Here is a 51,627-nt window from a genome sequence, read left to right as displayed (position 1 = left end):
TGAAATAAACTCATGAATAGAAATGCCTTTTTGGAATTGAATCTGATTTTTAGCCATTTTCATTTACCTCCACACAGACTTATTTTAAGTATACGCCTATGGGAGCTGAATTTAAGTGATAATCAGGAATTATTTTGACTACAAAGGGCTTTATAAAGATAAACTTAAATCCACTTCAAACAATTTCACCGGTGGTTCACCCAAATACACATATACCGGCAGCATATTAGGAATAGGGAGCATCACTACCTACTTTATCCAAACCACTTTCTCGGCTGACATGATAGCCCAGAGCCGTCATCCTGCCGATTTTTTCATCTTCTGATCCAGTAAAAATGAACACGAGTCGGTGCCTTATCGAACCGTTCGACAATTTCACTAAGATGATATCGATTTAAGTAATCCTCTCCGCCCTCATTCAATCCTGATAAATAAAACAGTTCCATTAATCCGACTGTCAACGAATTCAGTACCTCCATCCTGCGACCAGCACTGATAACGCATCAGCAATGCCTCACCACACTGCGGGTAGTTGCAGCCACGGCGGTAACAACGGCTTCGGCCTTATTTTTGCCACCGTTAAACACCGTTTATACCACGGTAATTTTTTATCCTGCGGTTTATCCGGTTCGGGCAGGTGTTTGTTACCCCGCGGAGGCTGTTCGCTCTTTGACGTCGTTATTAACGCGAAATATGATATGCCACCGGCAATAATATACGTGCCGGGACGCTTACCACAGGTGGTTTTGTCACCAACGAGTAGATAATACTCTATTGCCATCTATTCATTCCTTATTTACTAATCACATAAAACGTGGGTCTAATCGAAATTTTCACCATATTATTACTACTTAAGAATTAATTTATGATTAATAATACAAAAAATTTTTGTTAAAAAATATATAAATATTCTGAAATTGATGAAAATCAAGTCAATATTTTGTCTCTGACGTTACCCCACCAGTATCGTCAAAGCAGAAAATCATTGATAAAAACCGCAAGAAATAGGGTAAGAATCTGATTGTGACAAACATCTAAGTGGAACTTGAAATGCAACTTTATATCTCGAGCTATACCATTTTAAGTAAGTTTTTTATTTAATTATTCTTCAAAAATTTAATTTCATAGAATTTACCTAACCTTAATTTTATTTAAGAATAACTATTGCCAACAGCAGACAAATTCAGACGCGGTTTTTAGGCTGAAAACTCCATATAGTTGATTATTCTGACAATTCCACAATATATTTTACCAGATTAAAATGACCAATATATGCCGTTTAAAAAGCATTCTTTAATTGATCGAATATTATTCCGATTAAATGCCATTTTTTCGCCTTTATTCTGCTCCAAAGATAACACCTTCTATTTCATTCTATTACCGGTCATCGTTATAACAACCACTCTTTCATACTTCGGTTAATGACAGAAAGTTTTTGACTTACATCACTTAATTAATTATGACTTAAAAATCCCATTCATTAATTTTACTGTTTAGTAATCAAATTAAAATGTTTCCATACAAAATAGTACTTTACGTTATATTCATTAATGTTAAAAGTCTCATTGTTTAACAATAAAAGGTTTAATTAATAAATATATGTATTTTGACGAGCAAGTTATTATATTCTATTATATTACCAAGGCATTCTAAGTATAATTAGTTAGCAAACATGTCAGATAACAACCGAAATAATCGTTCAGGAGTCACCAATGCAACATATAAAAAACAGACCTAACAATATCACTCCACAATTAATTCATATGTGGGAAAACAGTGATGAACCTTGGGGAGCTAAAGATCTCCAATCAAGATTCATTTATGCCAACTTCGCCTTTTATCAACTACTCAATTTGCCGGAAGAGTTCGATATTAGCGGGCTTTCAACAGGTGAATTACCTTCACCTATTGCAGAATATGAAAAAGAATGCCACAGTCAGGATCAAAAAGTTATTCAAACAATGCAACGCGTTAGTTCACTGGAAACGCATCCATTTGAAGAACATAAGATTAAACAAATCTATCTTTGTAATAAATACCCACTTTGTGATGAAGATGGCAATTGTATTGGGATCATTTTTCATATGTGCAAAACCCAAAACTTTTCTACTGCTTACTACCATGAAAAAACTCCTCCGGCAACGTTGGAATTTATCGCCCCTAATGACAAATTGACGCAAACTGAATGGGAAGTTCTCTTTCTGACCCTGCGCTCATTAGATGAAGATAAAATCGGTGAAGAGTTAATGATAAGTACCGAAGATGTGGTTAATCATATTCAATCGATTTACCAAAAATTTAATTTGCCACTACATGCAGAATTGGAAGATTTCTGTAGAAAAAATAAACTTGATCTTTATATCCCAGCAAGATTCGTCACTCTTGGTAGTTTAGAGTTAAATTGATTATAAGATTAAATATCAATGGCTAGAGAAAAAAGGAGTAATAACATGGATAATAAATTAATTATTTCATCTCAAGTTATTAATACATTGAGGCAAAGTAATGATCCTTGGGGAATAAAGGATAAAAACTCATGCTTTATTTATGGTAACCTGGCATTAAAATCTCTTAAGAACTTTTCAAGTTCATTTGAATTTGAAGGACTTTATGAACACGAATTACCTTGGGATGGGGCCGAATTTGCCAAAGAATACATAGATCATGATCGAAAAGTTATGGAAAAAGAAGAAAGAGTATGTTTGCTTCTAACACATACTTTTGGAAAAGAACAAATTCTGTCATCTTATTTTTTTGAAAAATATCCTCTCTATCATGAAGACGGAAGCTGTATGGGAACGATATATCATGGTTGGCAAGCTCAGGATTTCTCATTCACCCGACTATTTCATGGAAAATTGCCAGCCAATATTATGTTCCAAACACCAACTGAACTCTTTACTCAACGGGAATGGGATGTTATTTTTCTCCTATTACAAAAATATACCAGTAAGCAAATCGGTAGAATGTTAAATATTTCCTACCGTACCGTTGAAACCCATATCTCACGCATATATAAACGCATTGATGTTCACTCTAGTCGTCAATTGGAAGAATATTGTCGCACAAATGATTATGATCTCTATGTACCAGAAAGATTTGTGCATCCAGAAAGCAGAATGTTTCTTTAACACTTAGATTACAAAGGAGCTTTTACTAATATGAAAAAGAGCTATGCAATATTACCTCAAAATATTAACACCATAGAAATGAGCAATGAACCGTGGGGAATACAGAATAGCTCTTCGAACTTTATCTACGGCGACTCTGATACAAAAAATTTATTCGTATTTTTATACAACTATTTGATCATAAAGGGATTTATAATCATGAATTACCCTAGGTTATGGTGTAATCGTGAGCTAAAGTAATTACAAGATTAATAATCGAATTTTAAGGTTAGAGAAAAAAGGAGTAATAACATGGATAATAAACTAATTATTTCACCTCAAGTTATTAATACAATGGAGCAAAGTAATGATCCTTGGGGAATAAAAGACAAGAATTCATGCTTTATTTACGGTAATTCGGCTACAAAACAGTTTATTCATGACTTTAAAAAATCATTTGATTATGAAGGACTTTATGATGATGAACTCGACTGGGATGGAGCTGAATTTGCAAAAGAATTTATTGCTCATGATAAAAGTGTAATGGAAAGAGGAGGAAGGGTATGTTCTCTTGAAACACACTTGTTTGGCAAAGACAAATTTCTGTCGTCTTACTTTTGTGAAAAAACCCCTATTTACCATGATAACGGGGATTGTATGGGAACTATATATCATATGTGGAAAGCTCAGGATTTCTCATTCACCCGGCTATTTCATGGAAAACTGCCAGCGTCTATTATGTTCCAACCACCGACTGATCTTTTTACTCAACGGGAATGGGATGTTATTTTCCTCCTGTTACAAAAATATACCAGTAAGCAAATTGGTAGAATGTTAAATCTTTCCTACCGTACCGTTGAAACCCATATCTCACGTATATATAAACGGATTAGTGTTCACTCTAGTCGTCAATTGGAAGAATATTGTCGCACCAATGATTATGATCTCTATGTACCAGAAAGGTTTGTGCATCCAGAAAGCAGAATGTTTCTTTAACACTTAGATTACAAAGGAGCTTTTACTAATATGAAAAAGAGCTATGCAATATTACCTCAAAATATTAACACCATAGAAATGAGCAATAAACCGTGGGGAATACAGAATAGCTCTTCGAACTTTATTTACAATGACTCTGCTACAAAAAATTTATTCATACTTTTACACAATTATTTGATCATAAATGGTTCTATAATCATGAATTATCCTAAGTTATGGGACAGTCGTGAGTTAAAGTGATTATAAGATTAAACAGCAAAAACCTGATTTTAAGGCTAGAGAAAAAAGGAGTAATAATATGGACAATAAATTAATTATTTCACCTCAAATCATTAATACAATGGAACAAAGTAATGATCCTTGGGGAATAAAAGATGAAAATTCATGCTTTATTTATGCCAATCAGGCATGTAAACGCATGCTCAATATTTCATGTTCTTTTGACTTTGAAGGGCTTTATGATCATGAATTACCTTGGATTGGGGCCGAATTTGCCAAAGAATACATTGCTCATGATCAAAAGGTGATGGAAAAAGAAGAAAGAGTATGCTCCCTTGAAACTAATACATATGGGAAAAAACAAATTCTATCATCTTACTTTTTTGAAAAGTCACCTATTTACCATGATAGTAACTGCATGGGAATTATATATCATGGTTGGCAAGCTCAGGATTTCTCACTTACCCGGCTATTTCGTGGAAAACTGCCAGCATCTATTATATTCCAACCACCTACTGATCTCTTTACTCAACGAGAATGGGATGTTATTTTTCTGTTGTTACACAAATATACTAATAAGCAAATCGGTAAGATGCTAAATATTTCCTACCGTACCGTTGAAACCCATATCTCACGTATATATAAACGAATTGGTGTCCACTCCAGTTACCAATTAGAAGAATATTGTCGTACGAATGATTATGATTTCTATGTACCAGAAAGGTTTGTCCATCCAGAAATCAGAATATTTTCTTAATTATTAGATTAGAAGGAGTTATCACTAATATGAAGAAGAACTATGTAATATCGTCTCAGATTATGAACACAATAGAAGTGTTCAACAAACCGTGGGGAATACAGGATAGTTCTTCAGATTTTATCTACGATAATTCAGCTACAAAGGAATTTATTCGTAACTTTAAACAATCATTTGATTATGGAGAGTTTTATGATCATGAACTACCTTAAAGCCTGGGATAGTCGTGAGTTAAATTGATTATAAGATTAAATATCAATAATCGAATTTTAAGACGAGGGAGAGGAATGATACTATGAATAGCGAGATGATTTCACCGCAAATTATTAATACCATGCAGCAAAGCAATGAACCTTGGGCAATCAAAGACAAAAACTCATGTTGGATTTTTTGTAATTCAGCACTTAGACAAATGCAAAATATCCCAGATTTATTTGATTATGAAGGGAAATATGATAGTGAGCTCCCCTGGAACGGGGCTGAATTTTCCAAAGAATTCGTTATGCACGATAAAAGTGTTATGAAACAAGGAAACAGAATATGTTCACTTGAAACACATACATATGGGAAAGATAAATTTCTATCATCTTATTTTTCGGAAAAATATCCAATCTATAATGATGAAAACGAATGTATCGGTATCTTTATTCATGGATGGAAAGCCCAAGATTTCTCATTCACTCGCCTATTTCATGGAAAACTTCCGGCGTCTATATTATTTCAACCACCGACCGATCTTTTTACTCAACGGGAATGGGATGTTATTTTCCTCATGTTACAAAAGTATACTAGTAAGCAAATTGGTAGAATGTTAAATCTTTCCTACCGTACGGTTGAAACCCATATCTCACGCATATATAAACGGATTGGTGTTCACTCTAGTCGTCAACTGGAAGAGTATTGTCGCACCAATGATTATGATCTCTATGTACCAGAAAGATTTGTGCATCCAGAAAGCAGAATGTTTCTTTAACGCTTAGATTACAAAGGAGCTTTTACTGATATGAAGAGAAACTATGCAATATCACCCCAGATTATTCATACAATAGAAATGAGCAATGAACCGTGGGGAATACAGGATAGCTCTTCGAACTTTATCTACTATAATTCAGCGACAAAAAAACTTATTCATAACTCTAAACAACTATTTGATTGTGAAGAGTTTTATGGTCATGCATTACCCTAGGTTATGGCGTAGTCGTGAGTTAAATTGATTTATAAGATCAAAAATCTAATTTTAAAGCTAGAGAAAAAAGGAGTAATAACATGGATAATAAATTAATTATTTCACCTCAAGTTATTAATACAATGGAGAAAAGTAATGATCCCTGGGGAATAAAAGATGAGAATTCATGCCTTATTTATGTTAATTTGGCATTAAAATCTCTTCATAATGTTCCAAGTTCTTTTAACTATGAAGGGCTTTTCGATGATGAAATTCCTTGGAATGGTGCTGAATTTGCTAAAGAACACGTGACTCAAGATAAAATAGTGATGGAAGAAAAAGAAAGAATATGCTCACTCGAAACGCATCTATTTGGGAAAGAACAAATTCTGTCATCCTATTTTTGTGAAAAATATCCTCTTTACCATGAAGACGGAAGCTGTATAGGAACCATATTTCATGGTTGGCAAGCTCAGGACTTTTCATTCACCCGGTTATTTCATGGAAAACTTCCGGCGTCTATATTATTCCAACCACCGACCGATCTTTTTACTCAACGGGAATGGAATGTTATCTTCCTCCTGTTACAAAAATATACCAGTAAGCAAATCGGTAGGATGTTAAATATTTCCTACCGTACGGTTGAAACCCATATCTCACGCATATATAAACGGATTGATATTCACTCTAGTCGTCAATTAGAAGAATATTGTCGCGCCAATGATTATGATCTCTATGTACCAGAAAGATTTGTGCATCCAGAAAGCAGAATGTTTCTTTAACACTTAAGTTACAAAGGAGCTTTTACTGATATGAAGAAGAACTATGTAATATCGCCTCAGATTACCAACACAATGGATCAAAGTAATTCACCTTGGGCAATAAAGGATAAAAACTCATGCCACATTTATGTCAATCAGGCATGTAAACGTCTTCTCAATATTTCATGTTCTTTTGACTTTGAAGGGCTTTATGACCATGAATTACCCTGGGATGGAGCCGAATTCGCCAAAGAGTACATCGCTCATGATCAAAAGGTGATGGAAAAAGAAGAAAGAGTATGCTTGTTCTTAACACATACTTTTGGAAAAGAGCAAATTCTGTCATCTTATTTCTTTGAAAAATACCCTCTTTATCATGAAGACGGAAGCTGTATGGGAACAATATATCATGGTTGGCAAGCTCAGGATTTCTCATTCACTCGGCTATTTCATGGAAAATTGCCAGCCAATATTATGTTCCAACCACCGACCGATCTTTTTACTCAACGGGAATGGAATGTTATTTTCCTTCTATTGCAGAAGTATACCAGTAAGCAAATCGGTAGAATGTTAAATCTTTCCTATCGTACCGTTGAAACCCATATTTCACGTATATATAAACGGATTAGTGTTCACTCCAGTCGTCAATTAGAAGAATATTGTCGCGCCAATGATTATGATCTCTATGTACCAGAAAGGTTTGTACATCCAGAAAGCAGAATGTTTCTTTAACACTTAAGTTACAAAGGAGCTTTTACTGATATGAAGAAGAACTATACAATCTCCCCTCAGGTTATTAATACGATGGAGCAAAGTAATGAACCCTGGGGAATAAAAGATAAAAATTCATGTTTTATTTATGCTAATCAGGCTAATTATCGCGTTCAAAATATTTCACGTTCCTTTGATTATGAGGGCCTTTATGATTATGATCTTCCCTGGGATGGAGCCGAATTTGCAGAAGAATACATGGCCAATGATAAAATAGTGATGGAAAAAGAAGAACGCATATGTTCACTTGTAACTCATAAATTTTTTAAAGAACAAATTCTGTCATCTTACTTCTTTGAAAAATACCCTCTCTATCATGAAGATGGAAGTTGTATAGGAACGATATATCATGGTTGGCAGGTGCAAGATTTCTCATTCACCCGGCTATTTCGTGGAAGATTGCCAGCCAATATTATGTTCCAGCCACCGACCGATCTCTTTACCCAACGGGAATGGGATGTTATTTTCCTCCTGTTGCAAAAGTATACCAATAAGCAAATCGGTAGAATGTTAAATCTTTCCTATCGTACTGTTGAAAATCATATCTCACGCATATATCAGAGAATTGGAGTTCATTCCAGTTATCAATTGGAAGAATATTGTCGCACTAATGATTATGATCTCTATGTGCCAAAAAGATTTGTACATCCAGAAACCAAAATGTTTCCTTAACCATTAAATTAAAAGGAGTTCTACTAATATGAAAAAGAACTATATTATCTCACCTCAGGTTATTAACACAATGAAGCAAAGTAATGAGCCGTGGGGAATCAAGGATAAAAACTCATGCTTTATTTATGTCAACCAAGCATGTAAACACGCACAAAATATTTCAAGCTCTTTTGACTATGAAGGGCTTTATGATTATGACCTTCCCTGGGATGGAGCCGAATTTGCTAAAGAACATGTTATTCAAGATAAAATAGTGATAGAAAAAGAAGGAAGAATATGTTCACTTGAAACACATCCATTTGGAAAAGAACAAATTTTGTCATCCTATTTTTGTGAAAAATATCCACTTTACCATGAAGATGGAAGTTGTATAGGAACGATATTTCATGGTTGGCAAGCTCAGGATTTCTCATTTACCCGGTTATTTCGTGGGAAACTACCAGCATCTATTATATTCCAGCCACCGACCGATCTTTTTACTCCTCGGGAGTGGGATGTTATTTTCCTTTTTCTACAAAAATATAACAGCAAGCAAATCGGTAGAATGTTAAATCTTTCCTATCGTACGGTTGAAAATCATATCTCACGCATATACCAAAGAATTGGTGTTCATTCCAGTTATCAACTGGAAGAATACTGTCGTACAAATGATTATGACCTCTATGTACCAGAAAGATTTGTGCATCCAGAAACCAGAATGTTCCCTTAACCATTAGACTAAAAGGAGTTCTACTAATATGAAAAAGAACTATGTCATCTCACCTCAAGTTATTAATACAATGGAGCAAAGTAATGAGCCGTGGGGAATAAAAGATAAGAATTCATGCTTTATTTATTCCAATCAAGCATGTAAACATGTTCAAAATATTCCAAGCTCTTTTGACTATGAGGGGCTTTATGATTATGACCTTCCCTGGGATGGAGCCGAATTTGCTAAAGAATACATGACCCACGACAGAATGGTGATGGAAAAAGAAGAAAAGGTGCGCTCACTTATAACACAAGTACATGGAAAAGAACAAATTCTGTCATCTTATTTTTTTGAAAAGTACCCTTTTTACCATGAAGATGGAAGCTGTATAGGAACGATATATCATGGCTGGCAAGCACAGGATTTTTCATTTACCCGGCTATTCCGAGGAAAACTGCCAGCATCTATTATGTTCCAGCCACCGACCGATCTCTTTACCCAACGGGAATGGGATGTTATTTTCCTTTTTTTACAAAAATACAACAACAAGCAAATCGGTAGAATGTTAAATCTTTCCTATCGTACGGTTGAAAATCATATCTCACGTATATACCAGAGAATTGGAGTTCATTCCAGTTATCAATTGGAAGAATACTGTCGCACTAATGATTATGATCTCTATGTACCAAAAAGATTTGTGCATCCAGAAACCAGAATGTTCCCTTAATCATTATATTAAAAGGAGTTCTACTAATATGAAAAACAACCATGTAATATCACCTCAGGTTATTAATACAATGGAGCTGAGTAACGAGCCTTGGGGAATAAAAGATAAAAACTCATGCTTTATTTATGCCAATCAGGCATGTAATCGTGTTCAAAATATTTCACGCTCCTTTGACTATGAAGGTCTTTATGACTATGACCTTCCCTGGGATGGTGCCGAATTTTCTGAAGCGTACATGACCAATGATAAAATAGTAATGGAAAGAGAAGAACGAACATGTTCACTTGTAACTCATAAATTTTTTAAAGAACAAATTCTGTCATCTTATTTTTTTGAAAAATACCCTCTCTATCATGAAGACGGAAGTTGTATAGGAACAATATATCATGGTTGGCAGGTTCAGGATTTCTCATTCACCCGGCTATTTCGTGGAAAACTGCCAGCAAATATTATGTTCCAACCACCAACCGAACTCTTTACCCAACGGGAATGGGATATTATTTTCCTTTTTTTACAAAAATATGATAGTAAGCAAATTGGTAGAATGTTAAATATTTCCTACCGTACGGTTGAAAACCATATTTCGCGTATATACAAACGGATTGGAGTCCACTCTAGTTACCAATTGGAAGAGTATTGTCGCACCAATGATTATGATCTCTATGTACCAGAAAGGTTTGTGTATCCAGAAAGTAGAACGTTTCCTTAATTCTTTAAATTAAAAGGTATTGTTACTAATATGAATAAGAACTATGCAGTATCACCTCAGATTATTAACACAATAGAAATGAGCAACGAACCGTGGGGAATACAGGATAGTTCTTCAAATTTCATCTACGATAATTCAGTTACAAAAAAATTTATTCATAATTTTAAAGAATCATTTGATTATGAAGGATTTTATGATCATGAATTGCCCTGGGATGGAGCCGAATTCGCCAAAGAGTACATAACTCATGATCAAAAAGTGATAGAAAAAGAAGAAAGAGTACGTTCACTTATAACATGTACATTTGAAAAAGAACAAATTCTTTCCTTTTATTTTTTTGAAAAATACTCTCTTTATCATGAAGACGGAATCTGTATGGGAACGATACATCATGGCTGGCAAGCTCAGGATTTCTCATTCACTCGACTCTTTCATGGAAAATTACCAATAAATATTATGTTCCAGCCACCAACCGCTCTCTTTACTCAACGGGAATGGGATATTATTTTCCTCATGCTACAAAAGTATACCAGTAAGCAAATCAGTAGAATGTCAAATATTTCCTATCGTACGGTTGAAACCCATATCTCGCGTATACATAAACGGATTGATGTTCACTCTAGTTATCAATTAGAAGAATATTGTCGTACCAATGATTATGATCTCTATGTGCCAAAAAGATTTGTGCATCCAGAAACCAGAATGTTCCCTTAACCATTAGATTAAAAGGAGTTCTATCAATATGAAAAACAACCATGTAATATCACCTCAAGTTATTAATACAATGGAGCAAAGTAATGAGCCGTGGGGAATAAAGGATGAAAATACACGCTATATTTATGTCAATCGGGCATGTAAGCGTCTTCAAAATATTTCAAGTTCTTTTGACTATGAGGGGCTTTATGAGCATGAATTGCCCTGGGATGGAGCCGAATCTGCAAAAGAATACATGGCCCATGATAGAAAAGTGGTGAAACAGGAAAAAAGAATATGTTCACTTGAGACACATGTACATGGAAAAGAACAAATTCTGTCATCCTACTTTTTTGCAAAATATCCTCTTTATCATGAAGACGGGAGCTGTATGGGCATTATATATCATGGCTGGCAAGCACAGGATTTCTCATTTACCCGACTATTCCGTGGAAAACTGCCGGCATCTATTATGTTCCAGCCACCAAGCAATCTCTTTACCCAACGGGAATGGGATGTTATTTTCTTCATGCTACAAAAGTATACTAGTAAACAAATCGGTAGAATGTTAAGTATTTCCCACCGTACTGTTGAAACCCATATTGCACGAATATATGAAAGAATCGGTGTTCACTCTAGTTACCAATTGGAAGAGTATTGTCGCACCAATGATTATGATCTCTATATGCCAAAAAGTTTTGTCCATCCAAAAACCAGAATGCTTCTTTAACCTTTAGATTAGAAGGAATTGTTACTGATATGAAGAAGAACAATGCAATATCACTTCAAGTTATTAATACAATGGAAATAAGCAATGAACCGTGGGGAATAAAGGATAATTCTTCAAACTTTATCTACGGTAATCCAGCTACAAAGAAGTTTATTCATAATTTTAAAGAGTCGTTTGATTATGAAGGGCTTTATGATCATGAGCTGCCTTGGGATGGTGCTGAGTTCGCCAAGGAGTTTATTATCCACGATAAAAATGTCATGGCTAAAGGCGAAAGAGTCTGTTCACTTGAAACCCATGTATTTGGGCAAGGGCAAACTCTGTCATCCTATTTCTGTGAGAAACTGCCTCTTTATCATAACAATGGCAATTGTATGGGAATTATGTACCATATGTGGCAAGCCAAGGAGTATTCATTGACCTACCTATACCAATATTATGATAAATTACCCTCATCCATTCTACTCCAACCACCTTCTGATCTTTTTACTCCACGGGAGTGGGATATTATCTTTCTCTTCCTACAGAAGCAATCTGGAAAACAGGTCGGGGAAATATTGAATATCGCCTATCGTGAGGTTGAAGAACATACGGCAAGGATATATCGTAAAATCGGGATTCACTCTAGTCAGCAGTTGGAAGAATATTGCCGTGCCAACAACTTTAATCATTACATCCCAGAAAGGTTTTTATTGTCTTAGATTACGTATTATTTCCCAGTTTCTACACACTACCTTTATTAATTATTTATTGATAAAATATACGGCCCTATGGAAATAGGCTTTTTTCAACGGAAAATTTCCATCCAATAGTTTAAAAAAGCAATAATTATCTTAAAGGATATTTATGAATAAATCAGGATTAAAAGAAGTCCCTTTGATTACGCCTCAATTTACACATATATGGGACAAAAGCCCTGATCTTTGGTTTGTAAAAGATAAGGAATCGCGTTTTATGTACGCAAATACCAAGTTTATTAAAGCCAATAAGTTACCGGAAAACTTTAATGTTATCGGGTATACCGATTATGAATTACCAACACCAGTTAATGGTTTCGCCCATTATTTTAAAGAACACGATCGCAGAGTCTTAGAATGTATGCAACGAGTATGCTCTGTCGGCACTTATCCTCAAGGTAATGGTCGACCGCCTAAATCCTATTTTTGCGAGAAATACCCATTAATGGGGGAAGATAATCAATGTATGGGCATCATTTCCCATGCCAGAGAAATAGAACACTTCACAGTGTCCCATTATATTAAGAATAATACCCCAATATCTGCTTGTCCCAGACCACCTAATGATTTACTAAACGAGAAAGAGTGGGTGGTTATTTTTCTATTTTGCTGCGGTATGAATAATAATGATACGGCCATTGAAATGAATGTTTCATGCCATTCGGTGGAAAAACATTTTGAAAGTATCTACGAAAAATTATCGGTCAGTTCACTGACAGAGTTACGAGCACTTTGCAAAGAGAATGGCTATGACCTCTATATGCCGCCAAGGTATTTTCTATCTATAGGCCATTTTATATTATAAGTGATTTATTTTACTATTAACTGTTACTCACCTCATTGATTAATTTTATTGATAATTAGGAATGCAATTAATGATATCGCCGACTTTTACATTAATTCAAGGTTTATAAGCCTTGATATCGATTTCCCCATACTCAGAAAATATTGCACATATTTTGGATGACAGACGATATATACCGCCGATTGTGGCGGATGTTGCTGCATCCAGAACAATCTTCTGCCTCTATTTTAGCCTTTTATTACAACAAGCGACGGCCTGTGCACAGCTTTGACTCAGGAGCCTTATCACTGTCTCAGCACCGCTTCGATTGGGATTTATCCTTATCATCCGTTTCTCTAACGAGGGATCAGACTGACGGAATGTACCGGACAACCGGTAAAACAGCGGCGGTATGTCGAATTTCGATTCGGCGCCCACTGGATAAGGCAGCGCACCAAGCTTATGAGCAACATGAAGTACCTGTTCGGCAATCTCATCATAAAACTCCACCAGCAATACTTTCGATTGCGCATTGGCGATAAGCGCCCGTTTTACCTGTGGAATAACTCCCTGATTAAGCCGGATCACTAATGTTTCACTCACCTGAGCCTGTACAGCATGCATCACCGGGGCAAATACCAATCCACGCAATACCTCCAATGCCTGAAATCCCTGAACCTGACTGCCACCGGAATACATATTACGCCGGATGCTCTCTATTGCCGCTTGCTGGCCGACTACGACACCAACACCTTGCGGACCAAATAGTTTAAAGCTGGAGAAGGCCGATAACGCAGCCCCCCATTCACAACCGATATGTTCCACTTTCATGGCTGCATAGTTATCGTCAACCAGAGCCGGTAGTGATGCAGCATTTAGCAGTGATATAATTTCTGCCAATTCATAAGCATCATCAATTTTCTGTCGCGTGTGTTGTACCAACCCCGCTACCGGCGAATGTTGCAAAATCGCAGCCCGTATCTGTTCAGATTGATTGAAATCGGCCCGTACCAGATGCAAACCCATTTGCTCGGCAGTAACCGCTGTCGAAGGATATAACGGCGCATCATGAACCAGCAGGCTATCGCCCGCGTTAAGTAATGCCGCCAGCCCACAACGTATTGCGCCGGTTCCCGCCCCTTGCACTAACACAGCAGCTTCAGCGGAAAAGAAATCTGCGATAACCTGTTCAACTCGTTGTGTCACTTGTGGACGATTCAATCCCGGCGCCAGCCCTAAATCTCCGGTGGTGAGAAAATCCGCGCCGGGAAAATGGCGGCAAATAATATCAACTAAACGAAACTGCTTGTGCTGCGCCTGTTCCATGCTCAGACTTGGTAATGGATATGTGTTCAATATCTGTTCTCTCGCACTATCTGTTCTCCCTAACTTCCCCCCTCTATTTTTATCATCACAAAATAAAGGGGAAAATTTACGCAATTAACTGATTCCCACCAGATAAATGACGTTGGCCAGTACACCAACCACAATCGTTGCAATAGGCCCAATCGCCATTTCAACCAAAGGACGTTTAGCCGTGCGGTTGAGTAAATAAATGCCCGCCACCACCATGAAGCCCATGCCCGGCAAAATGGCATTGGAAGCCATCATTCCCCCCACCAATAGGGCAACTTCCAACATGCGAGTAATAACGGTACGAATATGTTCACCACAAGCTTTAACGCCAGGATATTTATCCAACCAGATAGCAATTCTTGCCAGTAGTTTGATTTCCATAAACATAATCACACTGCCAGCAATGAAGGCAATCCACAGATTATTGGTAACTAATCCCGCGACAAATACAAATTTCATGCCGACCGGGCTATAAACCCCTGTAGCAATGGCGGTCATACCAACCAACGGCACAAAGCTGATCGCTCTGGCAAGCGCCACCAGCATAGCGTTAGCCCCTTCCCCCTGCGCCATCAGTTGCAGTGATACCGGCCCTTCCGCCAGTAGATTAAGCGACATCGAAGCCGCTACAGCGGTCAATCCTCCACTGAATACCAGCAACCAGATGTTATTTTGAATACGCTGTATCCGCGTGGAAAATAATCCAACCAGCATCTCATTCGCGCCCTTGGCCGAAGTAGATCCCTCGCCAGCTTTGGGTGCACGCTGTTTCATAGCAAAATAGAACATTACTATCATCGAAATCAGTAGGGCCATCCCGTTAGGGTCCAATTGCACCGGTTTGCTCAGGGCGCCGCCAAAACTCAATGATCCTACGGCTTTCGTCGCGATATACCCCACCAATGTCGCAATCAGCACCCATATTCCTTTGCCATATCCATATTGATAGGCCACCACAATCGCAGGAAACAGTGCAAAGCAGGCCACGATAGGATCGCCGACTTTACTCAGGTTGCCCATGAAATTAACCGGCAAATGGGCAAAGATATCGACAACAGATCGTAAACCGGTCATCAGGGCAACGGCATATAGCGCCCCCAAGATAGCGGAAAGTATGAAACCTTTTTTACTGTTTGCACACCAGGTACCAATAACATCGGTTCCCAATAATAAACTATGCACCAAAATAATCGGGGCGGTCAGCGAGAACGGAATACCAAAGCCGATAACCAGACCAAAACTTAGGGCAAAACTGGTGGCCGCTAGGGTCTTACGATTCATACGCCCTTCCAGATGTTCCGGCATTAAAGGACGTAGCCCATCATGAAATACCGCAATACCACAGTTAGCCATCATGGCAGATATTCCACCGATCACCGCTAACAAACCGGCCTTAAATGGATCAATTTCCATTAAACGGATGAAAAATTCATATTCCATTTTCCTGTCCTCATGAAGAAAAAATAGCCCCGATAACAACTGGAATAACTGTGTCTATATCCTGACCAGTAAAACCAAATGCGATTTTCCCTGCGTTAACATGGGCGATAATTTCTTCATCAGGCAGGATCTTGCCTGGCATACTGATGGTCGCGCATTTATCAATACCAACAATAGCAATTACCATTGCCAAAGCACCCCCACCTGTATTACAAGCCCCCAAATAGTAATCCGCATTACCACTCTTAAGCGCTATAGCGGCATCTATGTCGCCCATCACGGTAATGGATGAGACTTTATCCCCCGCCAGACGGCGTAAAGTTTCAGCAATTTTTTCTTTCTCAATTTGTCCTCCAATAACAAATCTCATATGTTTTTCCTTTAGTTGAAAAATAGCGTTGGGTTATCACGTAACATCAAATCAATATCGGTTTGCGTTAATCCAGCCTCTTTTAACATTGGCACAAAGGTGGTGATTAAGTAGGCAAAACCATTGCCGCCATTAGCTCTTAAGTGAGAACGACGGGTAATATCCATCGATAACATGACGCGGCTAAGTAAGCCGCGTTGGGCCAAGATCTTTAACATGGTGATCCGCTTTTCATCCGGGTAGTAATCGTTTTTGCCAATCGTGTCGAACTGGATGTAGGCCCCCTGCTCAATGATGCGCAAAATATTGTCCAGATTATCTTTAAGATCACAGTGACCAATAACCACTCGTTCAACATCTACACCGTGCTTTTTCAATAAGTTCAGTTGCTCAAGACCCATCGTGCTTAATGTCGTATGCGTCGAAACAGGCCGCCCAGTTTCCAGATGGGCTATAGCCGCAGCATGGAATACTTTCTCTTCATCAGGCGTAATTACTCCTTTGCTGGAACCAATTTCCCCAATTACTCCAGCTTTCAACGTTGTACCATCGATACCCTGTTCAATCTCAGTGATCATTTCATCCGCCAGTTGTCGAGCGGTGGTATGTGCTACATGCTCAGGAAAAAAGGCAGATTGGTAATAGCCAGTAGAAACTATTACATTAATGCCGGAGTCCCGCATCAGATCCAGCATAAACTGTGGGTTACGTCCCATGTAACGATTGGTCATCTCCACAATATTGTGTACACCCAAGCTGACCAGTGTTTTCATCTCTTCACAAATCAGGTCGTACTGATCCAGTCGGCAGTCAATATTGTTTTTAAATGATGATAAATCGAGATGCAGGTGCTCATGCGCATAGGTATAGCCAGATGCGTCAATTCTGTTTTGCTGAGTCATAAGTAAGGCGGTCCGAAAATAAAGAAGATGAAGGTGAAAAGGATAAAGGTGAAGAGGATGGAAGTGCATCTATTCACAGGTCATTTTTTCTCCATTAATCAGAATAGGGTTTCCCTGGCTGTCATAAAGCCCTTCCAATACCGGGTGTCCTGACTGGATACCGCTAACCAACGCCACATCACTGCGAGTAGCAAATATCTGGGTGCGAAAGCACAACATAACAGCACAACCGACCGGAAATTCACCGCTCAGGGGGAAATGGTAATCAATACTGGCGTCATCCATCGGTAACAGGCGAGTGGAGGTGATCTGACCGTTTGGCAGGAATATCAGTGCCTTATGCGCCCGTCCACGACGATAATAACCGCCGCCATAACAGTAGCTGTTGCCGTTAAATCGGTGAGATATTTCTGTCAGATAGAGCATAGCAATGCGTTCTGGCTGTTCTCCCCGATAATTGGCAAGGATTGTTCCTGTTAGCGCATGTCCCGGCTCGGTATGGGTAACACCATACTTTGCCAGTAACGGCAGTGTGCTACAACTTGACGCCGACGGCGCATTTATCTGCGTCGCTTCAACCCCTGCCTGTCGTAAAATGTCTTTTGCTTTCAGTAAAGTAAATAAGTTCGGCGCCGGCAGTGTCTGCTTCTGGACGTCTTGCCACAACAAGCAAGGAAAATGTGTCAACCCTGTCAGTTTTACACCGGGCATCGCCATAATGCGCTGAACGACGGCGCTCAATTCCGATAAATGAAAACCCGCTTCCTGACCAGGATATAAATGATCATGATCATCATAGACTTTCAGCATAATACGTTGCACATTTCCCTCACGTTGAGCCAGACTGGAAATTTCCTCCGCTTTTTCTAACGAAAATACTGTGATCACCTCCGGATGTTGTTGCATCACTGAAGAGAGCATATTGCGAGGGATCTGTACCAGATGGCCTACATGAGTCACCGGGATCTTCCCGTTCATCAAGACTCTGGCTTCTTTAAAATCCACCGCGGTAACGCCCTGATAACCCAGTTCTAGCAGCTTACGCGCCAACCAGGCGTTACGACCAACCTGTTTGGTCATCAGGTAGAGAGCGATACCATGATGCTCCGCTACCGCAAGCAATCGTCTGGCATTATCTAAAACCTGATCAACGTCAATAACATAAGTATCTGGTAGTAAGGCTCCTTGCGCCCATAACATCTGGGCTGCCTCAATCAATGCCGGATTTTGTCTGTTCAGCGCATGCATAAACATGCTGTACCTCCTGTACTTCTTCGGCGATCAATGCCACTATAAGAACCTAGATGTTAAATCATCATTTTTTTGAATATTTGATGGAAAAAAAAATTTCCCTCATCTCTGTTGGAGTTGTCACTGCCCCTTCGCCGCCCAAAGGCTAAACAAATTTACCAGAAGGTACCCCTCCTCACAGGGATGTAATTGCACGTCAAAATGTGCCAATAGCGAAGCGTTAATCTCTTGCAAATGAGAAAAGACACTCGATTGACGCACTTCCATCAACAGCTCAATATCCATTGAACTGATTTGTTCTCCCCGGCGTGAGCGCATCAACGCATTAGCCATATGTGTTATTGCTATTTCCCCTAGCGCATTCCTGACCGGAATTTTCCAATCATTTTCAAGCTGCGCCACAACCTGTAGCATGCCATCATAGATATCCTTATCAATGACATTTCCCTGACAGAGTAGATTCAGTCGATTTTCCATTTCGTGAACCTCCACCCCATGCCAAATTAATAACTTGGGTCCTGCTGGCCTGCCAGTACACGTTGTTGATGAGCCAGCAACTCTGTTTTATTCACCATAGTACGTAAAAGTTGTTGAATCAAAATGTCATCAGCTCTGGTTAAAACCACCGCTTCAGAAGCCTGGGTAAAACATGCGCTTCCACGGAGCGGTACTGCGATAAGCTCCCTAGAGCTAAGTTCAATTTCTCTGCTAACGTTCCAGATCACCGCGTCAATGTCACCTTTCGCCACTTTATACAGGCTCTCGTGGTAAGAGATATCCACCAACGTGATATCCTGCCCGGCAAAGTACACCTCAGTCATGATCTTTTGGTCGGCAGAACGATGATCCAACCCAACACGACGAATATTATGCTCACCTCCTTTGCGATAAATCAGTTGGTGTGCGCCAACATAGGTCTGTGGCCCCAATTCAAGTACAACGCGGACATCACCCTGCTCCAGATAAGTCTGCGCCGCCAAATGTGATACCACCGCCAAGTCATAAATACCGCTACGCAAGCATTCCATTCTGGCATCTGAACCTCTCATATGGGCGAAGTAAAACGGAATGCCCTCAAATTGCGCTTTCAAGCCGCTCGCCAATCCTTCATACAATCGGGTATAAGGCAGCGGCATCGCACAAACCACGTTACTAATGTCAGCATGGGCTAATAGCGCTTTGTGATCCACACTAACCAAATAGCTGCCATTGCGCCCCCGCCGTTCCACGTAAACCGCGCCAGAACTCTCCAGTTTTTTTAATGCAAACTGAACTAGCCCAACAGATAACCCATAGTCAGATGACAGCTCTTCAATCGTCTTCAACCGATTACCGCAATGCTCACCTAGCAGATAACGCGCCAGACACGCCTGAGCAACCCCCTCTTTTTTTAGCAGACCGCGACTCATAATAATTCTTCATTTTTTTGAATGTATTTATATCTAATTTAAGCAGGCAAATAACAATCGAAAAATAGCAAAAATGCGAATGAGGTCACGAATAAGTAGATAATTTCCTGTAATTTCAATGAGTTTAATTCAATAACTAATAATTTCTGTTTTTTATGCTTTAGTTGTGGTCGTTTCTGGGCGCTTAAGCAGTGCATAGATCAATCCTGCCAACAGGGTACCGACAATAATCGACATCAAATAACCCAATATTGGTGTGATGGCTCCTGGGATCAACAGTACAAACAAGCCACCATGCGGCGCCATCAACTGCGCACTCACTGCCATAGAGATCGCTCCCGTCACTGCACCGCCAACGATACAACATGGGAGCACACGCATCGGATCGCGGACAGCAAAAGGAATCGCGCCTTCGGAAATAAAACACAGGCCCAGCACCAATGCGGCTTTACCACTTTCCCGCTGAACGTTATCGAACTTCTGCCGGGCAATCAGGGTCGCCACCCCCATTGCCAGCGGTGGAACCATCCCCGCGGCCATAATGGCAGCCATTGGCGCATAGGTTTGCGAGCTAAGCAAACCGACACCAAACGCATAGGCCGCTTTGTTTATCGCTCCCCCCATATCAGCACACATCATCCCACCCAAAATGGCCCCTAACAGGAGCGCGTTGGCTGTCCCCATATTAGCAAGCCAGTGCGTTAGCCCCGCCATGATACCGGCGACGGGTTTACCAATAACATAAATCATAATCAGACCGGTGATCAGGCTGGCAAATAGCGGAATGATCAAAATCGGTTTCAACGCTGCCATACTCTGCGGTAATTTCACCTTGGTACTGAGAAATTTCGCTACGTAACCGGCGAGGAAACCCGCAATAATACCGCCAATAAATCCTGCGTTCGTGCTAGTTGCCAGCATGCCGCCAATCAAACCAGGCGTCAGACCGGGGCGATCAGCGATCGAGAAAGCAATGTAGCCTGCCAGTACGGGGACCATCAGAGCAAAAGCTGAACCACCCCCGATTTGCATCAGCGCGGCTGCCAATGTACCCGGCTCTTTAAATGCAGTGATGCCAAAAGCAAATGAGAGCGCGATACACAGACCACCCGCCACCACCATCGGCAACATATAAGAGACGCCGGTCAACAGGTGACGATAGATGCCGTTATTCTCTTCTCCTTGCCCAGTTTTAATACTATTCTGTTTAATACTATTCTGCCCTGTCGGCTGGAAAGGTTTAGCTTCGACCAAAGCTTTATCAAACTCCTGCGCTGTTTTCTTCAATGCCAGCCCGGTAGAGGTACGGTACATAGGTTTTCCTGCGAATTTCGCCAAATCTACATCAATATCCGCAACGATAAGCACCAGATCCGCTTTTGCCACCTCTTCCGGTGTAATAACATTGCCTGCCCCTACCGAACCGCGGGTTTCCACCTTTACCCACCAGCCGCGCTTTTTGGCTTCGATTTCAATAGCTTCCGCGGCCATAAAGGTATGTGCCACACCAGTAGGACAGGCAGTAACCGCGACAATGCGTTTTGTATCACCACCGCTGTCAGTTGCCGGTATCTGGTACGGTTGTGCATTGGTTTTTGCCTGCTGAAAGAAATCTTTCGGCGCATGCAATGCCTGTTCCGTATCGCCGAGATAAACAAGCTTACCGTTCAGTGCGTTATCGGTGGGAAAGCAATTGCCGGTCACGACCACCAAATCGGCTTCGGCTGGATCTTCTGTTAGTATCAGTCCGTTTTCCTCCGCAGAGGCACTGAGAATTGTTTTCACCAGATAACTTCCGGCAAGTCCGAGTAAAGGATCAATGATAAGCAATGTTTTCATCATGCTTCTCCTGCTATTAGCTAAAAGGGTTGTAGATCGACGCGCGCCATTTTCACAGCCAACTGGGGATTTTTACTTACACGGCCCTTCCCCCAAACCAGAAATAATCGCTTCACCAATGGCAGCTATCGCCTGCTGCGCATCATCGCCATTAGCGGTAATATGAAGCCGATGCCCTTTTTTAGCGCCCAATGCCATGATTTTCATCAAACTGCGGCCGTTTACCGGTTGACCGGCGCCATCAAGATTGATGATAGTAATTTCACTGGAAAATTGCCGGATAACATTAACCAACACGGCGCCAGGGCGAGTATGTAAGCCATGTTCGTTGCACAGGGCAAATTCTCCGCTGGATATCGCGCTCCGCGCCTGTGCGCCACTGGTCAGTAATGCCAGCACTGTCGGCGCATCAGCTTTCAGCAAACATTCCGCTTTTTGTGCTAATAACAAGTTACCCAAGCGATGTAACACGTTTAGCGGCTGGTCGTCGGCAACCGCAACGGTCAATAACATCACCACCGGTTCATTGTCCCGCGTGAACAATCGGCTCACTGCCACAGCGCTGGTTAAATTACCGTCGGGACTATCGCTTAACCAAATGCCCTGCCCAAGATCCAATGGCTTACTGTTAATCACTTTGCTGACAAAAGTCGTATCCACCGCCCCCACTTGCTGTAACCGCCCAGCATTTAATGCCTGTAGCGTCATCAAATCGCGGGCGTTAACATCTAGCGTAATCAGGCTGGTATCGAATTTAAACTCAGGCTGCTGAACTTCGCCCATTAGCAATCTATGCAGCGCCTGTGCTGACTCAATTGTTTTTAGCTGCCCGGCAATACGATCATCGCTCAGTAGGTGCGTTAACTGACGCAGTAGTGCCAAATGTTCATCGGAACGTGCGGCGATACCAATAACCACATAACACATCGCCCCTTGATCCCATTCAACACCCTGTGAAAAGTGAAATACCTGTACATCGGTTTTCATGACCAGATCGCGAGTATCTAGCGTGCCATGTGGAATGGCGATACCGTTGCCAAGGTAGGTAGAAATTTGATTTTCACGTTGCAACATGCCGTCAACATAGGCATCGCTGACATTACCATTAGCGGCTAGCATAGCCGCTACCTGACGAATAGCATCCTCTTTACTGGTTGCGATTGCGCCAGTATGGATATTTTGCAGAGCCAACTGGAACATAATTTTCTCCCTATTACCAAAAATAGAATCGTTTCAGTTTGCGCAGAGAAAAAAGCATTAAGTCCATAAAAAGAAAAAGAGATAAAAAACTGAAACGTTTCAACGAGTTTGAAACATGACCAATTCTCATTCAATACTTATGTGAAATAAAATCGCAATTTTTTGAGATTACTCACATTTTTCCTACCAAAATCATTGGCTGCCAATCAACAGGAAAAAAGGAGTTTTGTTTTGGGGTACTACTGCGATGGTAGAACTATCTGTATAAAAATATTAAAAGTTACACATTTTAAGGTGGCCTTTATGTATGCGCCTGTTAAGGCGCATACATCAGAATCGCTTATTCAGTTGAACAAGCATTTTCCTGCGGGACGTAATCAAAGTGCAATTCTCGTTGCCGATTCCTTTTTACACCCCAAACACCGTGGAAACGCTCCGCATTACTGGCGGTATATCGCACAGTATGGCGAATATTACTGTGCCCAAGATAATCTTGTATCAACCGAGTATCTATCCCTCTATCCGCAAGCGCAAAACCACAGGCATGCCGCAACATGTGCGGATGCGAATCTATGGAAATCTTAGCCAATCGTCCAAATTGGTTAATAAGTTGATAAACGCGCTGGCGAGTCAGTGGGTTTCCGCTACGTGACAGAAACAACCAATCACTTTCTGCCCCTCGGAAGGTTTTACGGACTTTTAGCCACTCTTTGATCGCCTGGATTTCATAACCCAAAAGAGGATGAATAGTAGAAAATCCGCCTTTTAAACGCCGGATATACAAACTGCCATCATCCAAATCCAGATCAGATAACCGTAGATATCTGGCTTCACTAACACGTAAGCCATGAACAAAGCTCATGTATACCAGACAATAGTCGCGCGCCCCATTAGGACTCTTTTTCGCCACTTCCAGTATTCTTTCCACTTCGTATTGCGTCAGATGTCTTCGTTGACCCATTATGGTCTATCCCAAATATTCTTTGTTTTAACGCATGTAACACACTGCGTTATCTGTAACTGATTGAGACCCAGAACCAACCCTAAATCCCCCATAGTAAATAAACCTGCGCCGGAATGGCGGCAGATGACTGCATAAAACTCCTGTTTCTGTACTTGATCTATGTTCAAGCTGCGTAACGGATAGATATTCAATGTCTGCTCTCCGGTAATTCCCCCTATTCTTACCATTACCAGGTTAAAAGAAAAATAGTGATTCAATTAACCGATTCCCACCAAATAAGGCTTTTCGGCTAGAATTACCAACAAAAATCACTGCAATAAGTTCAATAACCATTTTAACAAAAGGACGTATCAGTCGATTAATTTCTGGTTCAAATCACTAAGGAAGGATGTTGATGCAGCGATGTTTGTCGGCTTCCGATAAACATTCAATCTCTCTATCTTGCCGGAGAAAACCCGGCCGACAGTAAATTTAACAAACTGGTAACACTAGTAGATGATCCCCTATGTAGAATGATTTGGTATATCAGCGAGATACAACATTCAGCCTTCCAAATCACCACCAGATTTCAGCCATGTCACCACAATGATGCTATTTACTACCTAAACCCCGGGCATTATGACTCATTATTGTCCTCTTCTGCCAATCCTTTGTAACAAAAATTGATTTGCGAGTGTACTCACACGTTTAAAAGTTACATGTTACTTTTTCAGTCATTTGTTATTTAAAACAATTAGATAAGTGTCATTTTATCTTCCTGAGCTGTTATTCTTAATCTGTATCTTTAGTTTTTGTAATCAAATAATATTTCTAGCAAGGAACAGAAGTTTAATGAAAAGGATGGTTAATGCGTTGCAAAACCTTGGCAAGTCTTTGTACGGCCCGGTGCTAATTCTCCCTATCGTCGGGCTATTTATTGCTTTTGGCAATGTATTGGGAAACGGCAACCTTGCAGAATATCTTCCATTTTTAAACCATTGGTTAATTCAGCAATCTGGGAAATTGATCTCCCAATCCGCTGTTTCAATATTGAGCAATCTGGCATTGATTTTTGCTGTTGGAATCCCTATCGGGCTGGCAAAACGCAATAAAGGTTATGCCGCATTGATCGGTCTGGTCACTTTCGTCATTTTTATCAATGCTATGCACGTTACTTTAGCATTACAGGGAAAATTGGCGCCAGAAACGCAAATGCGCAATGTTGGCCAAGGCATGGTTCTGGGTGTGCAAGTGTTGGAAATGGGCGCTTTTGCCGGGATACTGATCGGTGCATTGGCTGGTTATTGCTATAACCGCTATTCGTCAAAACAGTTTAATGGTGTGATGGCAATTTATTCCGGGCACTGTTTTGTCGCCATTCTGATGATCCCTCTGGCCGTTATATCGGGTTACTTAATGAGTGATATTTGGCCCTATGCACAACGGGGCATCGGCGCCCTTGCTCACGGTATTCATGAGTCCGGGCCATTTGGCGTCGCCATATACGGCTTTCTGGAACGCATTCTGATCCCATTAGGCTTACATCATCTGGTTTATATGCCCTTTTTGTATACCGAATTAGGAGGCGTTGCAGAGGTATGCGGCACTGTACATCAAGGAGCACGCAATATCTATTTCGCTGAGATGGCCTGCCCGACTGTACATCAACTCAGTAACAGCGTGGTATGGGATGCGCGAGGGATCAGTAAGATGTTTGGCCTGACTGCCGCCGCGCTGGCGATGTATGTGACTGCCCGCCCAGAAAAGAAAAGTACAGCAAAAGCTGTTCTCATCCCTGCCGCTATGACCACTTTTTTGTTAGGCGTGACCGAACCTCTTGAATTTTCTTTCCTATTTGTCGCTCCGCTACTGTTTGGCGTTCATGCCCTGTTAACTGGTTTAGGTTTTATGCTGTTCTATCTACTCGGCGTACATGCTATCGGCGCTAATGGCATAATCGACTTCATATTGTACAACTTACCGCTCGGCACCGAAAAATCTAACTGGCCAATGTATATCGCCGTAGGGCTAATCATGTCGGTGATTTATTTTTTCGCATTCCGTTTCCTGATTTTACATTACGACCTGAAAACCCCTGGACGAGAAAGCGACGATCAAGAAACACGCCTCTATAGCAAGAAACAGTATCAAGTTGCCGATGATGACAAACCAGGACAACAAATCATCTGCGGATTAGGCGGTACAGCGAATATTGTCGCTATCGACAACTGCTACACCCGACTGCGCGTAACGATACATGACACCACGCTCATTGACGAAAACAGGCTTAAATCGACCGGCGCAAAAGGTGTCATCTGTCAGGGAAATAACATTCAGGTAATTTACGGTCTGCACGTCAAAAAGATACGTGAAGCTGTAGAAGAAGCACTTTAACAGGAGCATAAATATGGCTAGCGCCCCTTTTATTTTAGCTATCGCCGGCGGCGGTAGTACCTATACGCCAGGTATCGTAAAAAGCCTGATGGTACGGCTGGACGACTTCCCACTAGCGGAAATTCGTTTGTATGACATCGATACTCACCGGCAAGACACCATTGCGCCGGTAGTGGAAAAAGTGATACGCGAGCATAGCCAGACGATTCGCTTTGTCGTGACAAACGAGGCAAAAACAGCCTTTAGGGGCGCCCATTTTGTCTTTGCTCAAATACGCGTTGGTCAGTACAAAATGAGAGAACAGGACGAAAAGATCCCCTTACGCCACGGCGTAATTGGTCAGGAAACCTGCGGTCTTGGCGGATTAGCTTACGGCCTGCGTACTATCATGCCAATGGTGGAACTGATCGATTTGGTGGAGCGTTATGCAGACAACGCTTGGATCGTAAATTACTCTAACCCTGCCTCTATCGTTGCAGAAGGAATACGCCGTCTACGCCCGCAAGCGAGAGTACTCAACATCTGTGATATGCCAGTGGCCGCCATGCGCAATATGGCAGCAATTTTAGATGTGGATCGTCACGATATCACCGTCGATTACTTTGGTCTGAACCATTTCGGCTGGTTTACCAAAGTGTGGGTGAACGGAAAAGATCATTTGCCTGAATTACGCCGTCACATCGCTCAGCATGGCCTGCTGACTGCTGATGCAGCACAGACAGATCCACAACATGCAGATCCATCATGGGTTAAAACCTGGCGTAATATCAAGCCGATCATGGACCATTTTCCTGATTATGTGCCTAATCCCTATTTGCAATACTATCTGATGCCAAACCACATTGTTGAGCACCAAAATCCTGACTATACCCGCGCCAACGAAGTGATGGATGGTCGGGAAAAGAAATTGTTTAAAGCTGCGGCTGAGTTTAAACGCACAGGCATTTTACCCGACGCTTTCCATGTCGGGGTGCACGGCGCTTTTATTGTTGACGTAGCATGTTCACTGGCTTTTGATTTGCGTCAGCGCCATTTGGTGATTACCGAGAATAGGGGCGCTATCGCTAACTTACCTTATGATGCAATGGTGGAAATACCCGCTTACATTACCGCTCAAGGTCCTGAACCGGTACGTATAGGGAACATACCACTGTTTCATCAGGCGCTGCTAGCGCAACAACTGGCTTCAGAACAGTTGTTAGTGGAAGCCGCATTAGAAGGTAGCTATGAGAAAGCGCTGCAAGCCTTCACACTGAATCGTACCGTACCTACTATGCAACAAGCCAAAGCGATTCTTGATGAAATGCTCGAAGCTAACCAAGGTTATTGGCCTACACTTAACCAAGCTTGGCGCCAAGGTGAAGCAATTTAACCAATATTTAACCTATAATATGCCTTTTTTACATAAAAAAGAAGATTTTTATGCGAGCCGGCTCACTGTCCGGCAATCATTATCTTGAGGAGATTAAGAAAATTCACCACAATTCGATTATCGAACAGCCGAACATATATACCCTAGGATTTCAATATGCATCGCGACGGCGAGGGAGCGAATCCCTGGGAGCATAGATAACTATGTGACCGGGGTGAGCGAGTTCAGCCAACAAAGAGGCAACTTAAAAGATAACGGGTATATGATATGGCTGCCTGCTATCACTGGATAAATAATGGATAATAGATAATGGATAATCGGTTAACACCCTTATTACAGCGCAGCGAAAAAATAACTCGCGCGGAATACCGCGTATTATCCTATTTAACCACGCATCCATTGTTAATTGGGCAAATTACAGTACGTGAGCTGGCAAAAGCTACGTTCATTTCTCCTGCCACTATTATGCGTCTATGCCAGAAACTGGGGTTCAGTGGCTACAGTGAATTTATTTGGTACTGCAAACAACTGCTATCCGGCGGTACGTCCATTTCCGGGAATACGCAACCCCATCATGATGAGATAATTCCTGATGCATTTGAACACTTCGTGACTAATTACCGTAAAACTTTCACTTTGGTCACACCAGAAATGATGTCATGTTTTAGCACTCTGCTGCGTGAGAAAGAGAGCTTCTTTCTCTACGGCGCCGGTTTTTCCGGGCTATTTGTCAATTATTTGACGCAAAAATTGCAAGTGCTAGGGAAAACGGCCTTTAGATCCGATCCAGGAGATAGCCGTAAGATCTTCCTAAGTAATGCGATGAAATATGAAGTTTTTATCGCCATCTCTCGCAGCGGTCAGACAGAACAGGTGTTGGATAAAGTACGCATTGCTCATAATATTGGTATGACAGTCATTGCATTCACCCGCTCATCTGCTAATCCATTGGCTTCACTGGCTGATGTGCACTTTGCACTATATGACGAGGCAATTTATTTTGATGCGGAAATCAACGAGATCACTTCATTCGAGTCTAATCTGATCATGCTCATTGATTTATTATTATTACAGGCAACGTCTTAATTTACAGAACAAAAACCATATAATATGATTTCGACAGCCAGGGAAAATACAAATACAGGAAAAGATGTTAACTATTAAATCAAACCGCCATAAAACGATTTAAATAATTTTATCGCTAAACAATAATGATGTTTATATTTTCTCACATAAAGGTATTTTTACATAAAATAATAAACTATTCGACTAACAGATTTAGGTAAAAATCGATAAATTTTATCTTTATACGAATTAATTATTGCAATCTGTTATATAATCAGGTTATTTTAAATGAAATCAATAGAAAAACTCTTCAGATAATGATTAAAATACTCATTAAGGAGTTGTCATGTTAAATATAAAAAACAAACAAAATAATATCACTCCGCAATTAGTTTACCTGAGAGAAAAAAACTATAATCTTTGGGAAGCTAAACATTGCCAGCCAAAATCTATCTATGCCAATCTGTCTTTTTGCCAACAATTAAACTTATCTAAAAATTCTGATATTACCGAACTTGCAGCAAGTGAATTACCTGCACCAATTACAGAAGATAAGGATTCGCAGCACTGTCTTGGTACTCTCTTTCATGTAAATAAAGCAAAAATTTTTTCTCTAACCTGTCTGTTTTATGGAAAATTACTAGCATCCGTTATGTGCCAAACACCATATGAACTTTTTACTCAAGTTAAGCATGCGATTACTTTCCTATTTTTACAAAAATACACTATCCAAAAACTAGAGGGATATCGTTGTCTCAATGACTTTAAGCTCAACGCATCAGAGAAATTTTTGCAACAAGAAAGCATGATGTTTTCCTAAATCAAAATATTACATGAATATGACTAGAAAAAATTCCACTACTTCGCTACAAATGATCAATACCCTGGAAGTAAGCAACGAACCGTGGGGGATAAAAGATAAATCTTCCTGCTTTCTCTATGGTAATGATGCATTAATTAAACTCCAAAATATAAATGCCAACTATGATTATGAAGGTAAATACGATAGTGATATCCCTTGGAAAGGTAATGAATTTGCCAAAGATTTTATTACACAGGATTTTCAGGTAATAAGAAATAGAGATAGCTTTTTATCATTAGAGACACATGTATTTGGCCGAGATAAAGTTTTATCATCTTATTTCCAAGAAAAATTTCCATTCTATGATGATAACAATGAGTGCATCGGTATTCTTCTCCATGCCTGGAAAGTTCAAGATAATTCATTGACTCGGTTATTCCACAGTAAACTACCTGCTTCTATTATATTTCAATCGCCAACTCATCTCCTTACTGAACAGGAATGGGAAATTGTTTTCCTTTTTCTACAAAAATATAATAGGACACAAATCTGTCAATTACTCAAAATCTCAGATAAAACCATAGAGGAATATATAAGAAAGATTTATAATAAATTGAAAGTTAACTCAAACTCACAACTGGAGGAATATTGTCGACTAAATAGTTTTGATCTCTATGCGCCAAAAAGGTTCTTATTGTCTTACTTATAAATATCGTCTATTTATTCAAATTTTTTTATAAGGTAATAATGTTATAAAGGTCAAATATGAGTCAATCAGGATGTAAAAAAGTCCCTTTTATTACTCCTCAATTAACTAATATGTGGGATAAAAGCTCAGAACCGTGGTTTGTAAAAGATAAGGAGTTCCGATTTATTTATGCAAATAAAATATTTATTAAGGCTAATAAATTACCTGAAGATTTTGATATCATTGGGTATACCGATAAAGAGTTACCTTCACCCGTTAATCAATTTGCTCATCTTTTTGAGGAACATGATCATAAGGTATTGCAGGGTATGCAACGAATATCATCTCTTAGCACTTTCCCTCAAACCAAAAACGAACAAACTACATCCTATTTCTGTGATAAATATCCATTAATGGATGAAAATAAACAGTGTATTGGCATAATTGCTCATGCCAGAGAAATACATAACTTTACCGTATCTCATTATATGGAGAACAATATTGCTATATCAATCCGATTTCAGCAACCTAACAATCTATTAAAAGAAAAAGAATGGACAATCATTTTTTTGTTCTGCCGTGGGGTTAGCAATAAATATATCGCTGACGAAATGAAAATTTCATATCGCACTGTGGAAAAATATTTCGAAAGTATCTATGAGAAACTATCAGTTAACTCAGCAATTGAACTAAGAACACTTTGCAAAGAGAATAATTATGATCTTTATATTCCCCCCAAATACCTTCAATCCATAGGCCATATTTTGCTATAAACAATAGATTTCATTGCTACATATTTCTCTCTGACCTGTTTAATTAATCTGAATTTTGTTTAAGTTCCCCTAACTGATATATGGATAACAATTTGACAAACTAAAATAAAGGGCTAAAAACGTGACTAAATAATCATTTTTTTGAAAATTTACTTTCTTATTTCTGTTGAAGACTTTATATAAAAACGATGAAACCAAGAGATTCTTATGAGCATTAATCGATGCCTTATCATAGTCAAATGGTTTACATCAACATTTTGGCAAGAGACAGGGTGTTTATGACCCTGTTTCGATGCCAAGATCAGATATTCCACAATCAACGAACAATAATACCTAACAGAATGCCCAACGCGCCAAAGTCAGCATCACTGAATGTCGTGTTGGCAATACCAATATCCCCCAAAACCGGTAACAGGAACACGGGTAAGAAGGTGATCAGAAATCCCTGAGCAAAAGCCCCGAGAATAGCGCCTCTACGTCCCCCTGTCGCATTACCAAAAACTCCGGCAGCCGCACCAACAAAGAAGTGTGGCACTACGCCAGGAATAATGACCGTCATACCTAGTGCATACAGTATAAACATACCGATGACACCAGCCACAAAACTGCTCAAGAACCCTACCAATACTGCATTAGGCGCGTAAGGGAAGACAACCGGGCAATCTAACGCTGGTTTAGCATTTGGTACCAGTTTGTCAGAAATTCCTTTAAACGCGGGAACGATTTCTGCAATGACCATTCTCACACCTTGCAGAATAATGTATACACCAGCGGCAAAAGTAATAGATTGCATTAGCGAGAACATAAATCCATTCTTCCCACCACTGACTTCTCTCACAAAATCACCACCAGCAAATAAGCAACTGATCATAAAAATAATCGCCATCGTAAAAGAGATGGCAACTGGTGTATCACGCAGAAACAGCAAACTTTTCGGAACATTCATTTCTTCTGTTGAGTACGCTTTATTTCCCAATTTGCTGCCAATAAAACCAGATAGAACATAGGAAAGCGAGGAAAAATGCCCAATGGCAACGTCGTCAGAACCTGTTACTTTCTTCATATATGGATGAACAATCGCCGGAAAGAAAACCATAGCAACGCCGACAACCACAGAACCAATAGCCACTAGCATCGTGCCTTTAATCCCTGCTGTCGCCAAAATCACCGCGACCATCATGGACATAAATAATGTGTGGTGCCCGGTCAGAAAGATAAATTTCCACGGGGTAAAACGTGCAATTAAAATATTAATCACCATAGCAAAGAACATGATCATTGCCATTTCTTTACCAAAACCTTTTTGCGCAATAGAAACAATGGCTTCGTTGTTTGGCATTACCCCCTGAATACCAAAAGCGTGTTGGAAAATCTCAGCAAAATCCCCCAGCGAAGAGACGACTAATCCAGCCCCCGCCCCCAAGATCACAAACCCCATAATGGTTTTTATGGTGCCTTTGATACATTCCGTCACCGGTTTCCTTTGCAAGATCAAACCAATAAGCGCGATAAGACCAACCAAAATCGCAGGTTCTGATAGGACACTCATCAGAAAATGGAAAAATTCCATAACTTCCTCCCGATTACAGAGCACCAAGTTCCGCTAATGCCACGGACAGACGTACTTTCATTGCCGATTTATCCACCATATTGTCCAGCGCAACAATTTTGCCATCGACGGCCTGAACAACTAGTTGTTCCGTAATATCTTTAGTACCAACAAAAATATCGCTTTGAGTTGCTTTTGCTGACCCTAGATCGACGTGATCAACACTGGCATCGATTCCCATCTCTTTCAGAATACTTTTGATACTCATTTCCATCATCAAACTGGTACCTAACCCATGTCCGCAAACGACGGTGATTTTCATACTGTTTCCCCATAGCAAAAAATAACGATTTAATACTGGTTAATCACGGCAAGAATCTCTTCTTTACTTTTGGCACTCATCAACAATGCAACATCCTGTTGATTATCAAACAACTTAGCAAGCTGAGCGATCACCTCAATATGACTATGGCTGTCAGTTGCTGCTAGAACAATCAACAACTTGATCGGATCATTTTCCGCAGACCCAAACCCCACTCCATTACTAATCACGGTTAAGGCTAAAGCCAATTTATTGACCCCTTCCTCAGGTCTGGCATGTGGCATAGCGATTCCGGGACCGACAACATAATAGGGACCAATTGCCTCATGCGAACGATAAATAGCATCAATATAGCGAGAAGAAATGGCGCCATTTTCCACCAAAGGCTGACAAGCAATCGCGATTGCTTCGCGCCAATTTTCAATATCCGGTATCACTTGGATCACATCCTGGGTAAGTAACCTCTTTAGCATCAATTCCCCCTGACAAAAATCTCATTCCGCTCTACCTACTTTCTGCCCTCTGTCTTCTATCTTCTGCCCTCTGTCTTCTGTCTTCTGTCTTCTGTCTTCTGTCTTCTGTCTTCTGTCTTCTGTCTTCTGTCTTCTGTCTTCTGTCTTCTGTCTTCTGTCTTCTGTCTTCTGTCTTCTGTCTTCTGTCTTCTGTCTTCTACTAGTGATATTAGTCACAAATGATAGCGCTATCTATGATCGTAATTCATTATTGTGATAGCGCTATCATTTGTTATCTGATTAATTCACCAAAAAGCGAAAGTACATTTATGGTTTTTTCCCACGAATTGCCTGAGATCAGGTAGAATCCCATCGTCAAATTCATAGCAGTTAATTAAAAAAACAGAAAAATATTTTGATGAAAAAGACACGAAAACGCCGTAATACAGGGCGAGTAACATTACAAGATGTTGCTAAGTATGCCGGTGTCGGTTCAATGACAGTTTCACGCGCATTGAGAACACCAGAAATGGTATCGGATAAATTACGAGAAAAAATTGAACAAGCCATACAGGAATTGGGATATATCCCAAATGGCGCTGCCGGCGTACTTGCTTCAGGCCAAAGTAATATTATCGCTGTGCTTGTGCCCTCACTGACAGATAAAGCCAGCGCTACATTTATACAGTCACTGCAACAGGTGCTGAATAAACATGCTTTTCAAGTTTTGCTTGGATGTCATGAATATGACCATAATAAAGAAGCCGAAATTATCATGACACTACTGCAAAGCAATGCAGCAGCATTGGTGATTTTCAGTTCGCGATTGGCAGATAAAACCTACAACAATATTTCTCATATCAATATTCCAATTATTAATGTTGCAGGCTCTCATCAACAACAGACGGCAATTAATATAGAAACCGATTTTTCCGCGGCCGCCTATACATTGACTGAACATATGTTAAATAATGGCCGCAAGCATATCGGTTATATTGGCGCCCAAATGGACAACCGTTTACGCAATCAGCAAATTAATGGCTGGCATAAAGCCATGCTGCATCACTATCAGAATGCAGACCAAAATATCACTACCTCGGATACTGCCAGCATGCAATTTGGTCGCCAAGCAATTACTGAGATGTTATTACGTCAACCTGAACTAGAAGGTGTGATTTGCAGTCATGAAGTAATTGCCTTGGGTGTCATATTTGAATGTCAGCGGCGTCTACTTAAAATACCCGTTGATTTGGCTATAGCTTGTATGGAAGGTTCAGATAACTGTGACCACACACAGCCAACACTGACATCAATTCGCATTGATTATCCCCAAATAGGCAGGGACACCGGAAAATTACTGATAAAACTGCTCAATCAACAAAGTGAAGATGAAACAAAACATCAAAACAACCAATATCACCTATTTTCGTATAAGTTCGAGCCCAGGCAAAGTGCTTAACAAAAAGCGCTTAACAAAATGATAACGCCATAATGAGACATCCATTGTGATTAAAGCCTGTAATCGTGGTAACTATTTTACCTACTGGCATAGGTCATGCGAGGTGAAAGGAAAACCCGCGCAATCCTCGACCTTATTTACTATGTCAGCCACCGTTGTTTCAGCTAAAGCAGTTTCTAGCACACAGGCAACACGCGAAAATTCATCTTCTAATACTGGCGTGATATTGTGCCCAATATAACACTTGGGATTGGGTTTAGAACGGTGCAAGGTAAAGTACAGAGGATCTTCAACTGCGCGATAAATATCTAACAATGAGATTTGCTTCGACGGCCGGGCGAGTAACGCGCCACCGCCCTGCCCCATTTGCGAATAAGTCAGACCAGCCTCCGCAAGGGCGCCTAAGAGCCGACGAACAACAGTCGGGTTAGTATTCACACTTTTTGCGATATCCTCAGAACGCACAGCTTGTCCGTGGTGAAGCGCGATATCGGTGAGAATATGAATAGCAACAGCAAAACGGGTAGATGTTGGCACTGAAAAATCCTGTATACCTTGAAGGATGTTACGGAAGAATAGCAAAATATGAACAATAAGGCCCCGTAGTATGTCACTAATTTCGTCACATAACAAGAAATGAAATTCAGAATGTTAACTTGTCTGATTAACATTCCTACTCCTCCCGTTTTGCCGCCGTATACTATTGTTTGGCTTAGTTAATATTACAAGCATGGCAACCGATGCTACCTAATGGAATAATCTGCGTGAGCACGCTCAATTTTAAGCGTATCGGCAGTTTGTTGTAATTTAACTAACCGTCCATCCCGCACAGTCCATATATGAACGAAACGAGCAATGAACCGCTTACCACTCTTCACTCGTCCCAAATAATTCCCCAGAACAATGACATGATCATCTGATTCAAAATATTCAGAACTGTCCACAACAAAATCATCAATATCATTTAGAAATGGCACAAAGAAATTATTGAGTATATCTTCGATTCCTTCATAAATCCCACCATATCGGGAACCTTCGGTAATATCCCAAATAACATCACTTGCCATGATCTGGCGAAGAACATCAATATCACCCATAGAGTCATAAAAACGGCGAACAATAGATACATTTAATGAATCTGACATTATCATTCTCCTTCAAACTATCCTGCAATGAAATATGACCGGCTCTTATAAAATGAGCCGGCCGGATATCTTGGGACGTTCAACCAAAAAGCGCCATTAGAACTTTAAATTAACATCCCCGGAAAACAATTCGAACATCTTTCATGTTAGGCTATCCATTGCGGGTAAGATATCCCCTTACCTAGGTAAGCGCTGGATAATCAGTATAGCCTATAGCGCCAGGAACCATAAAAGTTTCCGGTTGTTGTTCATTAAATGGCGCTTCAATTAAAAACCGGTGAGGCAAGTCTGGATTGGCGATGAATAATTGACCAAAAGCCACTGCGTCAGCCCGCCCGTCAGCAAGAACTTGCTCGGCACTTTCTTTAGTAAGTTCCTCGTTGGCAATATAAGTTGACCCAAAAGCCTCTTTTATTTCCTTACTTAAATCACCATCAACCACAGCATCACGTGAGAAGATAAAAGCAATACCTCGTTTACCAAGTTCACGTGCTACATATCCAAACGTCGCCACAGGATTGGAATCCGCCATAGAGTAGTAGCCGCCGCGTGGGGATAAATGCATACCGACACGTGATGATCCCCAAACCGAAATACAGGCGTCTGTCACTTCCAGCAGTAATCGCGCCCTATTTTCGACTGAACCTCCGTACTGATCTGTGCGCAGATTAGCATTATCTTGCAAGAATTGATCGAGCAAATATCCATTGGCGCCATGTATTTCTACTCCATCAAACCCTGCCGTTTTCGCATTTTCCGCTCCGCGCCTGAATGCTTCGACAATACCGGGAATTTCCTCAGACTCAAGCGCCCGTGGAACCACAAAAGGACGTTTTGGGCGTAATAAACTAACATGACCATCAGCCGCAATTGCACTTGGCGCCACCGGCCGTTCTCCATTAAGGAAAATAGGGTCCGATATCCGCCCCACATGCCAAAGCTGTATAAAAATACGCCCACCGGCAGCATGCACAGCATCCGTGACCAATCGCCAACCAGCAACTTGTTCATCCGACCAAATACCCGGCGTATTCTCGTAGCCAACTCCCTGTGGGGTTACGGAAGTCGCTTCGCTGATAATCAAACCCGCGGAAGTGCGCTGAGCATAGTATTCCGCCATCAGCGCATTAGGGACACGCCCTTCTCCTTCTGCACGGTTACGTGTCAGAGGAGCCATAATGATGCGATTTGGCAAGTCGAGATCACCAATGCGAATTGGGTCAAAAAGTGTAGGCATATCTTTTCTCTCATATAGATTAATAGATGCACTTCGTTGCAAATCATCAATAGATGCATAGCCGGGTCATACCAGAAGCAAACAGCGTTAATTAGGGAGTTGAACTATTTCTCTTGATTCTGTTCCCGAGTCTTTAGTAGCAGGCTGCCTCTCTGACATGAATTAATGTAACTTACACAGTTACATAATACAACAGAATAAAAATATTTGCTTAAGTACACTTCTGCTTGAAGCTTCTGCGTGAATTTTTACATCATTCACGAAATCATCATCCAAACTTATACTGATAGCCATAGTTTAATTTGCCCCTCTGAGATTTTGTACTACATGCGATATAAAACGCATTTGTATGAAATGCAACATTTTATCGCACTATGCAATCATTGATTTCGATATGTCTATTCCCATGATAAACATCCTTTAATGAATAGACGCAATAACCTAGATTTGAAAATACGTGATCCCTGTTTTATCTTTTTTAATCTCCTCCTATCAAAAATTGATTATGATTATAAATAGTTTGTCTGATGCTGGCAGGCTGTTGGTTGATATGTAAAAAATTGTTGCCCGGAGGATACATATATGAATTTATTGGATGGTTTACAAAAAAAACTGGACGGTTACTTTCATAAAACAAGTGAAATCAACTATGTAAAAATATTTGATACTCCCAAAATATGGGGATTTCCTTTTGGAAAAGAGATAATGCCACAAGCTATTAAAAGGGAAGCGGAATTTGAAGATGCTATTGTAAGTATTCTGGAAAAAATGCGTTATCGTTGTGATATTTCCTCCTTAAATGCCCCGGATGCAGAGTGGAGAAAAGTTATCCTATCAGCTATTGATCGCGCATTTACCAAAAAAATAAACAGGAAGGACAGAACTCAGATAAGGTTCTTATTCGCTCAAACACCGACATCTTTGTTAAACGGCGTGAATTCATACTTCGAAGGCACCCCTGAATATCTGGCATTGAAAAGTGATATTATTCAATTAATTCAGGAAAGGAGAAAGCATTGGGAGTGTATACCTGAAATATGGATTGGTCGGTTTTTCAGAATAGTAGATGGGCTTAAAGTATCATTACAGAAGAAGGTGCTGCCAGAGGAACTGTTTCCAGAAGATGACACCAGAATGACATGGAATCATACAAAAATTATCGCAGTTGATGGAATTGAGTCATTTGTCGGGGGCCATAATTTAAATATGGATCTCTTTAAAAATTACCCTCCAGTTCATGATGTCTCTGTTAAAGTTATAGGAACGGCATCATTAAGCTCACAATTATTTTTAAATAACATGTGGGAGTCTGATACAGACCTTCTAACTAAAGAATTCTTTGATATAGATGAAAATAAATGGGTTAATGCAAATGGCATTGTGGGAAAGCCAAAAGATCCATTAAAGAAAGATCACGTTACTAAATATATAGACAGAAAAAAAGAAGAATGCCTAAAAAATCCACCTAAGGACCCAGAATATAAGAAAGCAAGCAGGATATTATCCGTAGGTAAATATTGGTCTGGGCCTGATATGCGAACAGATTATAAAAAAGGCTCTGAAATAATGAAAGAGTTTATAATAAAGAATGCAAAGAAAAAAATTCGCATGTCCCAACAGGATCTTGTCAGTGCATGGAAAAAACAGTGGCGAGATCATCATGTGTGCCGATGGTTGATCGAAGCATTACTTGCCAATCCCGAACTGGAAGTTCAAGTTGTTGTATCGCCACTTGATGCAGCCGCAGGCGCCGCTGGTGATCAATATTCTTTTGGTTCTGGAGCCAAAAGAACGTTTGAAATATTTAAATACTATTTGACACATGATGAGCATACCGATGAGAAGCTGGAAGATCCGGATGGAATCAGGCTAGCCGCACTGAAAAGAATAGAGATTGCCCCTTTTTTCTTTACAGACAAAGTACCTGAAGAGCTTTCGATTGAAGGTACTACATACAAATGGCCCACCCCGGATGAAAATTCTTATACTGCTACGCTAAAAGAACCGCCTCTTGCTGAAAGACCTCCACAGGTAGGTTCTATAGGACGCCCATTCCGGTCTTTAATTAAAGCAAGTGGTCCGGTATATCCCAAAGTTGCCCCTGCTCCTGGGAATCATGCAAAAGTAACAATAATTGACGATGAACTCTACGTGGTTGGTTCTGATAATCTCTACCCGGGATATCTTTCAGAGTTCAACTATCTTATTGAGGGAGAAGATGCGGTAAAAACTTTCATTGAATCCTACTGGGAACCATTGTGGAAATATTCAAGAACACATTCATTTAATTACAAAAATGTTTGATGTAAGCAATCAGTGTACTGATATATTCCCGCCAATTACTGGCGGGAATATAACTTGAAAAACATTAAAAAGATGATCTTTCAACGTAGGAAACCAAATCAACGCGTTTTTCAGTAATAACCTGGAGGCCAGCAGGACATTGGACCTGAGAAACCAGATGCCGATAACCGGATCGCCCCAGTGAAAGACGCCAATTAGATTTTGGCTGTCGCTAAATACTTTGTCATTTCATCATCGGGCACCATACCGCCGCCGGTTGCCCAAACCAGATGTGTAGCCTGCTTCATCTGTTCTACTGAAAGGTTTTTGTTATTCAGATAATCACGGTTTCCACTCACACGAGCGGGACCCGCCATACCAGCTAATGCCGACGGCTCTAACCGGATACCCTCATCACGATTCAGTAACCCCAACAGATTATACATTTCCTGATCTTGAATAGTATAAAATCCATCCAGCAAACGTTCCATCGCACGCCCAACAAAGCCAGAAGCCCTGCCTACCGCAAGACCATCAGCAGCAGTGATATTGTCGATACCGATGTCCTGTACACAAATATTATCATGCAAACCAGTATATACCCCCAATAACATACTAGGAGAATGGGTAGGTTCAGCAAAAATGCAGTGCACATGATCACCAAAAGCCAATTTCAGTCCAAATGCAACACCACCGGGACCACCACCAACGCCGCACGGCAAATAAACGAATAATGGATGATCTTCATCAACCACAATATTCATCTGCTCAAACTGCGCCTTTACCCGTCCACCTGCGACAGAATATCCCAGAAACAACGTTTGGGAGTTTTCGTCGTCGATAAAGAAGCAGTTAGGATCAGATTCGGCTTCTTTACGCCCTCTGGCTACGGCTACCCCATAATCCAGTTCGTGTTCCACGACATTGACCCCATGCGAACGTAGCTTTTGTTTCTTCCATTCACGAGCATCGGCAGACATATGCACACTGACATTAAAGCCCAGTTTCACACTGACAATACCAATGGACAGCCCCAAATTGCCGGTAGAACCTACAGCAATGCTGTATTGATTAAAAAACCGTTTAAATTCTTCCGAGAATAGTTTGCTGTAATCATCGTTTTTAGAAAGCAGCCCCGCCTGTAATGCCAATTTTTCCGCGTGAGCTAACACTTCATAAATTCCACCACGGGCTTTAATCGAACCTGAAATTGGCAAATGGCTGTCTTTTTTAAGCAAAATTCTTCCTGTGATACTCACACCATAATATTGTTCCAGTGTTTTCCGCATCGTAGGAATAGCCACTATTTCTGATTCAATAGTGCCATGTGTGACAGCTGTTTCCGGGAAAGCTTTACATAAATAAGGCGCAAAACGATCCAGGCGTGCTTTAGCATCCTTGACATCATCAGCGTCCAAACCGACAAAAAGCAATCCCTCTTTAAAGGTGGTGTTACAAGGGTTAAACCAAAAGATTTCCTCTAATTCCATTAAATTTTTTACTAACGGATATTCATTTAGTAATTGCTGAATTTCAGTACTTTTCATATATGTGTTAACCCAAGATAGGTGTTTCCCTGGTATATAAAACAACTCTTACTTGCTTGATTATTAGAATTTTTATTATATTCAATATGTTATGTTTACTACAACTTCCTACAATATATCAGCACATCATACTTTGTTTATTTTTTATCTTCCCCTTATTTTAATTACTACGTTAATGTTTATTTTGTTTATTATTTTAGCTATAAAAGCTGCCTGTTTTACAGGCTTCCCTGGTATTGACACTTCGCACGTCTTATTCTTATTTTTCAAGCCGAGCTGTTACTTCTTTCCATTACACAATAGTAGAAAGAAGAAACGTCCCAACCAACGCCACTACAGACGCAATAAGCGTTGCAGTTGTGTAATACTTAAAAGTTTCACTGAGCGTTGCTCCGCAATATTGCTTAACCAACCAAAACAGTGAATCAGTCACAATAGTACAGCCGATAGCACCAGAACCAATTGCCAATGTAATGATTTCAGGGCTAATATCTGGATATAACGGCAACATAGGCGAAACAATCGCTGTCGCGCCCATCATTGCGACTGTTGCTGAACCAACCGCCGCATGCAAAATAATAGCAACCAACCAAGACAAAAGAATTGGGTGCATATCCAGACTCGACAAAATAACGGCCAACGTATCACTAAGACCGCTTACTTTTAAAACACTATTAAATGCTCCGCCCGCGCCGATAATTAATAAGATATTGGCGATAGAGGAGAAACAATCTTCTGTTTTCGTCAACAGCGTACTCATTCCCATACTTTGCTTGATGCCCAAAGTGTAATAGGCAACAAAGGCGGCAATGAACATAGCTGTAATAGGATTGCCAATAAATTCCAGCACCGCATAAAATGTGGCGCCTTTTTCTATATTTAATTCAGCAACCGTTTTAATCAACATCAACCCAACTGGCAATAACACCGTAAATAATGTCATGCCTAAAGAAGGTAAATTCCCTTCCTTACGAACTGCAATTTCAGAAAACGCAGCCGGAACCGATTTAAAAGGCAGACGGCTACCGAGAAGCTTCTGAAATAATGGACCACCCACCAAAGCTGCAAATAGGCCAACTACCAACCCATACACAATCACCGAACCAATATCCGCACCCAGTTTATTCGTCACAAATAATGCAGCCGGGTGTGGAGGAACAATACAGTGAACCGCCATCAACGCTGTACATAATGGAATCGCTAATTTCAGCAGTGACGTATTGGTTTTCCTGGCAATAGAAAATGCCAGCGGAATTAACAATACCACCCCTACTTCGACAAACAGCGTAATACCACAAACCAAACCAATTAGCACCATAATGATGTCAGGTGACAACCATCGGCATTTTTGCAATGTGATACCAATACGCTCTGCCGCGCCGGATATCTCCATCATCTTACCAAGAATGGTTCCCAGACCAATCACTACGGCCAGAAAACCTAACGTATCTCCAACTCCCCCTTGAATGGCGCTCACCATTTCAACAGGGTTCATTCCCATTAAGACACCGACATAAAAACTGGCTAACAATAGCGCGAGAAAAGGGTGAATTTTTAATTTAATTATCGTAAATACGATTAACACAATACTTGTAAGTAACGTACCAATCACCCAAGGTTGTGAATCCACTTACTCATTCCCCACAGTCAGCCTCTGTTCGTCATACGAATTTTCATTATTGAATATGAATATTCAATTTTTGACAAATGATTAATACATAGCCATGCATGAATCAGATTGAGCCAATTCAGTGATACCGATCAAAATTTTCACTTTATTTGCGATTTAAATCACTAAAACTATCTGAAACACACCGCCTTAATGATACGGTTGTATTATCCGTCGTCGATGAACTAGAAACACGATAAATATGTACACAGATGATAATTTCATGGTTGTAAATAAGTTACTCAATGGAAGCCAGTTATCAAAGCTGCATACATTTGAGATAGCCGCTCGCCACTGCTCTTTTGTTCTGGCCGCTGACGAATTAGCTATCAGCGCCAGTGCGGTCAGCCATCGAATCAGTTCTCTGGAACAAGAGTTGGGATTCAAACTCTTCCAACGTTTTCACAGAAAAATTGAATTAACCTGTGAAGGAAAGCGTTTATTTTGGACAATTAAATCGACGCTGGAACATCTCAATCAGGAAATTCTGGAAATAAAAAATCAGGAGTTATCGGGCAATCTGACTATTTACTCCCGCCCGACCTTTACTCAATGCTGGCTAGTGCCTAAATTGGCTGATTTTAATCAGCTATATCCATCCATTAACCTGAACATCTTAGTCGGTAACGAAAATGTGAATTTTCGCGGTTATGGTATCGATCTTGCGATTTATTTTGATGATATTATATCCAACGAGTTATCACATCAATATCTGATGAGCGAATATATTACCCCGGTCTGTAGCCCGCAATATGCTGAAAAGCATAACCTAATGGGAAATATCGATAACCTACAATACTGCACACTATTACACGATAAACAAGCATGGAGCTATGATTCCGATACCAAAGAGTGGAATACATGGGCAGAACACTTTAACGTTACACTGGACCCATCACACAAATGCATTGTCTTTGATCGCTCCGATTTAGCTGCCGTTGCCGCAATACACCATGCGGGTGTTGCAATGGGCAGAAAAAATATGATTTGGGAAAAAATTGAAAACAATGAATTAGTCGCCCCCTTTCCCAACACTGAAGTATTATGTAAACAATATTACTATACCTGTACCCTGCCTCAACAACAGAATGAGAAAGTCAATGCCTTTATCCAATGGCTAAAATCAACTATAGACGAATAAAAATATAGCCAACCATTAACGGGTATAACAAACCTGCCTTGTTTTAAACGGTGATAATGAGCTTTAAGTGGCGATAATGAGTCGCCACAGAAATTTAGCGCCGGATTCTACCCTATTATTAGTAACAGTTATTTCATTTAGCGCTGCTGCTAAAAGTCAAGTCGATGTCTCAAAGATCTTTGAAAATATTAAAATTATTGAATAATTTCATGACTACAAAGTAAATATTGTTGATAATTTCCCAGACTGAAAGTCAAAATTGTCGATAATTCCTCTAACTCGCCTGAAAAATGGAAATTTATTAATTCATTTCCCGATGACAAGATTCAGTCTTCTACAAAATTACAGTCTTATTAAGTTAATCTTAACCCCTTGGTAATAAATAAGTATTTCAACCATAGAGATAATATCTATCGACTGCAATAGCCATTTATTATTTCCACATTTTTACTGGAATTTCTTTATCACTATTTCTATCCTTAAAAAACCAGCAATAATGTAATGATTTGAAAATAACGTCTAAATTTAATCAAAAAATATATACTGATGATGTAAGTTATGATATTTATCACAACTGCTAGTAAGCAAATCGTTTAAATGAGTTATAAAGTCGTTTATTTTAGAAGTATATAGAGTGTAATGAAATGCAAAAATTGTTATTAAGTTGTGGAGTTATCTTTTCTGTATCTGTGATAACTTTACCTGTCCAAGCTGAACAAAATACAGCTTCTATCGGATACGCCTACGTGAAACCACAAGATGTAAGCGCACTAAATGGCGCAACATTGAGTTACCGATATGAGCTTGATGATCAATGGGGGCTATTATCATCATTTACCTTTGCTAAAGGCGATGATAAAGAGAGAACAGAAAATTATCACTCAAAAAGTGATATTAAGTACTATTCCCTAATGGCGGGTCCAACCTATAGGATTAATGATTATATTAGCTTATATGGCCAACTGGGATTATCTAGGATTAACGCAAAATCCTCCACTCACTATCGCCCTTCAGCCGATTACCGTACCGGATATATCGAAAAGGAATCAGTAAGCAAAAACACGTTAGGTTGGGGAGCGGGTTTTATTATTAATCCAACCACCAATACTTCAATTACCGCCGGTTATGAAGGTAGCCGCTTTAGTATTAAAGACGGAAACGAGAAAGATCATTTATCTACTAACGGTTTTAATATAACTGTTGGCTATCGTTTCTAACTTAATCAATGATCAATGCATCATCACCAAGGTTGAATATTGTATTTACAACCTTGGTGTTTTCAGAAATATTGAATAGGAATAATTATTTATTTTAAAACTAATAGGAACCTAGAGAAAACAAACAATAACTTATAGGTGTTTTTGCACTATTCACTTTAATCAAGTTAGAAAACATTATCACAAAAAATCATAGAAGAACTTCAGGTATCATTACCTACATTACAAGAAATGGTAACTGCGAAAGAAATTCAGAAGATATATGTATTTATCACTAAATCATCTTAAGAACATACGGAGAATGTTAAATAAGTCTTGGTACGATTATGACATGAATAAGTTACCTAGAAAAATAAGTTGTCAGTGAAATATTTACAACTCATTAATTTGATTGGTGGGTTGTCGGGGGCTCGAACCCCGGACCAATTGATTAAGAGTCAACTGCTCTGCCGACTGAGCTAACAACCCAATATGAGTAATTATTCCCCTATACAAAGCTGTCGTCAATATATTATAGCCATTTTTTTATGAACGAATAATTCATACTCAATTCCAACAGCATTAACAAGTTAAATTGTAACCAATTTGTTTTTAAAGTGAGATCAGGCTGTTATTACTATAGTAATCTGTGTCACAATATTTTTCGCAAACATCATCATATATAAGGCCACTTAAAGAGCCGTAACAATTTACCGAAGAAAATATTGGATACTACATACTATGGCAGAAAATATACACACCTCACTTTCCGCTAAAACCGGGGAAACGCAGTTGCAACGCAATCTAAGCAACCGGCATATACAACTTATCGCTATCGGCGGCGCCATCGGCACGGGCCTGTTTATGGGATCAGGGAAAACAATCTCTCTCGCCGGACCATCGATCATATTCGTTTATATGATTATCGGTTTCATGCTGTTCTTCGTGATGCGAGCAATGGGTGAACTATTGCTTTCGAACCTGAATTATAAATCATTCAGTGATTTTTCCGCCGATTTGCTCGGACCCTGGGCTGGTTTTTTCGTCGGCTGGACTTACTGGTTTTGTTGGGTCATTACCGGTATCGCCGATGTGGTCGCGATCACGTCCTATATCAGCTATTGGCAACCGGATTTCCCACAATGGCTCACTTCCCTACTCTGCGTTTCACTATTGCTCTCCCTAAATCTGGCTACAGTGAGATTATTTGGAGAAATGGAATTCTGGTTCGCTATGATAAAAATCGTTGCAATTGTCGCTTTAATCGCGACAGGCGCTGCTCTGATTGGCATGCATTTTCAATCTCCTGCCGGTCATACCGCTTCACTGGCAAATATATGGAATGATGGCGGATTCTTTCCCAAAGGATTAAGCGGATTTTTCGCCGGATTTCAGATAGCCATATTCGCCTTTGTGGGCATTGAATTAGTGGGCACAGCTGCCGCGGAAACTAAAGATCCAATGAAATCGCTTCCCAGAGCCATTAATGCCATTCCGATTCGTATTATCACCTTCTACGTGCTGGCGCTGATAATTATTATGTCAGTCACACCGTGGCGTTCAATCATTGCAGACAAAAGTCCTTTTGTTGAGCTGTTTGTTCTCATCGGTTTACCCGCTGCCGCCAGTATCGTGAACTTTGTGGTATTAACCTCTGCCGCCTCTTCAGCCAACAGTGGTGTTTTCTCCACCAGCCGTATGCTATTTGGGTTAGCAAAAGAAGGCGATGCGCCACAGCAATTCAGCCGCCTTTCACGCCGTTCCGTACCTGCATCGGGGTTAATTTTCACCTGTTTATGTTTATCCTGTGGTGTGGTGCTGATTTATTTAATTCCTGATGTTATGCATGTATTTACCTTGGTAACTACCGTTTCAGCCATTCTGTTTATGTTTATCTGGAGTATGATCCTAAGTTCATATCTGGTTTACCGGAAACGTCGCCCGGCATTACATAAGGCTTCAACCTATAAAATGCCACTAGGTATTATCATGTCATGGGTCTGCCTGGCATTTTTTGCATTTGTTCTGATATTACTCACTTTACGAGATGATACCCGTCAGGCATTAATCATCACGCCTATCTGGTTTATGATTTTAATTATCGGTTTTCAAGTTGTAAAAAAACGTAGAACACGTTTGTACAGTTAACTTATTCAAATCCTTAATATCTATATGACCTGTTGGAATAATACTCCACAGGTCTTTTTTATTGCTGCAAGCTGAAAAATTACCACTACACTTAACTCTACCGGTTAAGAAAATCTTCCTTATAAAAGCATTAGGCAATTTTCATAACATGATCATTTCACCTTATTCCATCAATAATATTTACCCAATGGATTTCAAGATGGATCGCGACGGCAAGGGAGCGAATCCCCGGGAGCATAGCAAACTATGTGACCGGGGTGAGTGAGTGCAGCCAACAAAGAAGCAACTTGAAAGATGAAGGGTATTGATGAATTTAAATAACAGGCTGCTATTATTGTAAACTTCGCAGCCACTTTTTAACCTTAATAGGAGAAAGTAATATGACTAAAATTCTTGTGCTTTATTATTCCATGTATGGTCATATTGAAGCGCTGGCATCCGCAGTGGCAGAAGGCGCTAAAAAAGTCGCTGACGTAGAAGTCACGATTAAACGCGTGCCAGAAACCATTCCACCAGAAGCATTTACCAAAGCAGGTGGTAAAGTAGATCAATCTGCTCCGATTGCATCCGTACAAGAGCTGGTTGATTATGATGCCATAATTATCGGCACCCCAACCCGCTTTGGTAATATGGCCGGCCAAATGAGAAACTTTCTAGATCAGACCGGCGGCCTGTGGGTCGAAGGTAAACTGTACGGCAAAGTCGCTAGCGTCTTCACTTCCACAGGCGTTGGCGGTGGTCAGGAGATGACGATTACTTCAACCTGGACAACACTCGCCCACCACGGCTTTATTATTGTACCGATTGGTTATGGTATTCCTGAAATTGGCGATATTTCGCAGATGCAAGGAGGAACACCCTACGGCGCCAGTACTATTGCTGACGGTGATGGTTCTCGCATCCCCAATGAAAATGAATTGAAGATCGCCCGTTATCAAGGTGAGCATGTAGCGAAAATCGCTAAAAAACTGAAAGATTAACATGATATCAAGACGAAGCGACTGAGCTGACGCGCCAGACTCTGGAGGTAAGGCTTACTGATGCGATGCATAAACCCACTTTCCGGATCGGTTGTGCTCACCTTCGTCTTTTTCTGCCGCCCCTTTATGGCTGACCTGAACATATCGAATTCAAATATCCAAGCAATTTACTCTTGAATTTAATATGCCTTTCGAAAAAAACCATTATTTTTCAATATAAGGTTGTTTATTCATACTTATATTCTTATTATTGAAATTGATATCATTATATTGTCAATATACATATTAAAATAATGACCAAGTGGACAATTCACTTTTTAATATTGACACAAAAACATCACCATTTAATAAGACCTTAACTTAAATCACATAAATATAATAATTTTCGATCTAATATCCCTCCAAATAAATGATATCGGTAATATCAAAATAAGAGGACAGATCATGAAAGCATTAGTATTAGAAAAAGCAGGTCAGATTTCAATTCAAGACTGGGAAGCCCCCGAAATAGTGGGTGAAAATGATGTTGAGATAAAAATTCATTCGGTGGGAATTTGCGGCAGCGATGTGCATTATTACCAATACGGGCGCATTGGGCCATTTATTGTCGAAAAACCGATGATCCTCGGGCACGAAGCATCAGGTGTCATCACAGCGGTAGGTAAAAATGTGACCCACTTAAAAATCGGCGATCGTGTCTGTATGGAACCTGGCATTCCTAATCTGCAATCACCACAATCACGGGCAGGTATTTATAACTTAGATCCAGAAATCCGTTTCTGGGCGACGCCCCCTATTGATGGCTGCTTACGAGAAAGAGTTATTCACCCAGCGGCATTTACGTTCAAATTACCTGATAATGTCAGTTTTGCCGAAGGTGCAATGGTTGAACCATTATCTATCGGTATGCAAGCAGCCACAAAAGCAGAAATTAAACCTGGAGATATCGCATTAGTTGTTGGCGCCGGCACGATCGGAATTGTTACCGCACTTGCTGCATTAGCCGGTGGTTGTTCTGATGTCATTATTTGTGATGTGTTCGATGAAAAACTAGAAATTGCAAAGCAGTATCCGGGTCTTCACCCCGTTAATAACAAAGTACTTGCTGAGACAGTTAATACATTAACCGATGGTAATGGCGTCAATATTCTCTTTGAATGTAGTGGCGCAAAACCGGTCATTGCCACTATTTCAGAGCACATTGCGCCGGGAGGAATAGCTGTTCTGGTCGGTATGCCTATTGATCCGGCGCCACTTGATATTGTCTCTGCTCAAGCTAAAGAGATCACATTCAAAACTATTTTCCGCTACGCAAATATGTATCCTCGTACTATCCGTTTACTGAGTTCTGGCAAGCTCAAAGTAACCCCCTTATTATCCGCAACCTATAAATTTAAAGACAGCGTTCAGGCGTATGAACGAGCCGCGGAGGGTCGCCCGACAGATATCAAAATTATGTTGGAAATGGAGTAACGCATGGCGCTCTACGCTGGTATCGATTGCGGTACACAAAGTACTAAAGTCATTATTGTCAATAGCCAAAAAACGCATATTTTGGGTGAAAGCAGCTCGCCTCACCCAATAATTAGCGACTCAAACGGCCGTCGTGAACAACAGGTTCACTGGTGGACGGAGGCATTGGAAAGTGCCTTTTCTCAAGCGATTGAGCAAGCCGGAATTTCTGGTACAGAAATTGTCGCTCTTGCCGTATCAGGTCAACAACACGGTTTTGTTCCTCTGGATGCAGAAGGCCATGTTTTAGCACCGGTAAAACTCTGGTGCGACACTGAAACCGCGATTGAAAATCAGGAAATTATTGACGCACTCGGTGGTATCCAAGCCGCTTTAATACAACTCGGATTAATGCCGCAAACAGGTTATACCGCATCAAAAATTCTTTGGTTCAAAAAATACCATCCTGAATTATGGGAAAAGCTGGATACCGTTTTATTACCTCATGATTATCTCAACTATTGGCTAACAGGCAGATTAGTTGCCGAATATGGTGATGCTTCAGGAACCGGATTACTGAATATTCGTAAACGCGAATGGGATAACCAAACTGCCCAATTAATTGATCCGGATGGCCGTCTTTGGCATGCACTGCCTGAATTGGTTTCCGCTGAGACCTGTATTGGCACAGTAAGGCCCGAAATAGCAAGAAGATTAGGGCTTTCACCGACAACCAAAGTTGCGTCTGGCGGGGGCGATAATATGATGGCTGCCATTGGAACGGGCAATATCATTCCCGGCATCACGACCATGAGTTTAGGCACCTCTGGCACCCTATTCACTTACTCTGACAAACCAATTGTCGCTGATTCTGGAATGATCGCGGGTTTCTGCTCCTCTAATAATGGATGGCTACCATTGATTTGCACGATGAATGTGACTTCAACAACAACCACTATTCAGAAGCTGTTTAATATGGATATTCAGGCTTTTAATGACACATTGAACCAGAGCAAACCCGGTGCTAATGGTTTGATAATGCTACCGTTTTTTAATGGTGAACGTGTCCCGCCACTTCCCCACGCCAAAGCGAGCATCCATAACCTGGATATTAGCAATATGAATCAACAAAATTTCATTTTGGCGGCAGTTGAAAGCGCCACCTACGGGCTACGTTTTGGTATTGAATTATTTCGCAAACAAGGGATTGAAATTAATGAAATCCGTTTGACCGGCGGCGGCGCTCGCAGTAAAAAATGGCGACAAATTGTGGCTGATATCATGAATACGCCGGTTATTTGCGTCACAAATCAAGAAGCTGCCGCCCTAGGTGCTGCTATTCAAGCTATGTGGTGTGATTCCTTGACAGAAGAAAAAGACAAACAAGCGCAGCTCGCCCACCTTTGCCAACGCTTTGTTCATCTTGATGAGGAAACCCGCACCGTTCCAATTCCCGAAACAGCCGCATTATATGACGTGCTTTATCAAGATTATTTATCTCTGTTGACTGCTGAATATCCAGAGGTGAAAGTATGAAACATTGACCGCCGATAATTCTCCCAGTGAATGACTCAAAGTTACCGGCATCCAATAATTTTTCATGATGAAAAAAACAAACCTCGCTTTAAACGAGGTTTGTTAGTGGTCTGGTGAAGGCATTTCGCCTTCACGCTTTTTTACCTTTATTTCAATATATTATCTCAATTCATTTAGTCTTATAT

51 protein-coding genes and 1 tRNA gene (1 of these 52 only partly in view) are annotated in these 51,627 nt (G+C 40.4%); 30 read left to right on the top strand and 22 right to left on the bottom strand.

All coding sequences use genetic code 11. The features are described from left to right. Positions 1-514: 514 nt before the first annotated feature. Entirely contained in the window at positions 515-781 is a 267-nt protein-coding gene (locus EAE92_RS25160; protein WP_214066795.1) for a hypothetical protein, read from the bottom strand. Between the two features lie 931 nt (positions 782-1,712). Here EAE92_RS25160 and EAE92_RS01555 point away from each other — a divergent pair. From EAE92_RS01555 to EAE92_RS01480, 16 genes are all read left to right on the top strand, one after another. Then, positions 1,713-2,405, top strand: coding sequence for a PAS domain-containing protein (locus EAE92_RS01555; protein WP_214066794.1), 693 nt, complete (start codon positions 1,713-1,715; stop codon positions 2,403-2,405). A gap of 45 nt (positions 2,406-2,450) precedes the next feature. Continuing rightward, positions 2,451-3,131: a helix-turn-helix transcriptional regulator gene (locus EAE92_RS01550; RefSeq protein ID WP_214066793.1), complete on the top strand. Its 681-nt coding sequence runs from the start codon at positions 2,451-2,453 to the stop codon at positions 3,129-3,131. A gap of 291 nt (positions 3,132-3,422) precedes the next feature. Beyond that, the gene (locus tag EAE92_RS01545) at positions 3,423-4,106 is read left to right on the top strand and encodes a helix-turn-helix transcriptional regulator (protein ID WP_214066792.1); all 684 of its coding nucleotides are present in this window, start codon (positions 3,423-3,425) and stop codon (positions 4,104-4,106) included. Positions 4,107-4,404: 298 nt separating this feature from the next. Next, complete coding sequence (locus EAE92_RS01540; protein WP_214066791.1) at positions 4,405-5,082, top strand: LuxR C-terminal-related transcriptional regulator; 678 nt, start codon at positions 4,405-4,407, stop codon at positions 5,080-5,082. A 295-nt stretch (positions 5,083-5,377) separates the two neighbouring features. Then, entirely contained in the window at positions 5,378-6,055 is a 678-nt protein-coding gene (locus tag EAE92_RS01535; protein WP_214066790.1) for a PAS and helix-turn-helix domain-containing protein, read from the top strand. A gap of 30 nt (positions 6,056-6,085) precedes the next feature. Then, positions 6,086-6,268, top strand: a complete 183-nt coding sequence (locus tag EAE92_RS01530) for a hypothetical protein (protein WP_246544943.1) — start codon at positions 6,086-6,088, stop codon at positions 6,266-6,268. Positions 6,269-6,348: 80 nt separating this feature from the next. Continuing rightward, positions 6,349-7,029 carry a PAS and helix-turn-helix domain-containing protein gene (locus EAE92_RS01525; protein ID WP_105397802.1) on the top strand — a complete coding sequence of 227 codons (681 nt, stop codon included), beginning with the start codon at positions 6,349-6,351 and terminating at the stop codon, positions 7,027-7,029. A 30-nt stretch (positions 7,030-7,059) separates the two neighbouring features. After that, complete coding sequence (locus EAE92_RS01520; RefSeq protein ID WP_040152578.1) at positions 7,060-7,740, top strand: helix-turn-helix transcriptional regulator; 681 nt, start codon at positions 7,060-7,062, stop codon at positions 7,738-7,740. A 30-nt stretch (positions 7,741-7,770) separates the two neighbouring features. Continuing rightward, entirely contained in the window at positions 7,771-8,451 is a 681-nt protein-coding gene (locus EAE92_RS01515) for a helix-turn-helix transcriptional regulator (RefSeq protein ID WP_214066789.1), read from the top strand. Positions 8,452-8,479: 28 nt separating this feature from the next. Continuing rightward, positions 8,480-9,160 carry a helix-turn-helix transcriptional regulator gene (locus EAE92_RS01510; protein ID WP_214066788.1) on the top strand — a complete coding sequence of 227 codons (681 nt, stop codon included), beginning with the start codon at positions 8,480-8,482 and terminating at the stop codon, positions 9,158-9,160. Positions 9,161-9,188: 28 nt separating this feature from the next. Continuing rightward, positions 9,189-9,869, top strand: coding sequence for a helix-turn-helix transcriptional regulator (locus EAE92_RS01505; RefSeq protein ID WP_105395705.1), 681 nt, complete (start codon positions 9,189-9,191; stop codon positions 9,867-9,869). Between the two features lie 28 nt (positions 9,870-9,897). Then, complete coding sequence (locus EAE92_RS01500) at positions 9,898-10,578, top strand: helix-turn-helix transcriptional regulator (RefSeq protein WP_214038992.1); 681 nt, start codon at positions 9,898-9,900, stop codon at positions 10,576-10,578. A gap of 30 nt (positions 10,579-10,608) precedes the next feature. Then, a complete protein-coding gene (locus EAE92_RS01495; protein ID WP_214066787.1) occupies positions 10,609-11,292 on the top strand; it encodes a helix-turn-helix transcriptional regulator in 684 nt (227 codons plus the stop codon). A gap of 28 nt (positions 11,293-11,320) precedes the next feature. Continuing rightward, a complete protein-coding gene (locus EAE92_RS01490) occupies positions 11,321-12,001 on the top strand; it encodes a helix-turn-helix transcriptional regulator (RefSeq protein WP_214066786.1) in 681 nt (226 codons plus the stop codon). A 29-nt stretch (positions 12,002-12,030) separates the two neighbouring features. Continuing rightward, positions 12,031-12,702 (top strand): helix-turn-helix transcriptional regulator, encoded by a 672-nt coding sequence (locus EAE92_RS01485; protein WP_214066785.1) that lies wholly within the window; start codon positions 12,031-12,033, stop codon positions 12,700-12,702. A gap of 145 nt (positions 12,703-12,847) precedes the next feature. Then, a complete protein-coding gene (locus tag EAE92_RS01480; protein ID WP_040152564.1) occupies positions 12,848-13,543 on the top strand; it encodes a helix-turn-helix transcriptional regulator in 696 nt (231 codons plus the stop codon). Between the two features lie 222 nt (positions 13,544-13,765). Here the strand turns inward: EAE92_RS01480 and EAE92_RS01475 are convergent, their stop codons facing one another. The 11 genes from EAE92_RS01475 to EAE92_RS01425 all read right to left on the bottom strand — a co-directional run bounded on the left by EAE92_RS01475 (position 13,766) and on the right by EAE92_RS01425 (position 24,510). Beyond that, on the bottom strand, positions 13,766-14,878 hold the full coding sequence (locus EAE92_RS01475) for an aminotransferase class V-fold PLP-dependent enzyme (RefSeq protein ID WP_214066811.1): 1,113 nt from the start codon (positions 14,876-14,878) through the stop codon (positions 13,766-13,768). An 84-nt stretch (positions 14,879-14,962) separates the two neighbouring features. Continuing rightward, the gene (locus tag EAE92_RS01470; protein WP_214066784.1) at positions 14,963-16,318 is read right to left on the bottom strand and encodes a YhfT family protein; all 1,356 of its coding nucleotides are present in this window, start codon (positions 16,316-16,318) and stop codon (positions 14,963-14,965) included. Positions 16,319-16,328: 10 nt separating this feature from the next. Next, complete coding sequence (locus EAE92_RS01465; RefSeq protein WP_214066783.1) at positions 16,329-16,688, bottom strand: DUF2620 domain-containing protein; 360 nt, start codon at positions 16,686-16,688, stop codon at positions 16,329-16,331. 11 nt (positions 16,689-16,699) lie between these two features. Beyond that, on the bottom strand, positions 16,700-17,590 hold the full coding sequence (locus EAE92_RS01460) for a phosphotriesterase-related protein (protein ID WP_214066782.1): 891 nt from the start codon (positions 17,588-17,590) through the stop codon (positions 16,700-16,702). Between the two features lie 69 nt (positions 17,591-17,659). Further along, a complete protein-coding gene (locus EAE92_RS01455) occupies positions 17,660-18,844 on the bottom strand; it encodes a YhfX family PLP-dependent enzyme (RefSeq protein ID WP_214066781.1) in 1,185 nt (394 codons plus the stop codon). Positions 18,845-18,961: 117 nt separating this feature from the next. Beyond that, positions 18,962-19,318 carry a PRD domain-containing protein gene (locus EAE92_RS01450; RefSeq protein WP_214066780.1) on the bottom strand — a complete coding sequence of 119 codons (357 nt, stop codon included), beginning with the start codon at positions 19,316-19,318 and terminating at the stop codon, positions 18,962-18,964. 26 nt (positions 19,319-19,344) lie between these two features. Further along, a complete protein-coding gene (gene yhfZ, locus EAE92_RS01445) occupies positions 19,345-20,250 on the bottom strand; it encodes a GntR family transcriptional regulator YhfZ (protein WP_214066779.1) in 906 nt (301 codons plus the stop codon). Positions 20,251-20,403: 153 nt separating this feature from the next. Continuing rightward, entirely contained in the window at positions 20,404-22,089 is a 1,686-nt protein-coding gene (gene fruA, locus EAE92_RS01440) for a PTS fructose transporter subunit IIBC (RefSeq protein ID WP_214066810.1), read from the bottom strand. A gap of 72 nt (positions 22,090-22,161) precedes the next feature. Then, on the bottom strand, positions 22,162-23,289 hold the full coding sequence (fruB, locus tag EAE92_RS01435; RefSeq protein ID WP_214066778.1) for a fused PTS fructose transporter subunit IIA/HPr protein: 1,128 nt from the start codon (positions 23,287-23,289) through the stop codon (positions 22,162-22,164). 340 nt (positions 23,290-23,629) lie between these two features. Beyond that, on the bottom strand, positions 23,630-24,250 hold the full coding sequence (locus EAE92_RS01430; RefSeq protein ID WP_052739380.1) for a tyrosine-type DNA invertase: 621 nt from the start codon (positions 24,248-24,250) through the stop codon (positions 23,630-23,632). Beyond that, positions 24,250-24,510, bottom strand: coding sequence for a hypothetical protein (locus tag EAE92_RS01425; protein WP_214066777.1), 261 nt, complete (start codon positions 24,508-24,510; stop codon positions 24,250-24,252). Before EAE92_RS01425 ends, EAE92_RS01430 begins: the two co-directional genes overlap by 1 nt. Before the next feature lie 574 nt (positions 24,511-25,084). Here EAE92_RS01425 and EAE92_RS01420 point away from each other — a divergent pair. The 6 genes from EAE92_RS01420 to EAE92_RS01395 all read left to right on the top strand — a co-directional run bounded on the left by EAE92_RS01420 (position 25,085) and on the right by EAE92_RS01395 (position 31,326). Next, positions 25,085-26,626: a PTS transporter subunit EIIC gene (locus EAE92_RS01420; RefSeq protein ID WP_214066776.1), complete on the top strand. Its 1,542-nt coding sequence runs from the start codon at positions 25,085-25,087 to the stop codon at positions 26,624-26,626. 13 nt (positions 26,627-26,639) lie between these two features. Next, the gene (locus EAE92_RS01415) at positions 26,640-27,998 is read left to right on the top strand and encodes a 6-phospho-alpha-glucosidase (RefSeq protein ID WP_214066775.1); all 1,359 of its coding nucleotides are present in this window, start codon (positions 26,640-26,642) and stop codon (positions 27,996-27,998) included. A 309-nt stretch (positions 27,999-28,307) separates the two neighbouring features. After that, the gene (locus tag EAE92_RS01410; RefSeq protein WP_214066774.1) at positions 28,308-29,084 is read left to right on the top strand and encodes a MurR/RpiR family transcriptional regulator; all 777 of its coding nucleotides are present in this window, start codon (positions 28,308-28,310) and stop codon (positions 29,082-29,084) included. A 325-nt stretch (positions 29,085-29,409) separates the two neighbouring features. Beyond that, positions 29,410-29,883, top strand: coding sequence for a hypothetical protein (locus EAE92_RS01405; RefSeq protein WP_214066773.1), 474 nt, complete (start codon positions 29,410-29,412; stop codon positions 29,881-29,883). Between the two features lie 13 nt (positions 29,884-29,896). Further along, the gene (locus tag EAE92_RS01400) at positions 29,897-30,574 is read left to right on the top strand and encodes a helix-turn-helix transcriptional regulator (protein WP_339959338.1); all 678 of its coding nucleotides are present in this window, start codon (positions 29,897-29,899) and stop codon (positions 30,572-30,574) included. 56 nt (positions 30,575-30,630) lie between these two features. Beyond that, complete coding sequence (locus EAE92_RS01395; RefSeq protein WP_214066772.1) at positions 30,631-31,326, top strand: helix-turn-helix transcriptional regulator; 696 nt, start codon at positions 30,631-30,633, stop codon at positions 31,324-31,326. Between the two features lie 316 nt (positions 31,327-31,642). On the opposite strand, the gene ulaA is transcribed toward EAE92_RS01395, so the two are convergent. Genes ulaA through EAE92_RS01380 form a run of 3 tightly spaced genes read right to left on the bottom strand, consistent with a single transcriptional unit; the run spans position 31,643 to position 33,670 of the window. Then, complete coding sequence (gene ulaA, locus EAE92_RS01390) at positions 31,643-32,896, bottom strand: PTS ascorbate transporter subunit IIC (RefSeq protein WP_214066771.1); 1,254 nt, start codon at positions 32,894-32,896, stop codon at positions 31,643-31,645. Positions 32,897-32,909: 13 nt separating this feature from the next. Continuing rightward, positions 32,910-33,197 carry a PTS sugar transporter subunit IIB gene (locus EAE92_RS01385; RefSeq protein WP_040149532.1) on the bottom strand — a complete coding sequence of 96 codons (288 nt, stop codon included), beginning with the start codon at positions 33,195-33,197 and terminating at the stop codon, positions 32,910-32,912. Positions 33,198-33,226: 29 nt separating this feature from the next. Beyond that, complete coding sequence (locus tag EAE92_RS01380; RefSeq protein ID WP_036775473.1) at positions 33,227-33,670, bottom strand: PTS sugar transporter subunit IIA; 444 nt, start codon at positions 33,668-33,670, stop codon at positions 33,227-33,229. Between the two features lie 397 nt (positions 33,671-34,067). Between EAE92_RS01380 and EAE92_RS01375 the strand changes: the two genes are divergently transcribed. Further along, positions 34,068-35,108 (top strand): LacI family DNA-binding transcriptional regulator, encoded by a 1,041-nt coding sequence (locus EAE92_RS01375; RefSeq protein WP_214066770.1) that lies wholly within the window; start codon positions 34,068-34,070, stop codon positions 35,106-35,108. 81 nt (positions 35,109-35,189) lie between these two features. Here the strand turns inward: EAE92_RS01375 and EAE92_RS01370 are convergent, their stop codons facing one another. The 3 genes from EAE92_RS01370 to EAE92_RS01360 form a co-directional block, all read right to left on the bottom strand. Then, entirely contained in the window at positions 35,190-35,645 is a 456-nt protein-coding gene (locus EAE92_RS01370) for an Rrf2 family transcriptional regulator (protein ID WP_214066769.1), read from the bottom strand. Positions 35,646-35,851: 206 nt separating this feature from the next. Beyond that, complete coding sequence (locus EAE92_RS01365) at positions 35,852-36,253, bottom strand: nuclear transport factor 2 family protein (RefSeq protein ID WP_036807590.1); 402 nt, start codon at positions 36,251-36,253, stop codon at positions 35,852-35,854. Between the two features lie 181 nt (positions 36,254-36,434). After that, positions 36,435-37,490: an alkene reductase gene (locus EAE92_RS01360; protein ID WP_214066768.1), complete on the bottom strand. Its 1,056-nt coding sequence runs from the start codon at positions 37,488-37,490 to the stop codon at positions 36,435-36,437. A 582-nt stretch (positions 37,491-38,072) separates the two neighbouring features. On the opposite strand from EAE92_RS01360, the gene EAE92_RS01355 reads away from it, so the two are divergent. Continuing rightward, positions 38,073-39,794 (top strand): phospholipase D-like domain-containing protein, encoded by a 1,722-nt coding sequence (locus EAE92_RS01355; protein WP_214066767.1) that lies wholly within the window; start codon positions 38,073-38,075, stop codon positions 39,792-39,794. 194 nt (positions 39,795-39,988) lie between these two features. Here EAE92_RS01355 and dsdA read toward each other — a convergent pair whose 3' ends face one another. Both dsdA and dsdX read right to left on the bottom strand, forming a co-directional pair. After that, on the bottom strand, positions 39,989-41,320 hold the full coding sequence (dsdA, locus tag EAE92_RS01350) for a D-serine ammonia-lyase (RefSeq protein WP_214066766.1): 1,332 nt from the start codon (positions 41,318-41,320) through the stop codon (positions 39,989-39,991). 292 nt (positions 41,321-41,612) lie between these two features. Beyond that, entirely contained in the window at positions 41,613-42,950 is a 1,338-nt protein-coding gene (gene dsdX, locus EAE92_RS01345) for a D-serine transporter DsdX (RefSeq protein WP_214066765.1), read from the bottom strand. 241 nt (positions 42,951-43,191) lie between these two features. Between dsdX and dsdC the strand changes: the two genes are divergently transcribed. Together dsdC and EAE92_RS01335 are read left to right on the top strand one after the other, a co-directional pair. Beyond that, positions 43,192-44,130, top strand: a complete 939-nt coding sequence (gene dsdC / locus EAE92_RS01340) for a DNA-binding transcriptional regulator DsdC (RefSeq protein WP_105397776.1) — start codon at positions 43,192-43,194, stop codon at positions 44,128-44,130. 644 nt (positions 44,131-44,774) lie between these two features. Beyond that, positions 44,775-45,347, top strand: a complete 573-nt coding sequence (locus tag EAE92_RS01335; protein WP_214066764.1) for an Ail/Lom family outer membrane beta-barrel protein — start codon at positions 44,775-44,777, stop codon at positions 45,345-45,347. A gap of 392 nt (positions 45,348-45,739) precedes the next feature. On the opposite strand, the gene EAE92_RS01330 is transcribed toward EAE92_RS01335, so the two are convergent. Further along, a tRNA-Lys gene (locus tag EAE92_RS01330) sits at positions 45,740-45,815 on the bottom strand. 252 nt (positions 45,816-46,067) lie between these two features. On the opposite strand from EAE92_RS01330, the gene cycA reads away from it, so the two are divergent. From cycA to xylB, 4 genes are all read left to right on the top strand, one after another. Next, on the top strand, positions 46,068-47,474 hold the full coding sequence (cycA, locus tag EAE92_RS01325; RefSeq protein WP_214066763.1) for a D-serine/D-alanine/glycine transporter: 1,407 nt from the start codon (positions 46,068-46,070) through the stop codon (positions 47,472-47,474). A gap of 380 nt (positions 47,475-47,854) precedes the next feature. Then, positions 47,855-48,454: an NAD(P)H:quinone oxidoreductase gene (wrbA, locus tag EAE92_RS01320; RefSeq protein ID WP_036775494.1), complete on the top strand. Its 600-nt coding sequence runs from the start codon at positions 47,855-47,857 to the stop codon at positions 48,452-48,454. 444 nt (positions 48,455-48,898) lie between these two features. Beyond that, the gene (locus tag EAE92_RS01315) at positions 48,899-49,927 is read left to right on the top strand and encodes an NAD(P)-dependent alcohol dehydrogenase (protein WP_214066762.1); all 1,029 of its coding nucleotides are present in this window, start codon (positions 48,899-48,901) and stop codon (positions 49,925-49,927) included. 3 nt (positions 49,928-49,930) lie between these two features. Then, the gene (gene xylB, locus EAE92_RS01310; protein WP_214066761.1) at positions 49,931-51,442 is read left to right on the top strand and encodes a xylulokinase; all 1,512 of its coding nucleotides are present in this window, start codon (positions 49,931-49,933) and stop codon (positions 51,440-51,442) included. A 169-nt stretch (positions 51,443-51,611) separates the two neighbouring features. Here xylB and putP read toward each other — a convergent pair whose 3' ends face one another. Further along, on the bottom strand, positions 51,612-51,627 hold the 3' portion of the coding sequence (gene putP / locus EAE92_RS01305) for a sodium/proline symporter PutP (protein ID WP_214066760.1). 1,469 nt of this gene lie beyond the right edge of the window; the window shows 16 of its 1,485 coding nt (coding positions 1,470-1,485); the start codon falls outside the window, past its right edge; the stop codon is at positions 51,612-51,614.

This window comes from Photorhabdus hainanensis, from assembly GCF_018448965.1.
In the GTDB taxonomy this organism is placed as follows: domain Bacteria; phylum Pseudomonadota; class Gammaproteobacteria; order Enterobacterales; family Enterobacteriaceae; genus Photorhabdus; species Photorhabdus akhurstii.
The sequence above is the reverse complement of the archived record's forward strand: the minus strand, read 5'-3'. Positions and strand labels throughout refer to the sequence as shown.

Coding starts and splice junctions, on each gene's coding strand:
- EAE92_RS01450 (WP_214066780.1), bottom strand. CDS start 19,318: ATGGAAAATCGACTGAATCTACTCTGTCAGGGAAATGTCATTGATAAG.
- dsdA (WP_214066766.1), bottom strand. CDS start 41,320: ATGAAAAGTACTGAAATTCAGCAATTACTAAATGAATATCCGTTAGTA.
- EAE92_RS01545 (WP_214066792.1), top strand. CDS start 3,423: ATGGATAATAAACTAATTATTTCACCTCAAGTTATTAATACAATGGAG.
- EAE92_RS01540 (WP_214066791.1), top strand. CDS start 4,405: ATGGACAATAAATTAATTATTTCACCTCAAATCATTAATACAATGGAA.
- EAE92_RS01525 (WP_105397802.1), top strand. CDS start 6,349: ATGGATAATAAATTAATTATTTCACCTCAAGTTATTAATACAATGGAG.
- EAE92_RS01550 (WP_214066793.1), top strand. CDS start 2,451: ATGGATAATAAATTAATTATTTCATCTCAAGTTATTAATACATTGAGG.
- EAE92_RS25160 (WP_214066795.1), bottom strand. CDS start 781: ATGGCAATAGAGTATTATCTACTCGTTGGTGACAAAACCACCTGTGGT.
- EAE92_RS01470 (WP_214066784.1), bottom strand. CDS start 16,318: ATGGAATATGAATTTTTCATCCGTTTAATGGAAATTGATCCATTTAAG.
- EAE92_RS01530 (WP_246544943.1), top strand. CDS start 6,086: ATGAAGAGAAACTATGCAATATCACCCCAGATTATTCATACAATAGAA.
- fruB (WP_214066778.1), bottom strand. CDS start 23,289: ATGTTCCAGTTGGCTCTGCAAAATATCCATACTGGCGCAATCGCAACC.
- EAE92_RS01405 (WP_214066773.1), top strand. CDS start 29,410: ATGTTAAATATAAAAAACAAACAAAATAATATCACTCCGCAATTAGTT.
- EAE92_RS01510 (WP_214066788.1), top strand. CDS start 8,480: ATGAAAAAGAACTATATTATCTCACCTCAGGTTATTAACACAATGAAG.
- EAE92_RS01400 (WP_339959338.1), top strand. CDS start 29,897: ATGAATATGACTAGAAAAAATTCCACTACTTCGCTACAAATGATCAAT.
- EAE92_RS01315 (WP_214066762.1), top strand. CDS start 48,899: ATGAAAGCATTAGTATTAGAAAAAGCAGGTCAGATTTCAATTCAAGAC.
- EAE92_RS01335 (WP_214066764.1), top strand. CDS start 44,775: ATGCAAAAATTGTTATTAAGTTGTGGAGTTATCTTTTCTGTATCTGTG.
- xylB (WP_214066761.1), top strand. CDS start 49,931: ATGGCGCTCTACGCTGGTATCGATTGCGGTACACAAAGTACTAAAGTC.
- EAE92_RS01365 (WP_036807590.1), bottom strand. CDS start 36,253: ATGTCAGATTCATTAAATGTATCTATTGTTCGCCGTTTTTATGACTCT.
- cycA (WP_214066763.1), top strand. CDS start 46,068: ATGGCAGAAAATATACACACCTCACTTTCCGCTAAAACCGGGGAAACG.
- fruA (WP_214066810.1), bottom strand. CDS start 22,089: ATGAAAACATTGCTTATCATTGATCCTTTACTCGGACTTGCCGGAAGT.
- dsdC (WP_105397776.1), top strand. CDS start 43,192: ATGTACACAGATGATAATTTCATGGTTGTAAATAAGTTACTCAATGGA.
- EAE92_RS01355 (WP_214066767.1), top strand. CDS start 38,073: ATGAATTTATTGGATGGTTTACAAAAAAAACTGGACGGTTACTTTCAT.
- EAE92_RS01515 (WP_214066789.1), top strand. CDS start 7,771: ATGAAGAAGAACTATACAATCTCCCCTCAGGTTATTAATACGATGGAG.
- ulaA (WP_214066771.1), bottom strand. CDS start 32,896: ATGGAATTTTTCCATTTTCTGATGAGTGTCCTATCAGAACCTGCGATT.
- EAE92_RS01420 (WP_214066776.1), top strand. CDS start 25,085: ATGAAAAGGATGGTTAATGCGTTGCAAAACCTTGGCAAGTCTTTGTAC.
- EAE92_RS01490 (WP_214066786.1), top strand. CDS start 11,321: ATGAAAAACAACCATGTAATATCACCTCAAGTTATTAATACAATGGAG.
- wrbA (WP_036775494.1), top strand. CDS start 47,855: ATGACTAAAATTCTTGTGCTTTATTATTCCATGTATGGTCATATTGAA.
- EAE92_RS01415 (WP_214066775.1), top strand. CDS start 26,640: ATGGCTAGCGCCCCTTTTATTTTAGCTATCGCCGGCGGCGGTAGTACC.
- EAE92_RS01520 (WP_040152578.1), top strand. CDS start 7,060: ATGAAGAAGAACTATGTAATATCGCCTCAGATTACCAACACAATGGAT.
- EAE92_RS01480 (WP_040152564.1), top strand. CDS start 12,848: ATGAATAAATCAGGATTAAAAGAAGTCCCTTTGATTACGCCTCAATTT.
- EAE92_RS01385 (WP_040149532.1), bottom strand. CDS start 33,197: ATGAAAATCACCGTCGTTTGCGGACATGGGTTAGGTACCAGTTTGATG.
- EAE92_RS01465 (WP_214066783.1), bottom strand. CDS start 16,688: ATGAGATTTGTTATTGGAGGACAAATTGAGAAAGAAAAAATTGCTGAA.
- EAE92_RS01455 (WP_214066781.1), bottom strand. CDS start 18,844: ATGTTTATGCATGCGCTGAACAGACAAAATCCGGCATTGATTGAGGCA.
- EAE92_RS01375 (WP_214066770.1), top strand. CDS start 34,068: ATGAAAAAGACACGAAAACGCCGTAATACAGGGCGAGTAACATTACAA.
- EAE92_RS01380 (WP_036775473.1), bottom strand. CDS start 33,670: ATGCTAAAGAGGTTACTTACCCAGGATGTGATCCAAGTGATACCGGAT.
- EAE92_RS01360 (WP_214066768.1), bottom strand. CDS start 37,490: ATGCCTACACTTTTTGACCCAATTCGCATTGGTGATCTCGACTTGCCA.
- EAE92_RS01500 (WP_214038992.1), top strand. CDS start 9,898: ATGAAAAACAACCATGTAATATCACCTCAGGTTATTAATACAATGGAG.
- EAE92_RS01555 (WP_214066794.1), top strand. CDS start 1,713: ATGCAACATATAAAAAACAGACCTAACAATATCACTCCACAATTAATT.
- EAE92_RS01460 (WP_214066782.1), bottom strand. CDS start 17,590: ATGACTCAGCAAAACAGAATTGACGCATCTGGCTATACCTATGCGCAT.
- EAE92_RS01505 (WP_105395705.1), top strand. CDS start 9,189: ATGAAAAAGAACTATGTCATCTCACCTCAAGTTATTAATACAATGGAG.
- yhfZ (WP_214066779.1), bottom strand. CDS start 20,250: ATGAGTCGCGGTCTGCTAAAAAAAGAGGGGGTTGCTCAGGCGTGTCTG.
- EAE92_RS01485 (WP_214066785.1), top strand. CDS start 12,031: ATGAAGAAGAACAATGCAATATCACTTCAAGTTATTAATACAATGGAA.
- EAE92_RS01410 (WP_214066774.1), top strand. CDS start 28,308: ATGGATAATCGGTTAACACCCTTATTACAGCGCAGCGAAAAAATAACT.
- EAE92_RS01495 (WP_214066787.1), top strand. CDS start 10,609: ATGAATAAGAACTATGCAGTATCACCTCAGATTATTAACACAATAGAA.
- EAE92_RS01395 (WP_214066772.1), top strand. CDS start 30,631: ATGAGTCAATCAGGATGTAAAAAAGTCCCTTTTATTACTCCTCAATTA.
- EAE92_RS01430 (WP_052739380.1), bottom strand. CDS start 24,250: ATGGGTCAACGAAGACATCTGACGCAATACGAAGTGGAAAGAATACTG.
- EAE92_RS01535 (WP_214066790.1), top strand. CDS start 5,378: ATGAATAGCGAGATGATTTCACCGCAAATTATTAATACCATGCAGCAA.